Annotated in this window: 61 protein-coding genes; 30 read left to right on the forward strand and 31 right to left on the reverse strand. The window is 48.0% G+C overall.

The window, feature by feature from the left end; translation table 11 throughout:
- Window positions 1–242 precede the first annotated feature (242 nt).
- Window positions 243–2,438, reverse strand: a complete 2,196-nt coding sequence (locus DXZ20_RS36205; protein ID WP_163703263.1) for a VapE domain-containing protein — start codon at window positions 2,436–2,438, stop codon at window positions 243–245.
- 664 nt (window positions 2,439–3,102) lie between these two features.
- Window positions 3,103–3,285 carry a hypothetical protein gene (locus tag DXZ20_RS36210; protein ID WP_163703264.1) on the reverse strand — a complete coding sequence of 61 codons (183 nt, stop codon included), beginning with the start codon at window positions 3,283–3,285 and terminating at the stop codon, window positions 3,103–3,105.
- A gap of 127 nt (window positions 3,286–3,412) precedes the next feature.
- Here DXZ20_RS36210 and DXZ20_RS36215 point away from each other — a divergent pair, with 127 nt between their 5' ends.
- The 10 genes from DXZ20_RS36215 (at window position 3,413) to DXZ20_RS36260 (ending at window position 10,308) form a co-directional block, all read left to right on the forward strand.
- A complete protein-coding gene (locus DXZ20_RS36215) occupies window positions 3,413–4,588 on the forward strand; it encodes a ParM/StbA family protein (protein WP_250566049.1) in 1,176 nt (391 codons plus the stop codon).
- Window positions 4,589–4,595: 7 nt separating this feature from the next.
- Window positions 4,596–4,901 (forward strand): hypothetical protein, encoded by a 306-nt coding sequence (locus DXZ20_RS36220; RefSeq protein WP_163703266.1) that lies wholly within the window; start codon window positions 4,596–4,598, stop codon window positions 4,899–4,901.
- A 169-nt stretch (window positions 4,902–5,070) separates the two neighbouring features.
- A complete protein-coding gene (locus DXZ20_RS36225) occupies window positions 5,071–5,721 on the forward strand; it encodes a hypothetical protein (protein ID WP_163703267.1) in 651 nt (216 codons plus the stop codon).
- A complete protein-coding gene (locus tag DXZ20_RS36230) occupies window positions 5,708–6,271 on the forward strand; it encodes a hypothetical protein (protein WP_163703268.1) in 564 nt (187 codons plus the stop codon). Before DXZ20_RS36225 ends, DXZ20_RS36230 begins: the two co-directional genes overlap by 14 nt.
- Window positions 6,249–7,580: a type IV secretory system conjugative DNA transfer family protein gene (locus DXZ20_RS36235; RefSeq protein ID WP_163703269.1), complete on the forward strand. Its 1,332-nt coding sequence runs from the start codon at window positions 6,249–6,251 to the stop codon at window positions 7,578–7,580. Before DXZ20_RS36230 ends, DXZ20_RS36235 begins: the two co-directional genes overlap by 23 nt.
- A 38-nt stretch (window positions 7,581–7,618) precedes the next feature.
- Window positions 7,619–7,813: a hypothetical protein gene (locus tag DXZ20_RS36240; protein ID WP_163703270.1), complete on the forward strand. Its 195-nt coding sequence runs from the start codon at window positions 7,619–7,621 to the stop codon at window positions 7,811–7,813.
- Window positions 7,810–7,965 carry a hypothetical protein gene (locus DXZ20_RS36245; protein WP_163703271.1) on the forward strand — a complete coding sequence of 52 codons (156 nt, stop codon included), beginning with the start codon at window positions 7,810–7,812 and terminating at the stop codon, window positions 7,963–7,965. The genes DXZ20_RS36240 and DXZ20_RS36245 overlap by 4 nt, the downstream gene beginning before the upstream one ends.
- Window positions 7,940–9,301, forward strand: a complete 1,362-nt coding sequence (locus tag DXZ20_RS36250; RefSeq protein ID WP_163703272.1) for a glycoside hydrolase family protein — start codon at window positions 7,940–7,942, stop codon at window positions 9,299–9,301. The genes DXZ20_RS36245 and DXZ20_RS36250 overlap by 26 nt, the downstream gene beginning before the upstream one ends.
- A 228-nt stretch (window positions 9,302–9,529) precedes the next feature.
- On the forward strand, window positions 9,530–9,814 hold the full coding sequence (locus DXZ20_RS36255; protein ID WP_163703273.1) for a hypothetical protein: 285 nt from the start codon (window positions 9,530–9,532) through the stop codon (window positions 9,812–9,814).
- Between the two features lie 104 nt (window positions 9,815–9,918).
- Complete coding sequence (locus tag DXZ20_RS36260; protein ID WP_163703274.1) at window positions 9,919–10,308, forward strand: DUF6876 family protein; 390 nt, start codon at window positions 9,919–9,921, stop codon at window positions 10,306–10,308.
- A gap of 97 nt (window positions 10,309–10,405) precedes the next feature.
- Here DXZ20_RS36260 and DXZ20_RS36265 read toward each other — a convergent pair whose 3' ends face one another.
- From DXZ20_RS36265 to DXZ20_RS36280, 4 genes are all read right to left on the reverse strand, one after another.
- Window positions 10,406–11,401 (reverse strand): ParB/RepB/Spo0J family partition protein, encoded by a 996-nt coding sequence (locus DXZ20_RS36265; protein ID WP_163703275.1) that lies wholly within the window; start codon window positions 11,399–11,401, stop codon window positions 10,406–10,408.
- Window positions 11,398–11,994 (reverse strand): nucleotide-binding protein, encoded by a 597-nt coding sequence (locus tag DXZ20_RS36270; protein WP_163703276.1) that lies wholly within the window; start codon window positions 11,992–11,994, stop codon window positions 11,398–11,400. The genes DXZ20_RS36265 and DXZ20_RS36270 overlap by 4 nt, the downstream gene beginning before the upstream one ends.
- A gap of 597 nt (window positions 11,995–12,591) precedes the next feature.
- Window positions 12,592–13,635, reverse strand: a complete 1,044-nt coding sequence (locus DXZ20_RS36275) for a replication initiator protein A (RefSeq protein WP_163703277.1) — start codon at window positions 13,633–13,635, stop codon at window positions 12,592–12,594.
- Between the two features lie 107 nt (window positions 13,636–13,742).
- Window positions 13,743–14,042 (reverse strand): thermonuclease family protein, encoded by a 300-nt coding sequence (locus tag DXZ20_RS36280; RefSeq protein WP_163703278.1) that lies wholly within the window; start codon window positions 14,040–14,042, stop codon window positions 13,743–13,745.
- Between the two features lie 5 nt (window positions 14,043–14,047).
- Between DXZ20_RS36280 and DXZ20_RS36285 the strand changes: the two genes are divergently transcribed.
- Window positions 14,048–14,191 carry a hypothetical protein gene (locus DXZ20_RS36285; protein WP_163703279.1) on the forward strand — a complete coding sequence of 48 codons (144 nt, stop codon included), beginning with the start codon at window positions 14,048–14,050 and terminating at the stop codon, window positions 14,189–14,191.
- A 114-nt stretch (window positions 14,192–14,305) separates the two neighbouring features.
- Here DXZ20_RS36285 and DXZ20_RS36290 read toward each other — a convergent pair whose 3' ends face one another.
- Window positions 14,306–14,551, reverse strand: coding sequence for a helix-turn-helix domain-containing protein (locus DXZ20_RS36290; RefSeq protein WP_163703280.1), 246 nt, complete (start codon window positions 14,549–14,551; stop codon window positions 14,306–14,308).
- 69 nt (window positions 14,552–14,620) lie between these two features.
- Between DXZ20_RS36290 and DXZ20_RS36295 the strand changes: the two genes are divergently transcribed.
- The 4 genes from DXZ20_RS36295 (at window position 14,621) to DXZ20_RS36310 (ending at window position 16,656) form a co-directional block, all read left to right on the forward strand.
- Window positions 14,621–14,827, forward strand: a complete 207-nt coding sequence (locus tag DXZ20_RS36295) for a hypothetical protein (protein ID WP_163703281.1) — start codon at window positions 14,621–14,623, stop codon at window positions 14,825–14,827.
- A 35-nt stretch (window positions 14,828–14,862) separates the two neighbouring features.
- A complete protein-coding gene (locus tag DXZ20_RS36300; protein WP_163703282.1) occupies window positions 14,863–15,150 on the forward strand; it encodes a hypothetical protein in 288 nt (95 codons plus the stop codon).
- Between the two features lie 439 nt (window positions 15,151–15,589).
- Window positions 15,590–16,051, forward strand: a complete 462-nt coding sequence (locus tag DXZ20_RS36305) for a single-stranded DNA-binding protein (protein ID WP_163703283.1) — start codon at window positions 15,590–15,592, stop codon at window positions 16,049–16,051.
- Window positions 16,052–16,113: 62 nt separating this feature from the next.
- A complete protein-coding gene (locus tag DXZ20_RS36310; protein ID WP_163703284.1) occupies window positions 16,114–16,656 on the forward strand; it encodes a J domain-containing protein in 543 nt (180 codons plus the stop codon).
- A 23-nt stretch (window positions 16,657–16,679) separates the two neighbouring features.
- Here DXZ20_RS36310 and DXZ20_RS36315 read toward each other — a convergent pair whose 3' ends face one another.
- From DXZ20_RS36315 to DXZ20_RS36325, 3 genes are all read right to left on the reverse strand, one after another.
- The gene (locus DXZ20_RS36315; protein ID WP_163703285.1) at window positions 16,680–16,892 is read right to left on the reverse strand and encodes a hypothetical protein; all 213 of its coding nucleotides are present in this window, start codon (window positions 16,890–16,892) and stop codon (window positions 16,680–16,682) included.
- Between the two features lie 66 nt (window positions 16,893–16,958).
- A complete protein-coding gene (locus tag DXZ20_RS36320; RefSeq protein WP_163703286.1) occupies window positions 16,959–17,522 on the reverse strand; it encodes a restriction endonuclease in 564 nt (187 codons plus the stop codon).
- 129 nt (window positions 17,523–17,651) lie between these two features.
- Window positions 17,652–18,266 (reverse strand): hypothetical protein, encoded by a 615-nt coding sequence (locus DXZ20_RS36325; RefSeq protein WP_163703287.1) that lies wholly within the window; start codon window positions 18,264–18,266, stop codon window positions 17,652–17,654.
- Between the two features lie 268 nt (window positions 18,267–18,534).
- Between DXZ20_RS36325 and mobQ the strand changes: the two genes are divergently transcribed.
- On the forward strand, window positions 18,535–20,160 hold the full coding sequence (mobQ, locus tag DXZ20_RS36330) for a MobQ family relaxase (protein WP_163703288.1): 1,626 nt from the start codon (window positions 18,535–18,537) through the stop codon (window positions 20,158–20,160).
- Between the two features lie 84 nt (window positions 20,161–20,244).
- On the opposite strand, the gene DXZ20_RS36335 is transcribed toward mobQ, so the two are convergent.
- Complete coding sequence (locus DXZ20_RS36335; protein ID WP_250566050.1) at window positions 20,245–20,499, reverse strand: hypothetical protein; 255 nt, start codon at window positions 20,497–20,499, stop codon at window positions 20,245–20,247.
- Window positions 20,500–20,800: 301 nt separating this feature from the next.
- Between DXZ20_RS36335 and DXZ20_RS36340 the strand changes: the two genes are divergently transcribed.
- Together DXZ20_RS36340 and DXZ20_RS36345 are read left to right on the forward strand one after the other, a co-directional pair.
- On the forward strand, window positions 20,801–21,343 hold the full coding sequence (locus tag DXZ20_RS36340; protein ID WP_163703289.1) for a metal-dependent hydrolase: 543 nt from the start codon (window positions 20,801–20,803) through the stop codon (window positions 21,341–21,343).
- A gap of 78 nt (window positions 21,344–21,421) precedes the next feature.
- Window positions 21,422–21,700 (forward strand): HU family DNA-binding protein, encoded by a 279-nt coding sequence (locus DXZ20_RS36345; RefSeq protein ID WP_163703290.1) that lies wholly within the window; start codon window positions 21,422–21,424, stop codon window positions 21,698–21,700.
- Window positions 21,701–21,710: 10 nt separating this feature from the next.
- On the opposite strand, the gene DXZ20_RS36350 is transcribed toward DXZ20_RS36345, so the two are convergent.
- The 12 genes from DXZ20_RS36350 to DXZ20_RS36405 all read right to left on the reverse strand — a co-directional run bounded on the left by DXZ20_RS36350 (window position 21,711) and on the right by DXZ20_RS36405 (window position 31,572).
- On the reverse strand, window positions 21,711–22,031 hold the full coding sequence (locus tag DXZ20_RS36350; protein WP_163703291.1) for a helix-turn-helix domain-containing protein: 321 nt from the start codon (window positions 22,029–22,031) through the stop codon (window positions 21,711–21,713).
- 5 nt (window positions 22,032–22,036) lie between these two features.
- Window positions 22,037–22,360 (reverse strand): type II toxin-antitoxin system RelE/ParE family toxin, encoded by a 324-nt coding sequence (locus DXZ20_RS36355; RefSeq protein WP_163703292.1) that lies wholly within the window; start codon window positions 22,358–22,360, stop codon window positions 22,037–22,039.
- A gap of 281 nt (window positions 22,361–22,641) precedes the next feature.
- Entirely contained in the window at window positions 22,642–23,247 is a 606-nt protein-coding gene (locus DXZ20_RS36360) for a hypothetical protein (RefSeq protein ID WP_163703293.1), read from the reverse strand.
- Between the two features lie 45 nt (window positions 23,248–23,292).
- Entirely contained in the window at window positions 23,293–24,690 is a 1,398-nt protein-coding gene (locus DXZ20_RS36365) for a hypothetical protein (protein ID WP_163703294.1), read from the reverse strand.
- Window positions 24,691–24,801: 111 nt separating this feature from the next.
- The gene (locus tag DXZ20_RS36370) at window positions 24,802–25,491 is read right to left on the reverse strand and encodes a DUF6753 family protein (RefSeq protein ID WP_163703295.1); all 690 of its coding nucleotides are present in this window, start codon (window positions 25,489–25,491) and stop codon (window positions 24,802–24,804) included.
- Window positions 25,488–26,294: a P-loop NTPase family protein gene (locus tag DXZ20_RS36375; protein WP_163703296.1), complete on the reverse strand. Its 807-nt coding sequence runs from the start codon at window positions 26,292–26,294 to the stop codon at window positions 25,488–25,490. Before DXZ20_RS36375 ends, DXZ20_RS36370 begins: the two co-directional genes overlap by 4 nt.
- A gap of 95 nt (window positions 26,295–26,389) precedes the next feature.
- The gene (locus DXZ20_RS36380; RefSeq protein WP_163703297.1) at window positions 26,390–28,078 is read right to left on the reverse strand and encodes a type IV secretory system conjugative DNA transfer family protein; all 1,689 of its coding nucleotides are present in this window, start codon (window positions 28,076–28,078) and stop codon (window positions 26,390–26,392) included.
- Between the two features lie 17 nt (window positions 28,079–28,095).
- On the reverse strand, window positions 28,096–28,560 hold the full coding sequence (locus tag DXZ20_RS36385; protein ID WP_163703298.1) for a hypothetical protein: 465 nt from the start codon (window positions 28,558–28,560) through the stop codon (window positions 28,096–28,098).
- Between the two features lie 10 nt (window positions 28,561–28,570).
- The gene (locus tag DXZ20_RS36390; protein ID WP_163703299.1) at window positions 28,571–28,879 is read right to left on the reverse strand and encodes a hypothetical protein; all 309 of its coding nucleotides are present in this window, start codon (window positions 28,877–28,879) and stop codon (window positions 28,571–28,573) included.
- A gap of 82 nt (window positions 28,880–28,961) precedes the next feature.
- Window positions 28,962–29,840 (reverse strand): hypothetical protein, encoded by an 879-nt coding sequence (locus DXZ20_RS36395; protein WP_163703300.1) that lies wholly within the window; start codon window positions 29,838–29,840, stop codon window positions 28,962–28,964.
- A gap of 14 nt (window positions 29,841–29,854) precedes the next feature.
- Window positions 29,855–30,781, reverse strand: a complete 927-nt coding sequence (locus tag DXZ20_RS36400; RefSeq protein WP_163703301.1) for a hypothetical protein — start codon at window positions 30,779–30,781, stop codon at window positions 29,855–29,857.
- An 80-nt stretch (window positions 30,782–30,861) separates the two neighbouring features.
- The gene (locus DXZ20_RS36405; RefSeq protein ID WP_163703302.1) at window positions 30,862–31,572 is read right to left on the reverse strand and encodes a hypothetical protein; all 711 of its coding nucleotides are present in this window, start codon (window positions 31,570–31,572) and stop codon (window positions 30,862–30,864) included.
- Window positions 31,573–31,849: 277 nt separating this feature from the next.
- Between DXZ20_RS36405 and DXZ20_RS36410 the strand changes: the two genes are divergently transcribed.
- The 3 genes from DXZ20_RS36410 (at window position 31,850) to DXZ20_RS36420 (ending at window position 36,563) form a co-directional block, all read left to right on the forward strand.
- Window positions 31,850–32,575 (forward strand): hypothetical protein, encoded by a 726-nt coding sequence (locus DXZ20_RS36410; RefSeq protein WP_163703303.1) that lies wholly within the window; start codon window positions 31,850–31,852, stop codon window positions 32,573–32,575.
- Between the two features lie 102 nt (window positions 32,576–32,677).
- Complete coding sequence (locus DXZ20_RS38110; RefSeq protein ID WP_163703304.1) at window positions 32,678–34,165, forward strand: NB-ARC domain-containing protein; 1,488 nt, start codon at window positions 32,678–32,680, stop codon at window positions 34,163–34,165.
- Between the two features lie 43 nt (window positions 34,166–34,208).
- Complete coding sequence (locus DXZ20_RS36420) at window positions 34,209–36,563, forward strand: DUF2753 family protein (protein ID WP_163703305.1); 2,355 nt, start codon at window positions 34,209–34,211, stop codon at window positions 36,561–36,563.
- Between the two features lie 132 nt (window positions 36,564–36,695).
- Here DXZ20_RS36420 and DXZ20_RS36425 read toward each other — a convergent pair whose 3' ends face one another.
- A complete protein-coding gene (locus DXZ20_RS36425) occupies window positions 36,696–37,103 on the reverse strand; it encodes a hypothetical protein (RefSeq protein ID WP_163703306.1) in 408 nt (135 codons plus the stop codon).
- A gap of 547 nt (window positions 37,104–37,650) precedes the next feature.
- Between DXZ20_RS36425 and DXZ20_RS36430 the strand changes: the two genes are divergently transcribed.
- On the forward strand, window positions 37,651–38,595 hold the full coding sequence (locus tag DXZ20_RS36430) for a PPC domain-containing protein (protein WP_163703307.1): 945 nt from the start codon (window positions 37,651–37,653) through the stop codon (window positions 38,593–38,595).
- 70 nt (window positions 38,596–38,665) lie between these two features.
- Here the strand turns inward: DXZ20_RS36430 and DXZ20_RS36435 are convergent, their stop codons facing one another.
- The 4 genes from DXZ20_RS36435 to DXZ20_RS36450 form a co-directional block, all read right to left on the reverse strand.
- Window positions 38,666–39,199 (reverse strand): hypothetical protein, encoded by a 534-nt coding sequence (locus DXZ20_RS36435; protein WP_163703308.1) that lies wholly within the window; start codon window positions 39,197–39,199, stop codon window positions 38,666–38,668.
- On the reverse strand, window positions 39,199–41,130 hold the full coding sequence (locus tag DXZ20_RS38645; RefSeq protein ID WP_348918754.1) for a pre-toxin TG domain-containing protein: 1,932 nt from the start codon (window positions 41,128–41,130) through the stop codon (window positions 39,199–39,201). Before DXZ20_RS38645 ends, DXZ20_RS36435 begins: the two co-directional genes overlap by 1 nt.
- A 119-nt stretch (window positions 41,131–41,249) precedes the next feature.
- Window positions 41,250–41,657, reverse strand: coding sequence for a hypothetical protein (locus tag DXZ20_RS36445; protein WP_163703310.1), 408 nt, complete (start codon window positions 41,655–41,657; stop codon window positions 41,250–41,252).
- Window positions 41,658–41,909: 252 nt separating this feature from the next.
- Window positions 41,910–42,083, reverse strand: coding sequence for a site-specific integrase (locus DXZ20_RS36450; protein WP_163703311.1), 174 nt, complete (start codon window positions 42,081–42,083; stop codon window positions 41,910–41,912).
- An 18-nt stretch (window positions 42,084–42,101) separates the two neighbouring features.
- Here DXZ20_RS36450 and DXZ20_RS36455 point away from each other — a divergent pair, with 18 nt between their 5' ends.
- Window positions 42,102–42,308 (forward strand): hypothetical protein, encoded by a 207-nt coding sequence (locus tag DXZ20_RS36455; protein ID WP_163703312.1) that lies wholly within the window; start codon window positions 42,102–42,104, stop codon window positions 42,306–42,308.
- Window positions 42,309–42,500: 192 nt separating this feature from the next.
- Here the strand turns inward: DXZ20_RS36455 and DXZ20_RS36460 are convergent, their stop codons facing one another.
- Both DXZ20_RS36460 and DXZ20_RS36465 read right to left on the reverse strand, forming a co-directional pair.
- Window positions 42,501–43,523, reverse strand: coding sequence for an endonuclease/exonuclease/phosphatase family protein (locus DXZ20_RS36460; RefSeq protein WP_163703313.1), 1,023 nt, complete (start codon window positions 43,521–43,523; stop codon window positions 42,501–42,503).
- A gap of 222 nt (window positions 43,524–43,745) precedes the next feature.
- Complete coding sequence (locus tag DXZ20_RS36465) at window positions 43,746–44,747, reverse strand: tyrosine-type recombinase/integrase (protein WP_163703314.1); 1,002 nt, start codon at window positions 44,745–44,747, stop codon at window positions 43,746–43,748.
- Between the two features lie 463 nt (window positions 44,748–45,210).
- Here DXZ20_RS36465 and DXZ20_RS36470 point away from each other — a divergent pair, with 463 nt between their 5' ends.
- The 6 genes from DXZ20_RS36470 to DXZ20_RS36505 all read left to right on the forward strand — a co-directional run bounded on the left by DXZ20_RS36470 (window position 45,211) and on the right by DXZ20_RS36505 (window position 54,723).
- Window positions 45,211–46,497, forward strand: coding sequence for a hypothetical protein (locus DXZ20_RS36470; RefSeq protein ID WP_163703315.1), 1,287 nt, complete (start codon window positions 45,211–45,213; stop codon window positions 46,495–46,497).
- A gap of 294 nt (window positions 46,498–46,791) precedes the next feature.
- Complete coding sequence (locus DXZ20_RS36475; protein ID WP_163703316.1) at window positions 46,792–49,113, forward strand: ABC transporter substrate-binding protein; 2,322 nt, start codon at window positions 46,792–46,794, stop codon at window positions 49,111–49,113.
- Between the two features lie 524 nt (window positions 49,114–49,637).
- Entirely contained in the window at window positions 49,638–50,843 is a 1,206-nt protein-coding gene (locus DXZ20_RS36480; RefSeq protein WP_163703317.1) for an ABC-three component system protein, read from the forward strand.
- On the forward strand, window positions 50,840–51,346 hold the full coding sequence (locus tag DXZ20_RS36485) for a three component ABC system middle component (RefSeq protein WP_163703318.1): 507 nt from the start codon (window positions 50,840–50,842) through the stop codon (window positions 51,344–51,346). The genes DXZ20_RS36480 and DXZ20_RS36485 overlap by 4 nt, the downstream gene beginning before the upstream one ends.
- Window positions 51,343–53,292 (forward strand): DUF3732 domain-containing protein, encoded by a 1,950-nt coding sequence (locus DXZ20_RS36490; protein ID WP_250566051.1) that lies wholly within the window; start codon window positions 51,343–51,345, stop codon window positions 53,290–53,292. The genes DXZ20_RS36485 and DXZ20_RS36490 overlap by 4 nt, the downstream gene beginning before the upstream one ends.
- Before the next feature lie 177 nt (window positions 53,293–53,469).
- Window positions 53,470–54,723, forward strand: a complete 1,254-nt coding sequence (locus DXZ20_RS36505) for an N-6 DNA methylase (protein ID WP_250566052.1) — start codon at window positions 53,470–53,472, stop codon at window positions 54,721–54,723.
- A 613-nt stretch (window positions 54,724–55,336) separates the two neighbouring features.
- Here DXZ20_RS36505 and DXZ20_RS36510 read toward each other — a convergent pair.
- A complete protein-coding gene (locus DXZ20_RS36510) occupies window positions 55,337–56,032 on the reverse strand; it encodes a recombinase family protein (RefSeq protein ID WP_163703323.1) in 696 nt (231 codons plus the stop codon).
- Window positions 56,033–56,239: 207 nt separating this feature from the next.
- Between DXZ20_RS36510 and DXZ20_RS36515 the strand changes: the two genes are divergently transcribed.
- Entirely contained in the window at window positions 56,240–56,437 is a 198-nt protein-coding gene (locus DXZ20_RS36515; protein WP_163703324.1) for a hypothetical protein, read from the forward strand.
- Window positions 56,438–56,676 lie beyond the last annotated feature (239 nt).

Genomic DNA, 56,676 nt, shown 5'->3' on the forward strand with positions numbered 1-56,676 from the left:
CTCTTCAAGACTCACCCATTGATTTTCTATTTTTTCAGCATTGAGTTCAGTCAATTGCTGCAAAATGGCCTGATTCAGTTCCTGCTGCGCCATGATCGCGCTGTGCAGAATTTGTAAAACAGTTGCCTGGTTAACGTCCGCCATTGCCTGTGCCTACAATGTTGTGCCTGTGTGCTATCCGTCCACTGAATTCCTTAAAAAGCCGTTATTCCAGTTGCTCGGCGATAAACTTGCCATGGCCGTTATTCCAGTTGCTCGGCGATAAACTTGCCATGGCCGTTATGCGACACAAAAGATGGCGTTTGAGGTTGGGCAGGTTGGGCACTGTCCCCATAAACTGCTGCCCTATCTACATTTGGAGGTAGATCAAGCTTGTGCTCTGCCGGTTGGGCAGAGGTTGTATTAGGCGGAGAGGTTGGGCAAAGCGATTCTTCTGGTACCGCTAGCCCGTCAGGCTTAACCCAAACCCGCTGTCGTTTACCATGATGCTTTTTCTGGGCCGATTCCCAGCTAAGCCGCTTGAGGCACTCGGCCACTCGCATTTGATGGCTCTTAGTCTGCTGGCTGGGGTCAATTTCAAAGCAATTATTGAGAACTTCAGTGACATTAACCTTAGTTAGCCGTGCCTCAATCAAGTAGGTTTCAATTCGCGATTGCCATGGATCCGTCGTCAGATAATCTTTGGCTAACTCTTGTGCTTGCTGCTCTTCTGCTGCCGTTAACCACCATTGCTCACCAGCCTGGTAGAGCGCCACGGCAGCACCCCAGATGAGATCGCGCTCCTGGCGTAGCTGCGCCACATCAATCGGCTGCTTTACCGGAATAACCCAGAACCGACGATTCCCAGTGCTGTCACTTAAAAATTCATCCTGGTTGGTGGTGCCGACAATAATCGCTTGCCGCTTCATCCGCTGCGGTTGTTTGCCGTAAGGCGGTCGGATGACATCAACGCTGCTGCTGAGAAAAGCCTTGGTAAGGGAAATATCCTTGCGCTTGAATACGCTCTCCAACTCAGCCCACTCCGCAAACCATGTCTGATGAAGCTTCAGTTTTTCATCCTTATCAATGGCTCCAAGCGAATCATCGAAGTAGTCCTCGCCAGCGAGCAGCTTAAAGAACGTTGATTTTCGGTATCCCTGCTTCCCCTGCAAGATAAGCGCCGTGTCCACTTTGCAGCCAGGCTCAAAGATTCGGGCAACCGCCGCAATCAACGTGCGTTTTAAGAAAATATTATAGATAGGCTCAGGGCAGCCAAAATAGCGCTGGGCGAATTCTTGAAGAATTTGCGTATCGGTATGCTGTTCAACACACTGACTCAAATAGTCTTTAACCGGATGAAAAGGATTTTTTTCGGCAAGAGACTTGAGGATAAGGCCAAGATTGTCGAGCCGCACATCAAGATTGTTGTCAACAGCCAGCCTAACCCTAAAATCGCCAAGATCAAGCGGCTTCTTATCCAGTTCGATGTCCTTGGTGAATTCGTTAAAGCGTAAACGGCTGAGGTAGCGCTGCTCAATGTAGTGATACTGGCGTTTGAAGGCATTGGGTTTGGTTGTGGTTGATGAGTCATCAGCCTGTTTTGTGGCCTCCGGTGTCACAGCGGCAAAGGTCCGCCGTTCTTCCACTGCCGCCAGAATTATTTCCGCCGTTGCCCCTTCCTCGATCCAATCGGCTATATCCCAGCCACCGCTGGCTGAAAGACGTTGCCACAGTCTGGAATCTGGTTTCGCATAGCACCACTTAGCCCCCTCGTAATCAGCAGCGATTGCGCCTGCATACTTAAGGCCTTGCAGGTCACGATCAGGGCAAATCACCAGGGACTCTACAGGAAATAGCCCGCGATATTGCTCTGAGTTGTAAGAATTGGAGCCCTGAATGGTCGTGGTGGCAGTGATGCCAATGCTGTGCAAGGCATCGACACAGGGTTCACCCTCGACCCAAAATATAGGTTCTCCACGCTCAATGGCTTCCAGGCATTCCTGATAGCGATAGGGCCGGGCCAATTTTCTGAGGTCCGTGCAGGCTCCCTTTTGTATAGGGTCCTGCCAGATCTTACGTTTGCCATTGCCATAATCCTGCCGGTTAACCCTTATCAACGGACGTCCTTCAGCATCCTGATAGATCCACGACCGCTGCTGCCTTGGACGGACCGGCTTTTGGTCACGTCGAAGTTCCCTAAGCAGTGCCCGCAGCTTGCGTTTACTGGCTTCACTCTGCGTACACTTGCAGTTAAAACCGCTGTATTTATTGGTCTTTAGATCGACCTTGAAATTTTTACTCTGACAAACCGGACAGAAAAATGACCGTTCGGTCCTGGTTTCACTGCCACCATCAGGCTGCAGGCAGTCCAGATAGTCACTAATTTTGAAGTGGGAGCGGTCGTTCTTCTGGGGCTGGGCGGTGGCCCCCTGGCCTGACCGCGACTCTGCATCAACCATCACGCATTCTCTTGTCTATGGCTCTTGATCTGCATGGCTCACAGCGAGCACAGATGAGATTTAGCGAAAAAAATGCGTGCCAATTTGAGCGCAAATGCCCCTGTGGCCCTCCCTTGTCGTTTGGCAGGAGACTGTGTTTAAATAGAGGCAACTCAATTTGAAAGCAGACTTTTGCGGAGTCGGCTTTTACTGCATCACGCACGATCTCAATTGTGCTGTCCGAATCCTCAGCTGTTCCAGCAGCTGGGGATTCTTGCTATGGGTGTCCAGTCCTTCCAGCCAAGAGTGATTCTGGATGCAGATCTATCGGCACCATGATCGAAACCATGGCGTGAAGAATGACATCCAGAATCATCTGGCCAGAATCATCTAGATGGACTGGTTATGGCAAAAAAACCGGAAGCGCATCACCACTAGCCAAGTAAGGCGCATCATCAAGGACCTGAAACCCGTTCCAGTGGATCCGAGATGAAGTGGCGTGCAATGACACAGAGCTTGGCTCTAACTATACAGACAATTGGCAAAGATTAACAACTGCTCCCCGATCGCGCCTGGCACTCTGATCTCTCCAAGGCGCTCGCTCGCAAGGGAGAACAAGCGATCTACCCTTATTGCCCTAAACAAAGATTTGTAAACACTACAGATTCTAAGCAGACGTTTGACTTCAATCGGCCTCTGACTGCTCAGCCTCAAGTTGATTGAGCCGTTCTTCCAGGAGCACCTGGATTTTTTTATTCAGACTAAGACGATTCCATGACGGATCTGAGCGTGCCACTTCTATGCGCTCACGCATGCCAGAGATGTCAAGGGTTATTCGGTCGCGTTTTTTTGCAGCCTTGTCCGCCATAGGAGCCTCTATCACCAGGTGTAACTTGTCATCACTTTGATGTCACCTTGATCCATTTGGCACTGATGTGTTACAACAGTGCATGTGATGACAAATGATGGCAAAGCATGCCAGAGCGCATAACGCTTTGACACAGATCGTCAGTTTACGTCATTCGGCATCGGATAGCGCCTTTGCCCGCTCCAGCGCTTCCATCTTAGTAACAGCAATCCTTTCCGCTCATTTTTATCAGGAGACCGCCATGGTATCCCTTCGTCAACCGCTGACACGGTCTGACCGCGCTGGTCAGGCGTTGTCAATTACCGCCCCCTTCCCCGCTGCGTTCGATGGTGGTTTTGGTTTTTCCAAGCTGGAACTGCCAAAGCACGCGATCACAACCCCTGCCTTAATTACGCCCATCCATCAGCAACTACATGACCTGCCTCGCAGTCAAAACGGTGGCTGTGTCAGCTACATCAGTGGTCCACGCGCCGATCTCTGTCGCAGTCGCTGGCTGACTGGGTTTCCGGCCTACCAATACCGCCCCAAAGAGCATTTTCGGGTGACAGATCATCCCGACGGCAAAATCAAATACGGCCTGCAATTGCTGCTCGGCTGTCTTGCAACCCTGCCCTATCAACCCTCCTGGGATCTGCAGCTGGTGACCTCGATTCAGGATGCCCAGACCATGGGTGGCCGTCTGGCCGAGGCTCTTGCCGGTCAACATACCGTCGCGTTTGCCGATTCCCCGCCCAGTACTGTCACGATTCGTGTCAGCCGAGTGTTTGAAGAGAGCTATGGCGTCATCGCTGCCAATGGTGGACGCCTTGCCGCCACCCGGCAAATGGTGGTGCTCGATCTCGGCTTTGGCACCACCATTGTCTCCCTGTTTGGTGAAGGAGGGCGCTTGATGCAGCGTCAGGTAAGGGATAGCGGCGTTGAAAAACTGCTCTCCGCCATTGCTGAACATCCAGAAACCCGTCGTACATTGAAGCGTGTTGGTGATATTGTGCTAATTCGCGAGGCCATTGAACAGCAGACCTTTATCTACGGCACCACCGGCTGGAGCTTTCATAACCTCTATATTCAGGAGCTGTCCCCCTGGGTCGAGAGTGTTTTGGCCCCTGCCCTGTCCCTGGCAGCACCGTGGATTGCCAGTGCCAATGCCGTTATCGCTATTGGCGGCGGCAGCCAGCTGCCAGTGATCGAAACCGTGCTGCAACAAAAAGGGATTCATACTCTCAAAAACGGCGCACGCGCCCATGTCCAGGGTTTGTTACTACTGGCAAAAGCGACGTTAGACCAGGTGAGTGGAGGCCAATGACCACCCTATGCCGTACCACGTTCCCGATAATCGACGTGCCAGCATCAGTACTGAGCTGATTCCCTATATCCGGCAAAAGATGCAGGACTGGGATGTGGACTTCAGTACAGCGATTAACACCCTGCTTCTCGACCACAAGCGTGCTGGCCTCACCATTACTGGTGGCAGAGTCTCAACTGACGAGATTACCGCTGCGCCAACAACAGTCACCGAAACAGATACCACAGAACAAGATTTCGATTCAGATACCACCATTTCGAGCCTGGTCAATCTGCTTGATCATGGGGTCTCGCCACTGCGCTCAGCCTCATAAATATCAGAGCTTCTAGTGCTTTTTAGGATTAGTGAAAGCTTCGCTCTTTTCTCTCTTTATTGTCTAGTGGGTGGCCGTTCTAACAGCTATTTTGACTCAACAAGTACAGGTCACAAAAATACGGTTTTGATTTTGTTATTTCTTGCTTTTGACGACTTGAGGTTATGCCATGTCAGAAGATATTCTCTCAACTCCTTCCCCTCCTTCCCCTAAACCCGCTGCGCTTACCACGCGCTCAGGGTTTGAGGGCCAGCAAGCGCATACAAACCCTGCTGAAGCGCAGGGGAAAAGCCCGCTAGCACCAGCCGTGCGCTTGCCGTCCAGCCTGTTCTCATTTGGCCTTTTGCCCTCTCTTTTAGTGGGTATTTCAACACCCCAAAATAGCGATGCGAGTCCTCTTGGTATATGGGTGAATACCGCTGTAATTGCTGGTGGAATTTGGTTGTTTTTTGCCCGCTTTAAGAGGCTTGGACTCCGCTTTTGGCTACCAGCAATTTCGGCTTTTATTGGATTTAATATCTACTCCCTGCTGATGACTGGCGTATTGCACTGGGGCGCTGGAGCTTACCATTTACTGATGTTCTTTGGCTCCGTTACCGCCTTTATCGCCTACATGGCGGTGACCTTGTTGGTGCCAGGCCCAACACTCCCCAGAATCCCAACCAGAACAGAATTGGCGATCCAACTTGCCAAGGAAGAGCTGGCCCGGCTGTTGACTCAGGATAAAGCTGACGAACCAGAGTTCCTAGCCTGGCAAGCCGTGCTGGAACGTTATCAACAGATTGCCAGCCTGGAGGAAGAAGAGCATGAAACCCGCTAAGCCCATCGGCATCTTCATCTGTGCCCTGTTCGCTATTGGCGGCATGGGGATGTTGCTCAATACGCTGTTGCCAGCAGGCAGTGCCAAGGAAACGACTGCTGTTCTTCAGGCTGCAACCGCCCAGAACAATGCGTCAGCAGCTGAGAAGACAGCACCGCCCACTGATATCCCCGTCGGCAGTCCAACAGTCCTCACCGCTGAGGCGGAGCCAGCCCCAGAGTCTGTTTGTATGGCGGCTCTGCAGCAATATCTCACCTACATAGATGCCCGTGCCCACTATCTCCTGCGGGCTGGGCAGACCCAGGGCGATGTCGCCCGTTTTCTAGCAGGCCGCGACCAGGCCGTTATTGGTGAGCTGGCGACTCTTGCCGCCAAGACCGGTACTTTTCAGGGCAATCCAGACCACTTTGCTCAGCTCACCACCTTGGCAGCCGAGCGGCAAGCGGTCGCTTTGGCAAGCCATTTACAGCAACAACCAGCCGCTGATTCACCGTCCAAGACCAGCCTATCTGGAGGCGTTAAGACCTATGACTTCAACCTACAATGCTGACCAGCAAAGCCGGGCGCTGACAGCAGGCAGTCTCATGCTGCTGGGGGTCTTAGGCGGAATACTTTTGCGGAGTATCCCTGCCTATGTCGCCGGAGCCACGCTCACCACCTTTGGGGTGATGACGGCTGCTCGTAAAGGTGTCCGCCCTGATGCGGCGGTCGGAGCTTATAGCAATGAGGTGATGGAGGCTCTGACCGAACTGTTTAACCCCGATACCGTTGATCACAATGCCCGCCGCGTCGTCTCAGCGGTCGCCGCTCAGGTGCCCCTGCTGAAACAACTCCAGGACAGCTACACCCGGCTCAGCGAAGATCCGCAATTCTTTAATGCGCTGGTGACGTTAGATCCGGCAGCCAAACGGTTTCAGCCACTGGTGATTGGCGGTCTGCCGGGCGAAGGTAAAACCCGTGTCATTCAAAAACTGGTGGAGCGGTTCACCCTGCTCAATCCCGAAGGTCAGGTGATGGTGTTTGATCCGGAATATCATTTCAACCAGGCTGACGCCAATGGTTCACCCTGGCCCGAGCACCTGGTGCTGGGTACCCATATTTTTGACAATCTTGCTGGCCTCAATACCATCCGCACCACGCTCAAAAACCGTCTCGCCACCACCAAACAGACAACGCCCCTGTTGATTGTGTTGGATGAGTTTAACAATCTCAAATCTTTCCCTGGGATGCCGGAAGACGATGCTTACTATGCTGAGTTCCTGAGAGAGTTGAAGGTCGCCTATAACCGGGCAGGCAAGCGAAACGTCATGTTGGTGACCGGGGTGCAGCGCATTGGCGCGCAAGAGACTGGGATGCCGCTGGAATATCTCTCAAGCTTCCCCTGGTTGATCTTCCCCAAGCTGGCCAAATCCAAGCGGCTACAGACCGTTCTCGGCCTTGAAGAGACTCAAAAGCGGACTTTCCTTGAGGTGGTCGCTCAGGTGGATGAGATTACCGCCATCAACAACCCCACTCTGCATCCAGCGGTGTATGTCACCCCAGAGCGGATTGACTGGAAACTGATTCCGCACTTTACCGGCCATGAGATTACCGAGGTAATCGAACCAGGACTCGATTGGCTGCTCAAGGTGTGGCAGGCCTGCCCGCACATCATTCAGGCGATTGAAGCCGGTGAGATTAAAACCCGCACCGAACTCGCTGACCCGGCTCTGCCCTATCAGGAGGAGCTGGCCGAACTGCTTGATGAATCCAAGCTACAGCGCAAGACCTCTGACCCGCGCTGGCAGGCGCTGGCGAAACACTGGGACAGCCTGGTGAATGGTGACTTTACTGCCTCGATTGCTGCTGCTGAGACCTGACACCCGTTACGGCTATTTATTGTTTGGAGATTACCCCCATGTGGAACCTGCTGAAATCAGGCGGTGCCGTATTGCTCGCCTTTGGTCTGATGACGCTCTTCTTCCAGTCCATTGAGGAAGGCAATCTGAAAGTCGGCCCCATTGTTGACGACAGTATGACCCTAGCGGCGCGTGTCTATCGCGCCTTCACCACCCCGCTGCCTGCCGATCGCGATGAGGATAGCGCGCCATGAAAACTCTGGTCGATGGGCTGACCTGCCTCATGATGCTGATGATTATCATGCTGTGCAGTAAGATTCTGTTCCCGCAGAAAACCCAGGCTCTGCTGGAGGATGCAAATCAACGCTGGGAGAACGCCCATGAGCGACTCGACACCGCCCCTTAACTGGAAATGGCGCATTGCCCAAAATCTCGCGAAACGAGCCAAACGGAAAACACGACAGCACCCTGTTACGGGTTATGTGGCGGAGCATCATCTCCCTAGTCTCAAAACCCGCGAAGGGATTGCCGCCACCCTGGCCTTATCGGCCCTGACCGATGCCTTGAGAGAACAAAATGACCTCCAGCGCCGCCGTGTTGCTCGACTGGAGCAACGGGCCGAACAACAGCGCAGTCTCATCGAAGCCCTGGTGCAGTTTTTGGTGGTGTTTCTGCTGCTTCTCAGTGTTGGTGGTTATGCCGCCTTCAATTGGGCTGTGACAGAATTAGGAGCGCAGATAAACGCGATTTCCAGCCTGCCAGGCATGGGTTGGCTGCTGGAGGGTACTGAACTCCCAGAAAAGCACCAACACCCTCGTGACGGTGTTTATATGCCGAGCGTGGCCTCTTTTGACCCGCTTGCGATCGCAACGCCTTATTTATACGACAACAGTCCACCAGGAGCATGGGACTTTACGCTCATTGATCCAAAAACTGATAGTACTCGCGTGGCCATTCCCAGTCCCTGCCCTGGCATCATTGAGGAGATTGGTCAGACCAAGCGGGCCGGTAACTATCTGTGGCTGAAATGCAGTGATGGCAATCGATGGTTTATGGCCCATCTGCATCGTTATCAGGTGGCCCAGGATAGTACCGTGCAATTGGGCCAAGCGCTGGGCCTGCAAGGCAGTACCGGCAACAGTACCGGTGATCATGTTCATGCGGTGATTGACCCAGTGACTGGCGATCGCACCGACCGCACAGCCACTAAACCGATTCTAGATAAAGCCTTTAGGTTTTGGAAGCAGGGGAATCAGCTGGCAAATAGTCACCTCAGTCCTTTGTCAGACACAGCGATCGAGCTGGTCAAGCAGCTGGAAGGTCTGCAGCTGGAGGCTTACCCCGATGGCACTGATGCCAATGGCCTCAAACGCTGGTCTATTGGCTACGGCACCCCTTCACGGCCTGGTGAACAGATCACCCCAACTGAAGCTGACAAACGATTACAGGCACATCTGGCTGTTGCCAGTCAGCGTGTAAGTGACCTCGTCACCGTCCCCCTAGCAGAAACACAACGAACGGCGCTCATTAGCTTTGAGTACAACACTGGCGGCCTGGCAACTTCTGAGTTGCTTCGTCACCTGAATAATGGCAATTTGCAGGCGGCTGCCGCTGCATTTGAAGACTGGGTTTACTGGGTACCCCATGGTCAGGTCGACCCGGAGATTGCACCAGGATTGGTCCAACGCCGGAAGCGGGAGCAGCAGCTTTTTTTAGAAAGCATCCAGATAAGCGCCTCTTAACACAGGAGCAACAGCGATGATGACGACGAACGGACTTACGCACGGGAAGAAGTGTCGAGTTGCTGAAACAAAATCAACAACGCTACGAACGCTTACAGGAAAGATTGACTGAATGACCAGAGGGGAGCTGCGATCATCGGGTCAGACAAATCCTGATGACGGTGCAGGCAAAAACAGCGCTCATCCTGCAGTTCCACCTACAGACATATGCCTTGGAACAGGAGCCCCATGAGTAATCTACCTAGGGTTTTTGATAATAATCCACTGCAGCTACTGGCCGAAAAAGCCAGCCCCGAGATGATTCATGACTGGATCGATGCACTGTATGAAACGGATTTTATTGTGGACGACCCCCGCTTACCCTTTCTGCTGTTCACAGTTACTGCGCTTTGTGAATACACCGAGACCCATCCACTCAATCCTGACTATCAAAAGAAATTCAACAGTATTTGTGAACTGGCATTCACAGTTTGCGGTGAGGCTCTGGAACAAATGAAAGCACAGACGCTCTAGCGTAAGATTCTAGCCTGGCCAGCCTAAAGTGTGCGCCAGCTTATAGCTCTCTACCTTCCAGGTTGCTATGAGTCCTGCGTTTTGTCGTAGGAGACTGTTGTGTCTTGCTTAATCCACAAGAATTGCAAGCGAACCTTGCATATTTTACGGGAACAACAACCTGGTATCGTTACCGTCTCGGAGTTGCCGTTTTGGGCTACTACACAGATGGTGTGCAATACCTGGCAGAGAATGCTGAATGCTATTGGCTATTGGGTGATATCTTCATCGCGCAGCAACTGGAATCGATTCGGCAAGAACCATTTCAGGTTTGGGAGCTGAAAGTTGCTGATAGCGCAGGTACGCTCACAGCTAATGATGGTAATACAACGACCATCTTTAACAAGGAAATTTCTGTGACTGACTTTCCTTTGCAATCCATGACACTGTATGTGGAATGGAGCAATATGGAAGGGAGAGACATGCCTGTGCTCTTGCTCCCCAGTGAGCATTAATCGTTGTTTTACTCAGGATTTATTGGGAGGCTTCGGCCTCCTTTTTTATTTGGTAACACGTATCTTGGTGGTGCAAATCTTGCTAAAGCTCAATAAATCAAGAAATTTTAGTTTGGAAAATATCCTCAATTTCTTGAATCAACCGCTCAAGTCTTTCTGTGCTTTCGGGGTTGGCCCACTCTTCAGACTTACTAATTTTGGTTAGTCCTCTGTAGAAACGAAGTTTTAATGAATTATCATTACTATCCGTCTCCGCTTCGGGGGCAGTAGCTTGCAACAACTCTCTTCGCTCTTTACGAATCTCTGCCACAGATGGATTATCTTCAATTGCCCACCGTAGTAGTTTTCCTCGAATCTCTGCATCCTTAACAGGCGCTATTTCTACTGCCTTGCTCCAGCTTAACTGTTCACGAACAGCTGTTTTAATATCTTCTGGTAAGCGTTGCAGCTTTCTAAATTTGCCACGGAATCCGGTAAGACTCCCTTTTTTATAGTATTCAAGAACAGCCTCTAATTTTTCAGCCTGAAGAGCGATATCGCTCTTCATTTCTTTTTTACGTTGTGCATTATTTACAACTTCATCAAGCAGTGAGATAACCTTCCTAGTCGAGATCCCAAGTTCATCTGCTGCGATTTCCAAAACCCCTTCCACTTCCTCCAGCGGGTTTAGGTCATTACGTACGAGATTTTCATCAAGACGAATCCGCCGAGCCTGATAATCGGTTAGCTCTTTAACTTCAGCGGGTATGGTGTCATACCCTAAGTCTTTGACGGCACGGTAACGCGACTCACCATAAATAAGCTCAAAGTCACAGTTGGGATCAGCTTCGGCTCTGAGGCTCTCTGGTAAAGGTCTTAGTAGAATAGAGCCTTGAAAACCATTTTGCTCGATAGAATTTCTTAGCTTTGCCTGCTCATCAGGGTCAAAGTATTTCCGGAATTGAGTTTGATTTACATAAATCCGTGAGAGTTTAATTGGTTGGACTTGGATGAATGCTGCTGCATCCTCGGAGGATACATTTGTTTGAACGGCCTGGGCTGGCTCGTCATTAACCGCTTCAAAGACCGCACTTAGCTTTGATTTTCGGCTCATGCTAGAATTTCCTGTCCTACCCGTGTGTATTGATACCAGATTTTTTGGGCGTTACCATCTTTTGCTTCACTTGCCAAAGTACCTTCAAGCGGTAATTGCTCAACAAATGCATATTTTTGAATAGCAGTGCTAAACATTGGGATATTTGAATTAGCTAATAATTCTTTCAGCTCTGCTACAATCTTGGTCGCATTCGGTGGCACCATCGTTAACAACACTCTGAAAGGGGTTTCCATTTTCTTGATAGCCTGCACAGTTTGGACCAACACCTCTAAGTCCATGGGGCGTGTTGTTGACGGCAGAATCAGGAGGTCACAGTTTTGTGAAATTTCCTCTAAGTCCTCTGGTGACGGCCTAGCCTTTGTATCAATCACAATATGTTCTGGTCGCCTCGCCATAATCAGCTTTGGTGCAAAGTTATCAGTTGTCACCTCGAAAGATAATTTGTTGTGCTTTGCCCAGCTCAGAGCTGAGCGGTTTTCATCAGCATCAATGAAAAGGGTAGAAGCCTTGGATTGGAAAAATGCTGCCAAATGGACTGCCGTTGTCGTTTTTCCAATCCCACCCTTGTAGCCTGCAACTGTAATAATCACCTAAACCAGCTTCTGTTAATCAAGTATTTTATTGCAAGGAGTTATTCACGTTTCCCTGTGATAGCAGGTTTTGTAGGAAATCACACTATCAGCAGTGACTTTCTTTCAAAACACAATGATTGTTGTCTGTGGATATGTTGGCAAAGCGATAGCATTCGCGTCAGCGATTGTCCACATATCCACAGGAAATCCCGTTAAAGAGTGTTAATTAAACAGTTATAAAACAATAGTTAGAACGTTAATAAACTGTTAATACGTTACAGTTTGCTGAAAGGCCCAGAATATAAGGCATTAAAGTGCATTTTTGTCCGCGAAGTACCGACGTTTTGTCCGCGAAGTACCGTTGAAAAGTCCGTGAAGTACCGACATTTTGTCCGCGAAGTACCGTTGAAAATGTCCGCGAAGTACCGTTGAAAAGTCCGTGAAGTACCGACGTTTTATCCGCGAAGTACCGTTGAAAATAGGAAATAGGGGCGAGTTATCCACAAAAATGTGGATAACTTTGGCTCTCATGATGCTTGCTGAGACTGATTTGGATAGAAAGATATGAGTTTTGTTTGGTGGAACGCCAATAATGTCCGCGAAGTACCGTTTCCATCAGATAGGGTGATTAGCAACGTATCTGGTACAAAAAGCAAGAAAGGCTTTATCCGGATTTAGAGGTGCGTCTTTGTGTTTTTTCTGAGCCCAAGCCCGCCATTCTTGCTCAATATGCTGAATATCGTAATTTGGATAGCTCTCCTTTGCGTCAATCAGGGTATGAACTGAGAGTTCAAAGCTACCCTTTAGTTTTGGCCGCTGTGAGGCAGATGTCTTGTTTATCAGTTTTTTGGGGCGGAAAGTAATGCGGCTCCTTGCTGGATCTCTCGCTACATTAATTTCCATCGTGTATTCAGGAAGGCAATTTTCCCGAATTAGGCTGACAACATCCGCCTTAAATCGTCTGATCTCGCGGTTGGAGCCACATTTATCCTTGAGCCGTGGCAAGCTAATAGACCAACTTTTCTGCCTACCACAGTGCTTTCGAGCCAGTTCATAGAAACGACGAGCGAGCCCCTTACTCATCGTAAAGTATTCATCATGAATGGTTAAAACCCTTCGGTCGCGTGTAATTGCACGGAAGACCCAGTCACTAAGAGTGACCTCAACAGCAACCATGACGGTTTTACCATTCGGAAGAGTACGGTCGATAGTGCGCCATGATTCAATCCATCCAAAACCTCGCCGCTCTTTTTCGTCTCCTGAGGCAATAGTTGTTCTAATGCTGGTATTACGCAACCGGTCCAGGGCATTAAGGAGCAATTCATAACCTCGCTTGCCGGTGCTGCGTTTGGTCCTTTTTAAGAAGTCTGCAGCCACAAATCGAATTTTGTGTGATGGTATTTCACCACGTTCAATCCGCTCATTCAAAATACTGGCTATGTAGATTAAAACTTCTTTATCCCAGATGGTTGCAACTCCGCGAGGTCCAGGCTCCACTATAATTTCTACGTCATCATGTTGGTAAAAAATGGGTTTCATCTGCGGTTTTTTCTCAAGCGAGAAAAAAGGATGCTCCATTAAAACTCGATCGTCTTTAAGTGGAAGATTAGCCCTGTCTTCAGCAAATAAGCTAAGTTGGCGTGTCGCTGACTCGGGCATGTTGACGTATTTGTTTTGTCCGTGATGTACCGACGAGAAGATTAAGTCGCTTCTATCGGACAGTCAAATCGTTAACCTCCAAAAACTGACTGATAGCTGGTTTTGAACTATTGCCGCCGCCATTTCCAAGGCTCAGTAAACTTCGACTGCCATATACCGCGCTGCTCAGCTTTAGCTGTCTTTTCGTCCTTGATGTATTGCCTCGTGTAGCGCCGATAGGCCAGTGCCCAGCCATAACAAACCATCCAGGCATTGAGGTTGATTTCCCCAGCAAAGCATTCAGCTAAGGTTCGGTCATAGCGGTCTGTATCCTTGTGATCGCAACTTAGCTGAGTACCCTTGGTTTCATCCTCAAGGGCCTGTCTGGCATCTTGGCCACAGCGCCAGAGTATATTCCTTTCAGGCACGTTTGATGCAGCTCTACAGCATCAATGCCCCACAATCTGATTTCAGTCTGACTGATGGTGAGAGAGTCGCCGTCGATAACTGTGGCGGTGCCGACAGTTTGATCAACCGAATGCTCGGCACTACTTTCGCACCCGATAAGCCAAAATAAAGCCGCCAAAAGGGCCATTGAATATTTTGTGCCACCTTGGGTCATTCAAAACCTTAACAGTGCGTTAAAACTCATCTGAGGGCGATTAAGGGCTATTCAGGTTTGCTTGTAAAGCTACTCTTCCGTCTGGTTTGGGTGCTGGCTGACCAGAAAATCCATTGGCACCTCGAACAATTGCGCAAAGGCATGGAGTTCATAATCTTTGACGCCGCGTTGATTGTGCTCAATCTTCGACAAGTCGGCTTCACTGAGTTTGATGCCGTAGTCTATTTCCAGTGCCGCTGACAGCTCAACAAGTTTCAGATTAGAGTTCCTGCGCATCTCCCTGATGCGTCTGCCGCTGATGTTTGCCCTGCTCATGACCAGTAGCACTATCAAGACGATCAGTCATATTTTTTCGATAATCGAAAGTTTTTTCGTCGCACAACCTTGACGGTCACTGGTGAGTTTCCTACACTCCACCCTCGGTCAACCGCCGTTGACCTGGGGAAAATGGTCATTCCCCTGTTCAAGAGTGCGTTACTGCCAAATCCCCTCTATGGTGGTGACGTATCCATCCCTGCTTATGGCCGGGGTGCCGAGGGGCGTACGTTTTTGGACGTGCGTCTCCTTGGTGCTGCTCTCTTGACAGCGTGACCATCACCCCGGCCACCCATACGCAGGATATTTCTATGCCCGATTCTCGACCAGCCGTACCAAGGCTGCCGGATAAAGCTCGATTTACTGAAAACCTCTGCCAACAAATCGAGGGTTTTCAGCGGATTTTGCAAGTCCCAAGCGAAACTTTAGCAGCTGCCCTGACTCTGTCGCCGCAGGAGTTTCAGCGGCGCATTATCCGGGTCGAGGACTTCACGGCGTATGAGATTGCCGTCTGTGCTGCCATCTTCCGCACAACAGTTTCGTCTCTGGTGGGCGAGGAATATCCTCTGAATACTTCGCCTAGCTCCAGCGTTCTTTAACCGACAAGACGTTGCTGGAGCCGCTATCAGTGGATAGCCGAGCCTCCTAAAGCGATAACACTTAACACCCACTTACTCTCTGGCTGTGCGATGCGATCAAGCCTCATCCCTTGTCCCTTGATACGCCTATTTGCTGCTATAAGCGTCATACAGCGTCTTTAATCCATATTCGTATCTTGGGTACAAAAGTCTCCTTATCCTCACTCAAAACTGATCTGAGCACCTTATAGCACCATGCTACCAGGAAGGGCAGGGGACATAGTTATTGTCGTTCTTAATATTGTTGTCATCGGCCCTGACCTGTCGCTGCCAGCGCTACAGGCGGTTTGTCATGGGTTTACCAGGGTTCTCCGCCTTGGTTGGCATAGCTGAAAATCACTCCGGCTTTTAGGCCGGGAATCAGAACCAGGCCGCCAAGCAAAACGACGGTTTCCACGCTGTGGACCCTCCGCAGTTTTGCTGGTCGCCCGAACCTGCCCCGGCGCTGGGCAAAGCCATGATTTTCAACCGCCAACAAGGAGAAACCATCATGGCAAACAACAACACTGTCATCCTCACCGGCAACCTGGGTCAAGCCCCGGATGTATTCAAAGACAAGAACGGCAAACCCTTTGTCCGCCTCTCTCTTGCTACCACCGACAGCTACAAGCCCGAGGGCAGTGATGAGTGGCAGGACCAGGATACTGTCTGGCACACCTGTTTCGCTTATAGGGAAGCCGCTCGGTACGCCAAAAGCTTCAAAAAAGGCGAGCGGGTCAAGATTCTCGGCAAGATTGCCTACCAGCAGACCGAGACGCTGCTTGAAGGTGAAAAACGCTTCTTCAACAACGCGACCATCACCGTGCGGACCATCAAGGACGCCCGCTTGAGAAAGAAGCTGGACACGGCGGAGGCGGAGTAACGCCCCTCCTTTCTCTCAACCAAATCACGACAACTGAATACTGACAGAAAGGAACCGACATCATGAACATCTATGATGCCGCGAAGATTCTAGGATTAACCGGAACAATTACCCCAGACGACATAAAAACTGCTTATCATGCCGCAACCAAGAAATACCATCCTGACGTGAACCCCGCTGGGGAAGAGATAATGAAACTGGTCAATGCCGCCTATGCCGTCTTGAAAGACTTTGACGGCGAAATCAAAGACCAGCAAAGCGATTATGGTGACGCCCTCAGCATTGCCCGCCCAGCTAAGGACATCGCCGCCGATATTCAACGCCGTCTGATTCCGCATTATCTCACGGCCTATGACAAGGCCTTCAAACGCCACAACGAGCAAATTAAACAGGCTGAAATGGAGGAATATATTGCCCAAGCTATTCTAAAGGTTGCGCCAGGTGGTCGTCTTTGCCCTGACGTTCGCTACAGCAAAACCATCTACTTCGATAACGGTAAAGCCCAGCTTTGGAAAAGCGACGAAGTCAGACTTGAGCTTAGGTATTTGTCTGTTGACCAGGCGATTAGGATCATCGCCATGTTAAAGCCGGAACACGGAGCGTGAGTCTTGTTACAATTAGCCCTGTTTTACGCTTCTACTAGATCAAAGCGTTTTTCAATGTGCTCGAAGCGATCGGTGAGGTTGTCGATGCGATGCTCTATGCGGACCAAATCTGTCCGCATTGTCTCTAGCGATGCAACCCGGTCACGCAATTCCTTTAGCATATGACCGTGATTTGCCATATCGGCATGAATGCGTTTCAGCAATTCGTACATCAGTTCATTGGTGACTTCAGCCATAGTTGGCAGTATGCCTGAATTTCCTTAACGAGACAATAACTGTTATATGTTTGTCATTGTGTGCTATTACTGGATGACCAGTTCCCTGAGGCCGCAGTCACTGAGAATTTCGGTATGGGGCAGCTCCTGGTTGTAATAGGCTGACGTCTCACAGGTAATGCCAGTGTGAATAAATAACCCGCCAGTCGCTTCATCATCACGCAGCACTACCCCGGCAAAATCAAGGATATGGTCCGGATCAATCTCCTGTGAATAGCGCTTGGCTTGCAACAGAAACTTGTCACCATCCTGGTCCCAAAAGCTGCCGTCAATACCGCCGTCATGGGTGTAACAACTGCGCTGAACGGTGAAGCCAGCGTCATCGAGCGAGTGCAGTAATAATTCCTCAAACACAAACGGGCAAATCACCCGCAGCGCGCTGAGCACAAAGTCGGTTTGCGAAGGAGGATCTAACTCTCTGCTCTCCCGCCGCAGCCGATTCAGAATAATCCGGGCATCTCGCATTGCCGCTTTCTTCCTCGGCACCTGAAACACTCGGCCATCTTTCGGTCGTTTGAGCCGTTTTGGCCGGTATTGTTTGGCCCACTCCGGTGCGCCCTGGGTGGTGGTGCCACTGTTCGTACTCTGCATGATTTGCCCCTCCTGTGATCGGGATGAAGTCAAGGAATAGGGTTATGGATTAATTAAATAAAATTCAAGTAAAAACTATTTTTATTGCTGGGGAAGAACAAGCTGTGGTGCCGCACTGCAACAGTCGCCTCAGGCGTCGAACTCTGCCAGTAATTCATCGGCCTGGGTTTCCGGCAAGGGTGGTTTTGATTCTGGTAACTGGCCCTCTGTCGGCACGATAGTGTTGGCCGCTTCAGATAGTCCTGGGTGGTGTTTCCTGTTCACCGGAGAGGAGGGAACTGTACCCTCAGAGACAGCAATACTGGCGTCTGTAACGGGGGCAATGGTCTCGGCCACCAGCGAGGCGGGCAGGGAAGTCCGTTTTTGCGATGAGGGTTCACTTGCTTTTGGTTTTTGTCTCCCTGATTGAGCGGTAATAGGTTTAGCCGATGTAGCAGAGGCCTTCTTGCGTTGTTTCTTCTCTTCTGGGGACAGTACTGGCAATTCAAATACCACGCGATCACGATCTGTGGTCAGCGTGATATTGAGAATTTCCAGTAGCTGTTCGTAAGTTTGACATGGTGTTTCATTTTCGAGCAATGCCCGCAGCAAATAGCCACCAGCAATGTACTTGCGGCGATTCTCTTTGCGACGCTTTTCCTTGGCCAGCAGCAGGTCGATTTGCCGGGCTTTCTTCTTCGCTTGCTCGGCTTGCTCTAAATGTTTGTCGCGTTGTTTTTGTAGCTGCTCTTCTTTGGTCACCATGCGCCCACAACCCCTCTAGTAAGCATGTACCATAGTGTAGGCAAAAATTCTGGAATTGCCCACCAAGAAGGTGGGCGAACGCGCCTGCTCTGTGTTGTTGACTTGCGGCAACACTCTCCCGTGGGTTCCGTGGGCGCGTCACCGGAAACGCTGGCATCTAGCCCCGAATTCAGGAACCAATGGCGCAACTATACATTGCAAGCAATGTGTTGCGCCGGGGGCTTGCCCCCTGGTCCCCCCAAAACCGTCCGCTCTCTTTTGCGAACTTATGGCGCTCTATTATCTCGATTTTAAGGTGCACTCCCGTGCAAAATCTGCGAGCACCATCACAGCAAAAGCGGCGTACCGCGCGGGCGAAAAAATCTACGACCCGACCATCGGTGAGACGTATGACTACACGCGCAAACGCGGCGTTTATGGCAGCGAGATTTTCGCCCCCGACAATGCACCGGAGTGGGTGAACAATCGCGCTGATTTATGGATTGCTATTGAGCAAAAAGAGGACGCCAGCACCCGCCGAAACAGCGCGCAATTAGCGCGGGAAATGGTGCTAGCGTTACCGGTGGAACTCGCACACGACGAGAAACAAAATCTAGTTCGTGAGTATGTCCAAACTCACTTTGTTAACCGGGGTATGATCGCCGATGTTGCTTACCACGATTTTGATTCACACAATCCCCATGCCCATGTGTTGCTGACCATGCGCGAGATTAACGCTGACGGCTTCGGAAAGAAGAACCGCAGCTGGAATGATCGCAAGCTGGTGAGTCAGTGGCGGGAGCAATGGGCGAGCCATATTAACCGCGAACTGGAACGGGGTGGCCACCAGGCCCGCGTTGACCATCGCAGCCTGGAAGAGCAGGGCATCGATCGCGAACCACAGATTCATCTTGGGCCGCATGTCATTCAAATGGAAGCGCGAGGTATTCGCACCGAGCAGGGCGACACTTACCGCGCCATCAATGCCGCCAATCGTCAGCGCGCCTTGGCCAAGGTCGATGAGCGCGCGGTTGAGCAGGATAATACCCAGCCCGATCGCGAGGGCAAGCAGCAACGCCTGGATGATGAGCGAACGCTCATTCATCAATGGCAGGAGTACAAGGACCGGGAACGAGGTAGCGCTCCGGCGGCTTCTCAGCAGAAGCGATCGCCGGAGCGCTTGGATGACAAAAAATCAAAACCGGTTCAGTCCAAACCAGACCACTATGGTCAGTTCTTTACCCAGGCGGTGCGCTATGAACTGGGTAAGGACTACAAGCCCCCCTACAGTCAAAAAATCGATCCGGCGAGTCAGCATATTCAGATCGATACCGAGGCACAGAAAGTCGATCCACTGGAGCATAAAATTGGTGATCTCGATGCCGATATGACAACTGCGTTAGAGCAGATTGCGCAGCATTCAAAAAATGCCAGCAAACAGATCCGTCGGGCGAACTGGTTTCGCGCTCATCCCGAACACGAGCACAGTGAGTATTGGCAAGTGCGGAGTGGCTACTACGGTGAAGCGAAGCGGGAATATCTCAAAGAGTTGTCGCGTCAGGCTGAAGCACATGGTAAAGATGCGGTGCTCACACCCAGGATCGATCAGGATATTGCGATCCGCCTCAGGGGGGCGGGCTTTAGCTGGAATCAAATCCATAAAGCGGTAACCGAGGAAAGTCCGGTTGCGACCTCATTGCCGTCTGCTGAACATCAGTCGGTATATCTGGAGCAGGTGATCCGTCCGACGTTGCAGGCCACGGCTGTCAAGGAGCTTCGTGAGGCGATGGATCGCGATAAGAAGGAGCGAGGGCTTGTTCATGAGCAACGGCTCGACAAGCTGGGGCTGGCAACAGAGCAGCGGGGCCAGGAGGTTAAGCGTGAGCGTGAACAAGGGGAAGGGTTAGAAAGATGATCTTGAGAAAAACGAAACCCACTAGCCTTATCGACCAGTGGGTCAGCGTCATCATAAATCAAACATCACGTCATCGTTACCGGGTTAGAAATCAGGTTCTTCCGGGATAGATGCGGTTGGAACCTCATCTGATTGATCATCAAGTGGCGCTCGCAAGACGAAATCATAGATTTTGCCGGGCATTCTAATTGGCAAAAAGTCGATGGAGAGGCTAAAGCCCTTGCCATCACTGTTTTGCCAGGCCGCTCCCATGGGAATCCAGGTTCCCCTGGGTTGATCAGCGGAGTTTTTAACAACGAGATACAGCCGTAAATCCGGCTTTCTTGGTGTGCTGGACATTTGAACCTCCTTTGAGGTCAGAACAACAATAAGCTACGAGACACAAGAGCGCCAGGCAGCGAGCTAACAAGAAGCGCAAACGCTTCAGCCAAGCCACATCCGATAAGTGTCAAAGCCCCTTGTTGGATGATTGGTTACTGGGCAAAATGAAAAATGGAGTAGTGAAAAGCAGTAGAGAGCATCACTATTTGTGGTTGTAATGTGCTCTCGGAGCGAAAAAAGATATGACAACAATCTCTGAGCCCTTCTGTCATCGCCCCAGTAGTAGTCTGAGTCTGGTCGAGCAGGACGACAACAAAGCATGATGGCCCGTAACCACATTCCTTTTGCCATGAGCTGTTGGTGGTTGGTTGCGATCGGAGCCGAGCTTCCCATCGAAGCGCAGGGCACCATGACCGCTGCTGTCGGCGGAATGCTGCCGGACCTGGATCATCCGGGAAGTGCTCTCGGCAGGCGACTTAAGCTGATTAGCCTGCCGCTCTCCGCCGTGGTCGGTCATCGCGGGGTGACCCATAGCCTGCTGGCCGTAGTGGCGCTGATTGGTGTCCTGGTGACTGTCGCCACGGTCCCGGTCTATAGTCATTTGGGCTGGCTGATCACGCCGTTGACTATCGGTTATCTCTCCCACATTCTCGGCGATAGTCTGACACCATCCGGGGTGCCATTGTTCTGGCCCAGGAAAACAACCTACAGCATGAATCTGTTCAAAACCCGCAGCTGGCAGGAGACGCTATTTGTCGGTCTCTTTACCTTCAGCACAGTTATCTTTGGCGGAGTGGTGACGGCGGCGGTCAACGACTTTTGGCAGCGGGTCGCGACGGTCTCGCAACTGTTTATGCGATGACATCTGAAGTCATTCCTTGACGGCGGCGGCGGACTTTGCAAGTGGTTGTGGGATATCCAATCAACAAAAAGGCAGCCCATGAACCGCAGTGACCTGATCTCCCGCATTGCAGAACAGGCCGATCTCACCAAAAAACAGGCCAGTGAAGCACTGGATGCCACCATCAGCACCATCATGGATGCGGTAAAAACCGACGGTGATGTTCAGTTGATCGGCTTCGGCACCTTCACCGCTGTGCATAGCGAAGCACGGGAAGGACGCAACCCCAGAACCGGCGAGACGTTGCAAATTCCGGAGCGAAAAACGCCAAAGTTCAAGGCAGGCAAGGCATTCAAAGACTTGCTGAATGCGGCATGATGAATGTTTTTTAGCTAGCTGAGTGACTTACAGGTAAAGTGTCAGCCAGTGCTCGCAGCACAGCTTGTGGTTCTTTAGCAATAATTCGAAGTAGGGTTTTCGCTGGTCCGTGTGGTTCTCGCTTACCTTGTTCCCAGTTCTTCAAAGTTGCAATACCGATGCCGAAGTTAGCAGCAAACTGTGTTTGCGACATGCCGAGATCATGGCGAAGGGTTTTAACGTCAGTGTCTAGCTTGGGAAAACTGGTGACTCGCACTGTTCCGGCTTGTTTCTTGCGATGCATCTGCACCTCTTGCAAGGCTTTAATAAGGTCTTGACCGAGTTCAGACATGATATTTAATCCTTCCTTATCCCATCAACAAGTTGTTGCAGCACTTTTTTCTCATCAGCTGTAATATCTTCGCGCACTTTTTTGGCATAGGCTGATAACAGATATACCGGTGTCGCGTCATTGTAGTAAAAGTAGATGACTCTTGCCCCACCTCGCTTACCGCGATTTGATGCTTGCCAGCGTAGTTTTCGGATGCCCCGTGTGCCCTTGATGACCACACCAGCATCAGGATTGTAGGCGAGATAGACTCGCAGATTATCCAGCTCTTCATCCGTGAAAATCTTGTCTGCCTGACGAATGAACGTCTGAATTTCTACAACCTCTAGCATCTAGAGACTGTACGCCAATGGCTCCTAAAGTCAAGCAAAAAGAGATATTGCTCTGAATCCACCAAAAGAATAGGGGCTAAGTCCCACCTCTTCGCAGCTCCTCCGTCCGCTGCGGTTCTAGCTCCAACAGCAACCAGGGTCAATGCCCGCTGCCGCTTTCCGCTGCGCTCCAGCCTTGACCCTGACCACTGCCTCCGCTGTGAAAGAACCGCGACGGATGGCTCCGGAAGAATGGGACTGGGGAGGCACCTATTTTGACTGAAGGGCTGAGAAAGGAAAATCTAGTCGATGTCGAGGTGAGGAAATCTGGCTTTGAGAGCCTGTAAAGTGGCTTTTCGTGACCGCCGCCGCTGCCTGCGATCAATGATTCTTGAGCTTACTTTTTGAAGCTTTCGCATCAATGCTTTGATATACAAGAGTATCCAGCCATGTTCTGTTGAAGAGTCAAGGGCTGGGAATGCTTTAACCGGTGTGGCCTGTGATAGTTGGTCCCATGAGTGTCCAATAGTTGGATATGGTTCAAGTATGAGCCGACCTTGGTCGCAGTAAGTTTTAAGGGTTCTCACCTCATCGGTGTAAGGGAACTCTTTAATCCCTGCTTTAAATTCTAGCCACTCTTCCGGCAGAATATTTTGATAAGGCTGCTTTTGTGAAGAAAGGTCTGGATGTCGAAACAAGTTGAACAGAGCAGCGTTCAACTCACCATAGCTCATCCTAAGCAGTTGTCGTGGCCGTTCAACATAAAGCTCAAAACGGTGTCTTCGTTCAGCACATTCTTCCTCATACTGCTGCTTGGTTGGAGGAAGAATAGATTGCGTTTTTTCGAGATTCTTGAGTATGACTGAAATCGGTAACGGGTGTTCGGTTGGTTTTTCCTTTAAATTCATAGGGTTGTAGGATAGCAACCCTATGAAAATTGTCAACAAATTTAGTTAATAATCATCGTATAACCCTTCATCTAGAATAGGTTCGGTACTTTGAGAAGAGTGATCGTCATGTTCCGGAGCAGCAAGCCGCTGACGCTGGGTATCGACGTAAGCATCCAGGCGATCCATTCGCCGGATCGAACTCGGAATGTTATATTGCGCTCTGTAGGAGTCAACCATCTGTCGCCAAGTTTGCGTTCTTTCCGAGGTGAGGTCTTCGGCGAGGCTGTCAGCCCACTGTTGTTTGTTACCCTCGTTCCATGCGGCAATGGGCGGAAACTTGTCAGTAGCAGCATCGGTAACTTCTCGTTCATTGAATCCAGCTGCATACATTGTTCGACCAATACTTCTAGATAAGGTATATTCATCTCGGATAGTAAAGTCCTCACGCAAGATATCGAGGTTATTGTTGTCAATTTCCTTGATAAGAAGCCGTTGAAACTCCCGCTGCGAATTTAGTTCTGCTTCAGGGAGCTTCTCAGCAAGGGATGCTGTTTGACGGGCTTCTGCTAACAAATATTCTTGCGGGGTGCGACGGTCATTAAGTGGCACATAGTGATCAATGCGCCATTGCTCCAATTTTGCGCGGTCCTCATTCAGGCTTTGCCTGATGTGAAAATTATCAAAGTCCTGGGTGATTTCATCCACATAGAATTGTTGATCGTTGCGGCTAAACCAGCTCCCCTCAGACAATATTCTTGCCTGAGGGCTAAGGTCTTTCATCGATTCGCGAATTTCTGATGGTTCAAACCCAAGCACATACATCGAGCGTATGGTATCTTGCTCAATGCGGAGCATTTCTTCTGGATGATAAAGTGGGTCCATGGATCGTAAATCTTTGCCAGCCGTGCGACGACCCATTTCATACAGATAACGATCACCTGCCACTTCTACGACAAACTTATCGTTCTCTACCTGCTTAGCTACAACTTGTGCCAGCTGAATATTTTTAACCCATAGCGCATGGTTTTCTGATTCATCGGCAGCCTTGGAGATCAGGGCTGCTGTCTCTTCTCGAATAATAGATTCCCTGCGAGCATTGACTCTGGCCTCAATTTTTCTGTCAGAGGGCCGTTCTCTTCCATCGTAGTCAGCATTTCGAATCCGCGATTCTGCTGCTTCTTGTTTTTGTTGATAGTAGGGAGTACGAGTTTCTTGCTCTTGAGCTGTGAGTTGTGTCGCATTCTCACGATCTTCATCGGTTAAATAGTCATGGAGTAAAACGCCTGCCTCTACCAGAAATGTGGTGCTGCTGAGCTTCTGTAGCGATCGACCTCCACGACTAGGTACCCTTGATGGCTGGCGTGCAGGAAGGTCGAAATCAGGCTGTTTGGCAGGCGGACGGGCCGACTGGTCGTAGGTTGTCTTTGAATCACGAGTTTGAAGGGAGTTGTTATCTTCCATGATGGTTATCGCCCATAGCGGGCAGATGAAACGATAAAAATGTGCTGAATAGTTGGGAAGACACTGGGAAGCGCAAAGTCCCCAGTGCTGTTACTAAAATCAACCGGTGTATCAGACTGACTGATGACTGAATGGCATTGGCAGGACAACTGGCGCTATGGCCGAAGGCGACTTTGTGTCCCGCCACAGCAGAAAACTGCCCCCAAGGCCGAGAACCAGTCCTAGCATGAGAGCAAGGCTAACGCTCCAGCTCAAAGCGTTGTTCTGTTGATTGCTCTCGAACCAGGTTTGCAGCTGGACGTTCAAGGCTACGTTGCTGCACTCGATCTTCTCTAATCTGGAGGTCAAGCTGGTTTTCAAAGTGTCTAACTTGTCCGATAAGCTGTTCATGTCCTGCTGCGAGCGTTTGTAAGTTTCGCTCAGTTGCAGCAGTATGGTTAGCAATTCCTTGAAGATCGAGTTCGAGTTGTTGAGTGTAATCGTCAGCTGTTCGATGGACTTGGCCTGGTGATTGATTTCGTGAATGGTCCGTAAAAAATTCTGACTCCATAGTTCCAGTTCTCCGGCGAATGATTTGAACAAGTTTTGCCACTCAGTAGGGGCATCCTCTGTTATCGCCAACAGTTGTCCCATAGCTATGAACAGAAGAATAAATTCATTCTCTACGTCGATCTGATAGCGAATCAGAACATTAAGCACTCTGGCTTTAACCTCGGCTGATTCTCCGTCAAGGGCATGGTCCAACAGACGCATTCTAGGATCACTACTCACAGAAGAGGTGGATTGGAAAGAGTAGCTCATATTGCATCCTCCCCGCCTCTAGAAGGTCGTACAAACGGCACCACGCAGTCCTCTATCTGCGGGGTCGGTTGCAGAAAGTCCAGCCGGTCAAATTCCGCATAAGCTTTGCTGAGAAAGGTTTTAACACGTTGCCTTGAAATCGCCCCGAACTGGTCATACTCTCGTGCTTCGCCAAAGGTCAGGCTGAGTTTGTCAATCAGATTGCGATCCTTGTTACCAATAAACTTCGGCAGGCTAATTACCGGAATCTGATACTGACTAATCAGTGCCTGGAGTTCATCATCCTCATGGAAAGGAGCCCAGTCATCGGTTAGACCCAAATTTTTGACAAACACATGATTGAGCTGATTACCAAATTCTTTGACATATTTTGAAAACAGCGCGAGAGAATCGTAGCCTGAATCAGAGATATGGAAATGATATATCTTGACCTTAGATTCTGCTGCTAACTCAAAAATTGAGTTGTAAACTAGCCACTGCCTCAAAGCGTTAAACACCTGTGCCGGTAGATTAGCAACCACCCGATGTTCAGTGGCAAGGTTAAACAAGTTATTAGCGGAGTCTTCGTATTTCTGGCCCTCAGAAAACACTGCAACATGTTTATGGCCATCCGGATTGAGGTGTCCGTAAGTGCGAAGAAGATCGGGGTTTGAGCGATCACATTCCACCAAAACATAAGGTTCTGAGCGGTCAATCAGGTTGGCACAAAGTGTTTTTGCAAACATGCTTTTGCCGACCCCCCCTTTTTCGCCACCAACAAAAATAAGCTGTCTTAGGGATAGGGTTGCTGCAAGTTTTGACATGATTCATGCTGTCGCTTGGCGACAGGGTAAACAATAAGGAGTAAAGTCCCCCTGAGAAGATCTAAGAAGCCCTCTCAGGAGGACCCTAAACAGGGCTAGATATCGCCGCTATGACCTTGATCAAGTTCGGTGTTCTCTTCAATCAGGTCGTCTTGTATTGCCTTTGGCCGATAATCAACATCCAGCTTTTTGAGAATGGCGCTGATACTCTCCCCACCCATGGATGCATCACCCAAGAGTTTTGCTTGATGGTCTTGTTCTTCACGGCAAACTGCAAATTCATCCGGAGACAGAACCCGGTCAAGTTTAAGCCGTCGAATATCGTCGTAATCCCAAGGTTGCAGGTGCTGATAGCTGCTATCAATCCTCTGATAGTCAGGAGTTAGCTTGTCTTTGGGTATCAGATGCTTGCTGATGTACGACGACGGCATTGTGTACCAGTAATTGTAGTAATCAGCCCGATAAAAGCCAGTTAGCCCCTGACCAGTTGCCTTGTTTGGCAGCTCCATACTAGAGAGGTCGCTCGCCGAGACAATGGGTACTGTCTCTAAACCTTCAGTCTCTATCAGATTGCCGCTATGATAGACCTGACTAAAACGGTCACCAGACCCAATCAGGTTGGCAAAATACTCAGCTGTGTAGGTGTCATTGAGACTAAGAATGCCGCGATGACGAAACTGACTGATAATGGCATTAGTCGCCTCATAGCCATAGATGCGAATGAGTGAGGAAATTGACTGGAACGCGATCACCAGGCTAATTCCTTTAGATCGTCCAGTTGTCGCCACCTCTTCAAATTCTGGAAGTGCTGACAGTGTGTGAAATTCGTCCAGAATCCAAAAGACATCTGAGAGCCTGCTGTACGAAGGATCCTCCGGTCGCATCAGCTGAATTTGCCCGAGTCGGGTCAAAATCAACTGATTGAGTGATGCCATCACCGCCATGTTCTCCACATCGCGACCCAAGATTAAAATGCCTTCATGCCCTGGTTGGTCAAACTCACGGAGACTAATATGACGCTCCGATTGTTCCCACAATGCCGCAATAACAGCAAACTGATTTAGGTACACCAAAATTGTCGTCAAAATACTCTGGGTCATGCGCCCCCCGGAAAGCGGCTCCAGGAATTGCTTAGTTTCCGGGTCACTATCCAGAATCGCATAGAGCTGTTTCAGTGATCTTGGAGCCAGAATAATATCACGCAGGGTCCAGGTGGGGTTGCCTGCATCATCCTTGGCATTATTGATAAAGTACATCACCACCCCAAGCACAATGAAAATAAAGGCTTTACGCCAAAAGTCGTTTTGATTAACCATGGCATTGGCATCGGGGGCGAATGAATAAGCCAAGGACTCGGCATGAGCACGCTCATAGATATCTCTGGCAATGGCCCAGGCATAATGCCGTTTATCAAATGGATTTAGGATATACAGCGGACAGGTAGGATTGATGCCACGGATAATCGGGATAATCTCTCTCTTGGGATCAGATATGACCGCTTTGAGTCCATATCCCTGACCAATGTGAGGCAGGATCGACTGCATGAAAAGCCTCAGATTTATTGTTTTCCCCGAGCCTACGGAGCCGACTAAAAGATAGTTAAACTGGCCCAGAGACAATGGCATTGTAATCCCGCCCCAGTAGATACCTTTGCCACGTAGTCGTAGTTCTGAAGCAAGAGCCCTCCGTACTTTCCGATTTACAGGAGGCCGATAGAGAGAGAACAGCTTATCAGAGACATGCTGTAAATTATCTATGTCATCAATAAATGGTTGTTGTTGCATTGTGTAAACTCCTTATATCACTTGGATTTACGCATGAGCTGACGGTAGTACCGCCTTACAAAGCCATAGGGCTTGACGTTACGATAGGCATTGCCTTTGAACAGGCGGAAACGGCGACGGATAATGCGGCAGGCATAGGGGGGAATGACACACCCTGGCAGGGCTGGAATCAGTGCCAGGGCAATGTGGATACGGGCGAGACCGTACATCAAAGCAAGATAAGCGATATAGATCCCGACGTAGTAAATAGGGCGATACCAACCACGCTCCTCAATGATTTCGATGTAGAGAGTGATGCTGTGCTGAATGAAGTAGTAGGACAGCACTACAAACACCGCCATATCAACCCCTCGCCAGGGATCGGCAAAGTCCAGGGTAAAGCCCTGGAGGGCACCCCACAGTAGGGTTGCAATAACGAGCAATGCCTTCCACAGTAGGTCCTGCCACCAGAAGGGACCAAATTTAATGCGATTAATTGGCATGAGAGGGTCCTCATAACGTAACAACAAAGGGGACAATAATGAGAAGAGAGACGAGGCCGCAGCTAACAGTGAGTGGATCTGGGGCGAGCAGCCACGCCTGCCAATTGGTGAGGGTGGCAACCAGGCCAAAGCGCTCCTCCCACGGCACCAGCTGGTCATGACACCACTCAAGCGTGTCGATGAAGCTGAACAGCCAAAATAGAAAGCGCCAGCCGGTAAGGAACCAGCCGACAATGAGCCGAAAGGCGGTGTAGCCAAGGAGACCCGAGATAGTTACGGGGAGTAGATCCAGGGAGAGCCCGGATTGGTGGAGAGACATAATTCAAGAGATAAAAGACAACAAAAGCCCCACAGCCCCGACGGAGTCGTCTAACCAGGGCCATAGGGCGTCAATTTAGGGGTTAGGGGTTTTCGGTGAACGAAATGCCCTGCCAGCGTTCCAGGACCCAGCGGGTAATGGCGCTAAACTGGGGCATGGTCAGCGGTTCCTCAGGGAATTTGTGCCGGAACTCGGTACACTTTTGTTGGTAGGTCTGGTGGTTTTGCACCGCCTCGAACGCCGAGGTTTCAACAATGCGCGTTGCTTCCTTGTACTGTCGTTTGAGATGTAACGACCGCAGGCCGAATAACAGGAAGCGCTGGGCTTCAAAGCCCTGTTTGCCATTGTCAACAATCTGCATATCGGTGTAGGTCGCCAGCACCAGCCGGGCGATCAGTAACAGCACTTGATGCAGCATTGGCAGCCCGCCCCAGGTCTCGCCGATAAAGGTGCCGAGGATCAGCAGTGGGGAGACCAGGACAATTAGCTTCGCGCCCCAGCGTTTGGTCATCAGGCTCCGACCGCCCTTATCCTCGGCGAGGTAGAGATCGATGCCGGTGTAAATCTGGAGGCCAATGAGCGCAATGGGGATCAGGAGAATACCGATACCCTGTAAGACGCTGTTGCTGCCAACCAGCAGACTGACCAGGTAAGAGGCTGCCTGAAACAGGACAAAAATATTAAGCAGGTAGGCAACGATCAGGAGTTGCAGATAGTTCAGCGCTATCACGTCCTGCTCGGATGACTTACCGGTTTGCTCCGGGTTGTCCTGTTCAAAGTCACCGTATTCTTTTTTAATCCGCAGGCCGAGCTGATAGTATTTGTGGGCTTTGGACCCAACCTCTTCAATGGTGAAAAACAGTATTTTCAGCTCTTCTAAGAGCGAGGCTATCTTTTGTTGTTCACGGCCTTTGCGACGATCGTCATAGAGATCATCCGGCTCAAACGGGATGTTTGCCATGGGTTATGGTCTCCTTAGTGGTGTTGATTTTGACTGTGGATCAGGTAGGTCAGGGCCGCCGAGAAGTTCTCAAACGGCTTGTGAGGTAGGTTTTTGAGCACGCCCTGGCTCCCGCTGCCATTAACGAGAGCAATCTCGGGGTTGCTATTGAGGGGGGCAGGGGCCTTGCCGGTCGTGTCGAGACCATCGGTCACCGCGATCAGCACCCGACGGGGCGAGGTAGGCCAGCTGCTGCTGTCCTCACTCAGGAACAGATCAAGACGGGCCAGATTGCCGTTGAGATTGGTGGTCTGGCAATTGGCAGGCTGGCTCAGTACGGGGCCAACTTTTTCGCGGAAGGCTTTGACGGTGTTCGTCGCTGCCTGCCGATGCGCCGCAAGAGCAGTGTTATGGGCCTTAAGGCGCTGCAAATCTTCAGCTTGAAGCTCTTCATGTCGGGCTGAGGCCTCTGCATAGTCACGCAGTGCCTGTGGCCGCTGAATGGGATTGATATTTTCATCAAGGGGAATGGGTTCCGGGGGATTAACAAATTGGTCAGCCGTGATGCGGGGTTGCGTTTCTACCCGCATCCGCAGTAGGGACGCGCTGGTGTCTTCGCAGACCAGCGCGATCGCAAGTTCACCACCCCTTTCCGTCAGCAGCTGAAACAGGGGGTCGAGGTTATTAATCTCGACCAATGGAAGGTGATTGTCATGAATACTGCCTGAGTAATCGAGGGCGAGGCCGATGAGCACCGGGGTGGTAGTGGGCTGAGTGGCCAAAGCCTTAGCGACGGCTGTAATAGGCTGACCTGGTCGAGAGAGAACAGCAGGGGGAGAAATAGCCGCCTCCGGGCTGGTGCTACAGCCAAGCAGGGTGAGCAAGCTGAGACCGGTTAAATACAACTGGCCACGGCTCAGCCACCCCCTCCTGCGATCAGGAGAGATGTAAAAACGTGTCATGAGAATAGAAAAATTAACAACGACAAAGGTGACCCAGGGCGATATTGCCCTGGGCCGGGTAAAACGCAGATGTGAACCGATTAACCTGGCGTTACATCGAGCAGTTGACTAAGGAGCCTATGCGCCATTTGCAGGCGCTGCCGAGGCACTAGTGATTCGATGTGAGTGATCTCGGTAGCGTAGTTGGTGAAGTCAACATCGATGAAGACTTCATCCAGTGAGAACGCAAAATCCAGGGCGATCATGGCCACAATGGCTTTGTACTTCGCGGTACTGGATTTATCTTCTGGACTGATCGCAGCCTGGGGAATGCGCTTTCTGGCAAGGCTGATGACTTCTTGGCTATTAGATATTGACTGCGGTGGACACATATCACCGTAGTCAATATCTCCCAGGCAGTGGAGCCAGTGCGTAAAAGTTGTCACCGCAGCACAAGAACCTTGCAGCACCAGTTTGACAGTGCCCTCAGAGAGAGCCTTAATCCTGACTCTAGCAATATGGTCAGGCATGGGCATTCTCGCTGGAAAACCACCCAATAATTGCCAGAGGTAGAGCTTGACTCGCTGTTTCAGCGTTAGGGTGTGGTCTTCAATTAGCCATCTGCATAGCTGTGCCTTGCTTTCATCATTCCAATCTCGCCATTCATTAGCCGGGTCAGCTTGCCACTGTAGTTCGTCATGCAGTGCACGGAAATATCGATCTAGTACGGTAAAAACTGGGTCAGAGGAAGGGAGTGGTGGCGATTGTTGCCGAGCTATTGGCTCAGAATTATTGGTTAAAGGGGATGTCATAGTTATCTATCTCCAAAAAATGCGAACCAGCCCTTTAAGAGGTTTTTGCCAGAGCCAAGGGCCAGTCCGCTGTAGTAAGCTCCGCGTTCATCAAATTGATGAATCCGGCTCATAAAAATGCTAAACCCTTTGCCAGCAGGCATTTTACGTCTCATTTCATGAGCATTTCATGAAATAACAAGCGGGGGCCACAACCCTTATCACGACATTTTTACTGGGTTTTTATAAATTTTTATGAATAATAGAGCCTTGAGAGAATAACAACGATGAGGCTCGCGTGAGCGATGACGCCAAACCCACGCCGGATGTCAGGGCGATTCCTGAGGAGATGCTGCGTTTTTTTGACTATCAGCCCGATGAGGGTTTCCAGTCCGAAACAGGAGAAAAACTTGCAGAGCACTACCGCCGGGGCGATGGCCCGGCCAGAGCTGTCAGGAAATCATTTTCCGATAGGAAGTTAGCATCAGAGCTAAGGGGATCACTCGCATTAATGAATGGTCTTTTGTGCCGGACCTTGGAGGACTGTGATGATCCTGACGCCAAATTGTTGCATCATAGGCTCCCTGTTAGAGATATGAAATGGCCATCCAAACTGCAAACAACGCTAAATCGTAAGGGCATTGTGTTGCAGCCGCAAGATCATCGTTTCAGGGATTGTCCGCAGCTATCCAAGGAGCAGTTTCACCGGCAAGCTGTCGGTCTGGTGTATGCCATTGCCGAATACGGCACCGAGCAACTGATGAAGAAAAAAGTCAGGGACTTGGCGCAAGCCGTGGCCGGGTATCAACCAGAGCTGCTGGCTGACATTCCAGGTGTTACCATTGGGGTGCAACGGCAGCAGCATTGCAAGGGATATTTACGTTGTGACCTGCCTCCCGGTTATTTTGATTTGCGGGAAGAGCAAATGGCGTGGCTTGAAAGCCAGAGTGAGCACCTGAAATGTGACTTGCCACCAGCCTATATCGGCTGGCTGGAGAAAAGAGCCGATTGGTTTAAAGGCTAGGCTTGAGACGCCGCGCACAATGCTTGGAACCGGCAATAAATCCGTTTAGCGCCAAATCTACAGGCTGTTCTACACTGGACGAAGCGTCTATGCAGAGTAGCCGTGTCCCAGCAGCCTCACCAGCCCGGTACCAGAACACCTGTCAAACTTCGCGTCGCCTTTTTGGAACCGGAAGGGGCAGACCCTGAAAAGCCTGAGAATCCTCAATCAGCTGAGTACTGGCGTCAGATTCACCAGAGTAAAGTGAGCTACGAAGATCTGGCTGAGAAAATTGTAAAGAAATACGAGAAAGCTGAAAAAAAATTCACCATGAGTGACAGTACAGTATATCGGCTGTTTACTGGTTCAGAACCGATTTCGTATCAAAAGGCCCGTTATATTTGTGAATATGTCTGGGCAGATTGGTCTGAGGAGTGCTGGTATGAGTGGTTGGAGGTGACTGAAAAGGCACAGCAAGACTCCCCACAATCAGATGCTGCTCAAGAAAGCGCTACTGCAGAAAAACCATATGAGAACATTCCCCGCAGTGGAATTGTCAAATTTGTAGGTCGAGGCAATGACCTGCAGTGCCTGGAGCAATGCCTCGATCAGGGTGACTGCCCTACAGTTACAGCGATTTCTGGCATGGGTGGAGTTGGTAAAACGGAACTAGCCCTGCAATATGCCCGAAAACATTACCGGAAGGGGAGCTATCCAGGTGGTGTTTACTGGCTGCAACTGCGAGATAAGGATCTAGCGACACAACTCCTGGTTTTTGCTCCAGAGCTTGGGTTGACGGTACCAGACAGTTTAAATCAGGAGCAAAAGGTGCGCTGGTGCTGGCGCAACTGGCAACCACCGGAAGGAAGAGTGCTTGTCGTTCTAGATGATGTTGCAAGCTATGAAAGCGTAGCCCCCCATTTACCATCTGTGTTTGAATCAAGGTTTCAGTTTTTGATAACCACTCGATTGCAACACTTGGGTGCATCAATCCAACAAGTTCCGCTGGATCTCCTTTCTCCTAAAGCAGCTCTGGATTTGCTGCGATCGCTAATTGGTCCAGAGCGGATTGAACCCGAGTCAGAGGTTGCTGCTGAATTGTGCAAATGGCTGGAATATTTGCCTCTGGGGTTAGAACTCGTTGGATACTACCTGCGTGAAGAGGGCTGTTCGATTGCTACTCTTTTGGCAGAGTTGGAGAAACGTCGCAAGCGGGTTTTACAACACCCAGCCCTCAACAATCCAGACCCAACAATGACAGCTAAATATGGTGTTGAAGCTGCATTTGACTTGACATGGGAGCGTCTGGATATCGATGCACGCTTTCTTGGAGCCTATCTCAGTTTGTTTGCTGAAGCGCCGATCCGCTGGGAATTAATTGTGAGACCCGATGAGGGCAATGATAAAACCTACGAGGCGCTAATAACCGCGCGGCGTAAACTCATACGGTTCAGCTTGCTTAAAAAAGTTGGGCAGCTCTTTGAGTTTCATCCCTTGATCCGGGAGTTTTTCGCAGAAAAGCGAGATTCTGACGAATTCGTTATTCCGCCAGAGCAACAGATAACAGGTTCAACATCCCAGATTTTACGACTGCTGGGCATCCCTGGGTAGTTCGTCGTCCGCATATCGTTACACCGTTGAAACAATCGCCACTATGGAATTTCAAGAACAGGTTGTCCGATCATCAGAAAATCAAGATATACAAAAATCACCTCAGCGTCCATCTGACTACCTAAAGCAAGCATTTGCCAAGCGGATGCTGTCACTTGCTGAAAGTATCCCAGAAAGCCCAACACTTGCATTAGTTGAGGCAGCACGTCCAGACATCCCCCACCTTGAAGCAGCAACTGAATGGATACAATGGTTACCCGATAAAGATATTACGTTACCTTACAAGGGGTTGAGGCATTTTTATGAAGGCCAGGGTTTGTATGAGCAAGCCTTACCATGGCAACAACAGTGTCTGGACAATGCGCGTGCCCGTTTAGGGGAGAAACATCTTGATGTCGCTGACGGTCTGAATGATCTGGCGGTCCTTCACCGCAAGCTGGGAAACTATAGTGAAGCAGAACCCTTGACTCTAGAGGCTTTAGAATTGCGTAAAGAGTCGTTGGGTAATGAGCATCTCGATATTGCCAAGAGTCTCAATAATCTAGCAGGGCTTTACGAAGATCAAGGCCACTACAGTAAAGCAGAGCCTCTCTATCAAGAGAGTTTAGTGATGTTTCAACTGCTGAGGGATGGACACCCTGGGATAGCTACCACCCTTCAAAATCTGGCTCTGCTCTACTCAAAGCAAGGGCGTTATGGTGAAGCAGAGCCCCTTTATCGAGAAGCGATAGAGATTTATCAAGGGGTACTGGATGACGACCATCCAAATATAGCCAAGATTTTCAATAATTTGGCAACACTTTACGACGAGCAAGGTCGTTATGATAAGGCTGAATCTCTCTACCAAAAGGCGCTTACGATAGAGAAACAGTGGTTAGGTGAAGAGCATCCTGATATTGCCAATAGTCTTAATGATCTTGCAGCACTCTATTCAAAGCAAGGCCGTTATGATGAGGCTGAACCTCTCTATCAAGAGGCACTGACAACAGCTCAACAGCGGTTAGGAGGCGCACATCCTTCTGTGGCCATAGGTCTCAACAACTTGGCGTCACTTTACCATAGCCAAGGTCAATATAGCGAGGCCGAATTGCATTATCAAAAGGCGTTGGTAATGAGTCGACAGCTACTGGGCGAGAAGCATCCTGATGTAGCTATAAGTTTTAATAATCTGGCAACGCTTTACGAAGATCAAGGTCGTTACGACAAGGCCAAAACTTATTATCAAGAGGCACTAGCCATAAGCCAATACTTGTTTGGCAATGAACATCCCGATGTAGCCACAAGCCTCAACAACTTAGCAGGGCTCTATTCTAGTCAAGGACATTACAGCGAAGCAAAGCATCTCTATCAAGAGGCTTTAAAAATGCGTAAGCAGTTGTTAGACGAGAAGCATCCCGATGTAGCCAGCAGTCTCAACAATCTGGCTTTGCTTTATTCGAAGGAAGGGCGTTACAGCGAAGCAGAGTCCCTCTACCAAGAAGTGCTAGCAATAGATAAGCAGCGATTTGGCAGCGAACATCCTGCTGTAGCCATAAGCCTCGACAACTTAGCAGAGGTTTACCAAAATCAAGAGCGCTATAATGAGGCAGAGTCCCTTTATCAACAGGCCCTAGCGATGCGTCAACAGCTATTGGGTAATGAGCATCCTGACATAGCTAGCAGCCTTAACAATCTGGCAGGGCTTTACCAAAGTCAAGAGCGCTACAGTGAAGCGGAATCTCTTCTGCGAGAAGCCCTGGCCATGCACCAACAACTATTGAGCGATACACATCCCGATATAGCCAGTAGTCTCAACAATTTGGCCTTTGTGTATAAAATTCAGGGTCGTTATAGTGAAGCAGAACCTCTCTATCAAGAGGCCCTGACGATGTTCAAGCAGGTGTTAGGTGAGAAGCATCCTGATATAGCCACTAGCCTCAATAATCTGGCTTTTCTCCACCACGACCAAGAGCACTACAGCCAGGCCGAGTCTTTCTATCGAGAAGCGCTATTGATGCGTCAACAGCTATTAGGTGAACCACATTTGGATGTAGCAGATAGTCTCAACAATTTGGCCTCGTTGTACCATGATCAAGGTCGCTACAGCGAGTCAGAGCCTCTTTATCAAGAGGCTCTGACAATGCGTAAACAGTTATTCGGTAATTCCCATCCCGATATAGTCACCAGTCTTAACAATTTGGCGATGCTGTATCATGATCAAGGCCGGTATAGTGAGGCAGAACCTCTTTTACGAGAAACGCTAACACTTACTAAGAGGCTTTTAGGACCAAAGCATCCGTCTACTAAAACCGTTCGAGAAAATCTACAAATTTTACAGGGGCAGCCTTCAACCCCAAAAGAATCATCTAAGCTAAGTCAACTTGTCAAGAGATTCTGGCATGCTTTAGAGGGGTTTTAGGTTTGCACAATCTTGTCACTCAAAAGAAGACTGGGTAGGTTACAAAAATTATGATTCTATAAATAATACAATCAAACTGTACAAGTAAATTAGTACAAGCATTGGGTTGATTCCAGCTTATCAAAATTCACCTTATGCCCCTAATAAGATAGATATAGCAGTGCCCAAAACAATAAGCAATACTCCAATAAGACTTAGTGGCAATGCAATAAGGTATGTAAGGAAACCCGCAACTATTTTTGCCAGAAAAATGCCAATCATTGGCTCCATAAAAGAACGAATGAAACTCCATATCCATATGAGATAGGACATAGTTTCTTCTCTATTAAAAAGTACGCAAATAGCCAAGGTGATATTTTGAATAACTAGCCCACCAGGTGCCCAGAGAAATCGACAGCAGTCATCGTATGCGAAATCTTCCAGCTCTTTCTTTGTATATGTACCTGAAAACTCAAAAAGATCATCTGGAAACCATTTGATTATTTGGTAATGCCACATACGCCATTTTGCTTTATGGTGCATATACATAGTAAAAGACATGCTACAAAAAGCTGTTGAGATTCCAGGATCTTTTTGGCTTTAGCTCTTTATTCAGGTAAATATCTAATATAAGCTGTGGAATTTAATCCAAGCGCCCCACAAAGTGCGATTGCTAGCACTCTTCGCAGAAAATTTCCGCTAAAGACGAAGAAAAAACTACTAAGCCCAATAATTAGTAGATACAGGCGACGACGCATAGTGGAGCACAAGAAGCCGGTTATTCTGTTGTTAGAGGTTTCTTCCGTCCTTCGAAGTTCAGTAGAATACTTTTATTGAACTGATATTCCGCACTCCCAACTGGCACATTCGATATTTAAACGAAGCAATCAGGCTTTTAGAGTCAATAATCAGGAATAGATCTCAAAAATGGGATCTTATTGAGAATTGGCTTTCAGTGGTTCAAACGAACTATATGACTTGAAGCTACTGTTATTCAAAGGCTTCAGCGTTAATACCTGAGTGTGACAGTTCAGAGGGCAGAGAGTGGGATTGAAAATTTTTGTTAATCAATACTACACTTTTGCTTAAGTGATACGGCCCTCATGCTTTGTTGGATGTTGAATGGCCTACAACCCTGAACCAAATAGCTCAACTAGCCACCTCGGGTAAGAGCCGCAGAATCTTTATTCCCTCATATTTTTATCTGTTTATCCCCCAACAGAATCATGCGTTTTTTTATGCATTTCTCACAGTTGGCTTCTTAGCGTTGAGCTCAATTTTCAGCACTTCTGAAAAAGGTCTGGCTCAAGGTACTACCATTTTGCGTGAACAGGGAAGATTGAAATCCAGTGATAATCGTCTCACTGACAACAGCCCATATGATATTTATCGGTTTAATGGGAATGCAGGACAGCAAGTCACAATTACGTTAGAGAGCTCTGATTTTGACACTCATTTATTGTTAATTGATACTGTAGGGAACACAATCAGCGAAAATGATGATGTTCGTAATGGCATAACTAACTCCGGGCTCACTGTGACTCTCCCGGAAAATGGCGAATACGTTATTGTGGCGAATACCCATCAACCATCCGGACAAGGCAGATATGTATTAACCATGACTTCTGACTCAGCAGTTGCTAGTGGACAACCTACCAGCCAAAGCTCTTCATCAGCAGGTGAGGGAGTTATTGAAGGTAGGCTAACCTACCCATCTGATTATGTGCCAGCCTTAAGGGTATGTGCTCAATCGACAAGTAACTACTATCTCTTAAACTGCATAAGTACAGAGCTTGATCAAACGAGTTTTCAGTTGTCTGTTAGCCCTGGTGAATATTATGTATTTAGTTACGAAAAGGACACTTTCCGCGATGCTGACACTAATGTAATGTATGATGCTTTTTTCTATCATGCAAACTGGGAGCCCAACAGCAATCCTATTCCTGTTCGTGTCGTAGCAGGAGAAACCGTCAGTGGCATCTCTCTTGAAAATTATTCAATTTGTAGAGATAGAGCTACAACTCCAAGCTATTGTGTTGTTCCACCAAACTAAGTGCTACCCTCAAACCAATGGGTAAAAGTGTTTGCTTGAGCGGAAGTAACCTGATGACAATAATAATAGTTTAAAGTTTATTCCTTAATGCACTCAAGTAGAGAGAGACAGCCTTCACACTAGTAGCAAACGCATGTTCATTACAATGGTACATGCTATCATGAGCAACCATTTCGTATAGACCATTTGCTTCTAATGGCTTGCTGTAAGTCATATAGTAACTTAATTGAGTGGTATTGTATTTTCCGCATTTCACTATTTCCTCATTACGTACTAATACCCAAAAATCAACATCTTCCCATGTATCCTTACCTGTGTAAGGACATAGACTAGTTAAAAGGGCTGTATTTTCTTTGCCCTCAAAAATCAATCGGTTTAGACTCTCCTCCCAATGTTGATAGTAGTCGCCTCGTTGCCATAAGCGAGTACTACACCAAAAATCTCGAATGTAGTCGCCAATGACTATGCGAGCACCGATAGTCGGATCTATTGGATGATCGGGCTGAGGTAAAAGGACTTTGTTATCATATCCTTCGATGACAGCAAAATCATATTGAAACTCATCATTTGCAATGAAGTCCAACCAAAATTTGCTTTCTTGCATTAGTTCCTGCGCCTCTCTTGCAAGTCATTGGTGTACGTGCCTATGCGCTCACCACGCTGATTAAAAACTTTCCATAAGGGCTCGGGGTCACGAGCCCTACCATGACCTGCAATATCAGGTGAAATATACACTCTTTGATTCGTCTCTGGCAAGCGTCCCTGAAAAACAGGCGCACCTTGTGTACCATTTTGCAATAATCTTGGAAGACTACCAGGCTCGACCTGTTCAAAACCCAGTTCTTGAGCACGTTTTCTTGCTGCTGCATTTGTCCAACCACCACGACCAATTGTGATTGATCCCGACTCATCACGAGCAAATTCATCTAATCGCCGACCAACACCAGAGGCAACATCATCAATTTTATTGATAGCAGCCTGTGTTAATTGACCGACGCGACGACCATAAGGAACAAGAGATAATACACTTTCCCACCATTCCAGCTCTTCCCCTGTAATCTGATCAACACCAGTAATGGCATTAACCCAATCAGTAGCTGTACCAACACCAGGAATAAACCCAACCAACAAGCTAGCCGCTTGACGAGAAACCTGCTCCACATGAGATTGTTCAGGCTCTGCTTGAGCTATGGGTAATTCATTATTTATCTTGTTTGAGGCTGCTGCAAAACTATTGTGATTAACTTGAAGTTGATCTTCCTTAACAGCTTCCTGATAAGCAATGGTTAACGCTAGGGCACCTTGATCAAGGTTCTCTGCTTCAAAAGCTAAGCACGCTTGTCTAACCCAATATTGGCTGGAATAAATGTCATTATTATCTGCTCCAAACTGTTCACAATCTAATGTTGGAGAGCCATACGTTAAACTCAGAATATTAGCGATAGCCTCTTCCGGAGGAACGGTACAGCGAACTGTCCATGATTCGTAGTACCTGTTATGCCATCCCGCTTGGTTCCACTCTAATCTTACTGTAGCCGTATCTGGGCAAGTACCATCTGAGCTGAAAAAGTTTGCATAGTGTTTGACTACATCTGGTTGTACAGAAGGACGATCGGTGATAGGTCCACCATTATAGTTATAGTCAGCAACTATGACCCGTGGATAAAGAACATCACTTAGCACACTAGAGTAGATTGTACCAAAGTGAATCTTTTGCTTAATAACTTCACCGCGATTTTCGTCAAATATCTCAAATAGAAACACTTCTTGTGCTCCCATTTGCACTCTTTGAAAATCATCACGCCCCTCAGCTTGCCCAATGATTGACTCATTTTGATCTGGCTCAGGTTGTTGTTCCACAGAGCCCGACATAGCCGCACCATCTATTAAGCCGGTATTCTGAGAAGTATCTGTACCCAGTAAACGATTTGCAGTAATGAATCCTCTTGAGTTAGGGAATGACGCAATGAAATCTGAAATATCAACATCTTCTGGTGAATTTGCGAGGCAAATTTCATTAATGGATGCTAGAGCTTGGGCTTCTGATACCTCAAGAGCTGAGAAATCAACACCAATTGGACTCAAGCTTTCTGAAAATACAGGATATATCGATCTAAGTTCTTCTATGGATTCAACATCGGCTATCAACTGCATATTGCTCCCAGCATTTTCGAGGTTCATGCTAGTGGCTTGAAGAATCTTGGAATAGTAACTCTGCAGATTGTTCAGTTGCGGATTACTGATTTCTATTCTTTGAATGGTTTGAATAAAATCGTCTAAATTATTAGACGCTATACTTGTAGCATTAGTATAACGACCTGCATTAGTTTTTATATCCTCTAGAGTTTGAGCAGAAGAGACTTCTTCTATGAGAGCATCGATCTCATAGAAGAAGCTATCTACTATTGCTTGTCCTTGATTTATCCTATGCTTTAGCTGATTACATTGAGCGACTATGGAATTGTTTAAACTCTGAGCAATAGTTGTTGCTGGGTATTGCTCAATTCCTTGTACTCCTTTGCGTGTAGAAGGCACTCGTGTCTGAACAGCTAATACAGGAAATGTAGCGTGATAGATAAAGCATAATATTAAGGAGGTTGACGCAAAAACTTTAGGATTGCTAAGAGCCATCTGACAAAATTAAAAGTGCTTGATCACAAACAAAACTCTTGTCCCCATTGCAGATTAATACCAACCCCAGGTTCTACACATTCAAAGCGCGTCACACTGCCACTGACCAACCCATATTTTGATGACCAGTCTGTGTAATTCACTTGAAAATCCACTAGACTGACAGGCTGACACTCTGTGATGAGCTGTGTGCTGATGGTGGTCATAAACTGATGCGAGTTCATTACATCTGCTGCAGCCTGACCGTTCATCCTAAAGACAACACCGATCGGAGCATCTGCTGGATAATTGGCATATCCTTTGCTGATATCAGTAATCACAACGTCGGCAACCTGAACATCTCGCCCTTCTTCGAGGGAGTTGACTGCTTCAGATACTAACTGTGAGCACTGTTGTTGCATTTCTTCTGACATTGCTTGGGCAAAGGCCATGTCAGCATTTAGTAGTGCTGATAAAGGTAGTGTTACTGGTATCAGTCCAAGCAGCAGGCGTAGGTCTCTACAAAATGTAGTATTGAGCACTTTGTTTATCCCGAAACTGGAAGCTTTTGCCTCAAGGATAGCCTTAGCTTGTCAAGCTAAGTGCTCTGCACAGAAAATTTTAATATGGAACCGATTGCCCAGCTGATCATCAACGATTAACGCATTCACAACCGAATCCACTCAATTTCATCAAGGCTCACTTTACTGGCCTGCCGATCGTAAAGCGCGGTCGCCCTGACATCTTCGTGACCAACTACCTGGAGCAATATCCCGACTGCCACCCCGCTCCAGGTAGTTGGTGATGCCGGTGCCTCTAAAGATATGGTTACAGATCTCGGTAGAAATCCCCGCATCCTGGGCGCGACGTTTAACCATAGCCAAGGCCTCACGGCGATGAAGACGGCGATTGCTCAGCACGCCAACCCGGCCCCACTGCCGGCTACGAAAAACCGCCGTTCCTTTACCTCAGGTCAGATCGGACTGCTGCTCGGCAGCGGTAATATAGGCATGAAGATAATCATCTGCCGTATGATGCAGCGGCACTTCCAGATACTTGCCACCCTTTTCCTAGAGCCGGATCCAGCGCCGGGATCCCTTTAAGAAGCAATCCTCAACGTTCATGGCCAGCACCGCGCAGATGCGGGCAAAGGTAAAAGCCATGAGGGCGATTAAGGCGAGATCGCATGGAGTATGAGCAAATGAATAAAAATGTTATAACCCGTGCAATACAAGGGTCTCAAGTAGAATTTTAGATGATAGGCTAAATACCCCGGATGGTCTTTTACAGGCTATTTAATTCTCTCGTACCACTACTGATACTGGAAAGTGATCACTAAAGCCATTGGCATTGATATTCTCTTCAGCATCTCCTCTGGGAAGTCCAAACCGAATCGGCCCTTGACCTACGCGATGATCAATCATTTCTGAAAATAATTCAACTTTAGCCGTTTCTTCCTGCACTCGAAGCGGACCATTATTCAGAAGAAGACCTTTAGAAACAAGGATTTGATCAAATACGTTACCGTTGCCTCTAAAATACAGTGTTCCGTCTAGCAACCTTAATTTGCCGTTTCGGTCTTCCGCCTGTTGCTGTAAATAACGCCAGGCCAGATTATAAAAACGAGCTGTCCGCGCCCGTTCAACATCACCACGTTCTCGTGTTGCTCTCGCATGAACTTGCAGCGATTCATCGAATGGATCGTCGTTGAAATCGCCCAAGGCAATGATGGGAATGTTGCTCCCTTTCTCTTCGAGAATTCGTTCATGCCAGTAGGCAAGAGTTTCACCGGCAGTCATGCGGAATCCCCGACTTTCGAAAGCACCGCCACTTCGAGACGGCCAGTGATTGCAAAGAGCAATCAGCTCATTCCCCGGCTCAGTCGTAAACGTAACCTGTGTAATATCGCGAGTTCCGGTACGCCGCATCACAAAATGAGAAAAGATTGTATCCGGGTTAATTGTGTAGCGAGCACTATCGTATATAAAAGCTGTATCAATGCCTCGACGATCGCGGGTGGCATCAACATGAACAACAGAATAAGTACGGTTATTGAGTTGTTCGCTCAAACGCTCGATTAATTTCTCCAATACAAAAGCATTTTCTACTTCACAAACGCCCAGGATATCAGGACCTTGAACGTCATTCATCTGCCGGATAATGGACACTAATTGGTCAATTTTCTTGTTGAATAAATCAACAGTCCAGCCAGTCAGATCCTTTTCCACCCGCCTTGCCAGCCAGGGCTCGCGTCCAGGATGGTTTTCTGGAGCAAATAGGTTTTCCAGGTTCCAAAAAGCGATGAAATGCGCCGACATCGGAAGTACTCCTATGCTTCAGTGCGTATACACGCCTTTTTATGGCAAATAAGCCAGTAGTATGCGCGTATCTTGGAGAGGTTAATAAAAAGACATATGGCATAGCCATATTAGGGAATTTGAGTTTATGAAACAACCGATCTCAAATTATAGAAACAGTAGCATGGTGAATATCTGGTAACCCATTGACCTAGTCATAAGTGAATATTGACTACAAAGTCTCTAAAATCGAATCCTCTCAATTTCATCAAGGCTGACTTTACTCGCCCGTCGATCGTAGAGCGCGGTTGTCCGAACATCTTCGTGACCGGCCAGTTCCTGGGCAATATCGCGACTGCCGCCCCGCTCCAGGTAATTGGTGATACCGGTGCCTCGGAACGTATGGTTGCAGATCTCGGTGGCAATCCCCGCATCCTGCGCCCGCCGTTTCACCATGGCGAGGGCCTCACGACGGTGAAGACGGCGATCGCTCAGCACGCCAACTCGGCCCCGCTGCTGGCTGCGGAAAACCGCCGTTCCCTTACCCCAGGTCAGATCGGACTGTTGATCCGCCGCTGCAATGTAAGCATGAAGGTAGTCATCCGCTGTGTGATGGAGCGGCATTTCCAAATACTTACCGCCCTTTTCCTGTAGCCGAATCCAGCGCCGGGCTCCTTTTAAGAAGCAGTCCTCGACGTTCATGGCCAGCACTGCCCCGATGCGGGCAAAAGTAAAGGTCATGAGGGCAATCAGGGCGCGATCGCGCAGCCCTGTCAGATGTGAACAATCAAAGCTGACCAGCAACTGCCGCATGTCATCGGCATCAAGGACCGGCGTTTTGCCAACCTTGGCCCGGTATTTCGGGCCTTTGACATGCTCCGCTGGATTCTGATCCAGCACCCGCTGCTGCACCAGCCAGGCAAACAGCTGCCGGATAGCAGCCAGGTGTTGCAGGACCGTTTGCGGCGATGAGGGATGCTGCTCGACATAGGCCGAGACATATAAATAAGTAACGTCTTCCAGCCGCTGCACACCCTGCTGTTCACACCAGGATAGAAATTGTTGTACCGCTCGGCCATAGGCCTCACGGGTATTGGGATTGCGAATTTGACCAATAAAATACTCGACAAATTTATGACAAGCTTGCTCACCAGAATTGGCAATAAGATTCGGGATGGTCACACCAGAGATAAGTGAACGTTTGCTTTCTGTTGCGACTGGCACTGTTATTACCTGAGTAACCATTCACTTACTTTCTGTTCTGCTGCGGTGGTAATATCCCATAATTCCTCTTTATGAGATATTCAATCCTCATTCACCCAATGACTCAAATATGAGCACTGTGACTCTTTATCAAAATAGTTCATATGCACTATAATTTCGTAGGCCTATTCTGCCTGTAGAAGCTAGTGAATAACTAAAAAGTAAGGGATTTATGACAATAAGGATACTTATGCCTTGCTCAGAGTTTTAACCCACGAATAGAGCTAAAGCAGCCTATCAATGCAGCGGACTGATGTATGGAAATCAGAAAAGGTACCCAAGCGGGTAATATACAACGCCAACATCTCTCTACATGATGCTCTGTAAACGCTTGTCTAAAAGTTACTGGGTTAAAGGTGCGGTGCAAAAAATGGAGAATAGTAATTTAAAGATAAGAGCAACAAATCCGAGGCCAAAAGTCTATTTTGGAGCATGTGATCGGCAGATGGAGGCATTCCTTGACCGTGATGCTTTTCGCCGCAGTCTTGTATACAGTGTACTCTTCCATGGTGACCTGGTAGTTCCTGACATCTATCTATATATAAGTACCTTATTTGCCGATTTGATCGATTCCGATCCTTGCGGATGCAGCTTTATTAAAACTTGTGTTCGTAACGGGGCCTTTATTCCGGCTTTTCGACAAGATACACAAGGTAGCTTCTGCGTGAATCTGAAAGATATTCAACGTAATAGCATCCAGGGTATCCACAATCGGGCTGAGAAAATTGCTGCCGAATTGGAAGAGGCTATCTATGGAAAGAGTTTGCAGTACTTAGTGTGGCCTACCCAACCTTTCAGTGTGGGATACAAAGCTACTGTAGAACGTGTGTTGCTGGCAAGCGATATTCCATCTGGAGCATTACGACTGGAGAAGTTCTGGGAAACAACTGAAGAATTCCGAACTGTCGTAGTCGGTGAGACTAATCAAGATTCGCTTGGTGGGTTTAGGAGAAATGATCTGCATAATTCAGTCGCTCGATATCTGGGGACTGATTCCGGCCCTGTTCAAGATGTCAGAACAGTTTGGCAAAACCTAAAAGATAATCGATTGACCGAGACCGCTCGCCGTATGGTTAAGTGGGTCAATTACTGCTACCACTATAACCATAGCCGAATGTTCTCCCTTCATCCAACTCTTGCCTCATTGGATCCGCTGGATGTTGAATTCGCGCGGCTCCTAGCTGAGCTTGAAGGTAAACAATCATCAACTGCTATATTTCAGGAAGGCTTTCAACTTCCGAGTGTCAGTGCTCTTCTTACAGTCGATCCAAACCGGATCTTTGAAATTCGTGATTCTGCAGTTGGGACCGACTATTTCGCTGCTCTTGCGGCTTGGCAGCGTAGTCCTAGTGAGGATACGGCCCAAATTTTGCTCGATAAGCTCTCTCTTTATACCTCTGGGCTGCGTAGAATCTACTTAGAGCACGGTCGCAGCCTAGTGAATTGGGAATGGTTTCTTCGGGCGATTATTCCAGGTGGTGAGTCTCGTTGGGGAAGTGTTGCTAAAGAAACAATGATAGAAGTCGCTGGTAATGTGATTCCTGGAATTGGTCTAACGTCTTTGGTTGGGAAGTGGGCTGCTGCCACTTACGAATCCTTTCCTTCTTCTTTTCCTAGCTTAGGCCATCTTCTAGGTGTAGGAAAGCGAATTCGAATCGAAATAGAGAATAAAACAACTCGCATCGGTGAGGAGGGTGATGCTGAGATACCCTACGATGCTTCATTTGAATAGCTCAGGGTACGCATAAACATTTTGCAATAAGAAATTTGTTTGATTTGGCCTAAGAGGCACGTCGGTACAATATGGGACCAAATAAAGATCCTCTAGCATTTGTAACTAAAGCAAGGTTGTTACAATTTAATACCCCTATTAAAGGGTGGAATAAGGAGTTCTGATTACCTGAAAACCTGGAAATTACTAACAATATTTTGCATAAAAGGGTTAATTTAAACGTATACATGCATAGCCTGAAAACTTGTCTCTCTATTACTAGCTGAAGTTTCTGTAGTTCTTTATACATCTAGCATGAGCGATAAGATTGAGCTGTTTATCTCTTATTCACACAGGGACCAGTCCCTATGTAATGAGCTGGAAACTCATCTGGCTATATTACAGAAGCAGGGCATTATAAACACTTGGCATGACCAAAACATAGGTGCAGGTGACGAATGGTCTGAAAGCATACATGAAAACCTAAAAAAAGCAGACATTATCTTACTATTGGTTAGCGCTTCTTTCCTTGCATCTGACTACTGCTATGGAGTTGAACTTACTCAAGCGATGGAGAGGCATAAAAGAAAGGAGGTAAAAGTCATTCCTATCATCCTGAGGCCAGTCAATTGGACGAGGGCTCCATTTGCTAAACTACAGGCCTTCCCAAAGGATGCACTACCAGTAACTAAATGGGAAAACCGACAGGAGGCGTATAAAAATATTGTCGAGGGTATTGAAAAAGTAATTAATGCTCTACATGAGCAGCGTCGAGAGCTAGCTCAGCAAAAAGAGGCTAACAAAGCTCGGTATAAATTAGAAGTCGAGGAACTTCTATTGCAAGTAAAAAAGTTAGGTCCTGCTGAAATGGACACCTTAAATGAACTCCAAGCAGAATTAGGCTTAACTGATGAGGAAGCTCAGACAATAAGAAACCATGTTTTTGAGCCTATTGAGGAATTAAAGAAAAAGATCAGTAAATATGAAAAGACCCTACGTAATTTTATTCAGGAAGAATATCCATTTAGTAAGGAGACAAGAAAAAGTCTAAAAGTTCGACAACAAAAGTTAGGGATCAAGGCCGAAGATGCAAGAGATGTAGAACTTAGATTACTCCAAGAGTTTGAGATAGAGTCTATTGAAAATCAATCTGACAAAGATGATCCTATTCGACCTGAGGATGATGTAGAAGAAAACCCTACTTTTCCCATAGCAGAGAAAATTAAAAATTTTTGGTCAAATCTATCTAATAACAGGAAAAAAATTGCATATATTACGCTTGCTATTAGCGGGGTTGGACTACTGGCAAAAATTGTGAATCCAACACCTGATGATGGAATTAAACCACTTACAATTGCGAAAATTGAGAGCACATTCCCAGAAGATTTATGGAGCAAAATAGCTTACAAACCCGGAGAATATATTTTCCTAGGCAACAACGAATCTAACAGAAAGACTGAAAAAGTTATTCGTGATGCAAATCTAGAAATCAACAATGGACAATGTGGAGGCCAAAACTACCAGGTGGCCGTTCCAGTACCTATTAGCGGAGATGATCCTGGCAAAGCTGCAGCTATGCTGCGCGGATTCGCACAAGTTCAGCGTGAAGTTAATGATACTTGCAATATTCATGGTAAAGGACTGAAGTTGATTATTGTCGATGATGCTGATAGTGAAGGCATTGCACGAGCAATGAGCCAAGGCTTGCGTCAACTCGATCAAGTGTTAGCTGTCGTAGGCCATTGGACCAGTAATGTTAGTTTGGCAGCATCTCAAATATATGATGATCAGTTGGTGCTGATTACACCCATCAGTATCACAAAGAAATTGGCGGATTACCCCTACACTTTTCGGATGAATCCTACTAGCCAAAGTGGAGCAGCAGCTCTGTCAGAGTATTTAATAGATGAGGGATACACAGAATCATTTATTATCTACGATCCAATAAATGACTATAGCCAAGAGCTTCAAGGAGCGTTTGTTACTGAATTTGAAAGCGAAGGAGTTGGTTCAGTTCAGAGTTCTGTTTCTTTCGAGTCATTGTTCCGAGATAATAAACTCACACCTAATGGAAAAGATATTTTACAAAAAATTAGTAATGAGGATAAAGCTCTAGTCTTATTTCCATCAATTCAAACTATCAAGCATGCAATTGATCTAATCAAATATATCGATCAAGATAGCTCTCTTGACATACCTATTATCGGAGACATGGCGAATTTATATACTCCAGAAGTTTTAGGTATAGAAGCCTCGCTGGATATGGTTTTAGCCATTTCTTGGCATTTTGATGATGTGGGATCTGACTTTGCCTGTAACGCACGTTCCTTTTGGAAAGGTGATGTCAATTATGCAACGGCTATGTCCTATAACGCATTGAAGGCAATTGTCAAAGCAATGCAAGCAACTAACCCTCCTAGTCGCTCTTCGATTCAGTCTAAACTCAGTGAAGGGATATCTGTAGAAGGTGTTTCAGGAAGCTTTAGCTTCAATGATGCTGGGGTAGCAAGTACCCCGGTACAACTTGTGCAAGTGCAAGATGTCTCGAATGATCAAAATAGGGAGCCGAGGACAGATAAGAATCTTGATTTTGTGCCGATCAATCCATCTTTCCCTTACAAAACCTGTGATATTTAACTTACAAAATTAAGCCACTACACTGTATAAGCTGTGTTCGGTTTTTGAAAGCATTAATACAAACAACTTTCACAACAAGACATTCCTTGATTTTCTGTCACCTATTGAGGTGCTGCGAAACTCCTAAGTTTTGCAAAAGTCAATCTCTCACTCCAACCGTTTCTGTAATTAAAATAAATGGCACTTGAGAACACATCGTGACATGCAATTATAGTGATGACGAATTCTGCCAGATTGGGTATTGAGATTGCTATGAGAGGTCTTACTAAGCAGGTGACACCTATCTGTAGCAGGTGACACCTATCTGTAGTGTGAAAAGCCACTCTAAAGACCCTTAGTCCACTGTATATAGTACTTCTGAGTCTTAGATTCTTAGCCTAAGATTGAGAACGCTTATCCCTGTAACTCAATGTCGAATGGCTTTAAAATAAGCTATGTTGCACACGTAATAAATAAAATACCTACTGAGCCATACTAATACCTTAGTGTGCATGTAGGTACTTTAGTCAAGCAGGGAGGCGTTCATGACAGGAAACTCGTCAAATCAGACAGACTTCTCTGCTGCTGACTCAGCACTTGGGTATCTGTATCAGGTTCGTTTAGCACTACTATCCTCCCTTCAGCGTCTCATCCGTGACGATCCATTTTCGATTTATCTTGAAACGCTTGATGATGTTGTCTTTGAGCGTGATGGCTTCGCACCTGACTTATTACAAACAAAGCATCATTGTGAACGTTCAGCCAATCTAACTAATGCAAGCGTCGACCTGTGGAAGAGTTTTCGTGTTTGGATGGAAGGGCGGGCGAATGGCAGTATCTCCGAAGATGCTCAATTGTATTTGATTACGACAAGCAATGTTGGAATGAGGTCTTCAGCAAGCTATCTTACGCTTGAGCAACGAGATGAAACTGAAGCTCTTTACCGTCTACGTGAAACGGTAAGAACATCAAATAGCAGAGAAAATCAGCTTGCTTACCAACTCTTTCGAAATCTCTCACCAAACGATCAGGAGTCGCTAATAAGCTCTATTATTATATGCCCAAATGCCCCCAATATTATCGATGTTGACGATGCTCTTCGTGACGAAGCTCGTATGGCAGTTCGTCGGGAATATCTTGACTCGTTTTTGTCAAGATTGGACGGTTGGTGGTATCGGCGGGCAATTAAACAATTAATGGATCCTGATACACTTCCAATTCTTAGTGACGAGATTGAGAGCGAAATTGATGATCTTCGCGAGCAATTTAAGCCTGATTCTTTGCCTGTAGATACAGACATTCTTGAGGCGGAAATTGAGGCTGCTGATTATGAGAGGGCAATTTTTGTTCAACAGGTAAAACTCGTAGGCGTTGGAAACAGACGCATCCTGGCAGCTATTCGAGACTATTACCGTGCCTTTACGCAACGTTCTCGTTGGGTCAGAGAAGATCTACTTCTTATTGGTGAGCTTGATCGTTATGAGAGGCTTTTGAAAGAGGAATGGGAACTTCAGTTTGATCGTGTTTCTGATGAACTAGGCACAACTGCCGCTGAGGACGCAAAACGAGCAGCAGCTCAGAAAGTATATGCCTGGGTTGAAGATAGCTGCTTTCCAATTCGTCCCCAAGTTCAGCATCCAAGCATGACACGAGGCTCATTTCATATTTTAGCTGATAGTCTTCAGGTTGGATGGCATCCCGAGTTTATGCAACGACTACAGCAGATTCTTGAGCCACAGGAAGTTTCATGAGCATATCTACATCTTCATGGTCAGAAAGGCCAATTGAGCAAGCTCGACTGCTTAATCCGGCGTTTTTGGCTACGCTTCTGTGGTCTTGTGCTAGTGGATACAGTAGTGTCGATGATCAAGGCATCCCCTATGCGTTATCGTTTGTTGCGCTGCCCGTGATTTTACATAAACCCACAAGGGAAAGCTTACCAAATACATCAAGAACTTCTTTAGCTGCATGGCTTACACAGAACCCACAAGTACAGATTCGCTTCGCAGAGCGAGCTGCATCTCTAGTGCCACTTGTCAAACAGAGTATACTATTTGGCGCAGATGGCCGGTTACTTGAAGTAACCCCTCTACGCATCCTAAATGCAGCAAAACCTAGTGCAATGAATCGTTTTTTAAGGGAATCGTCAGAAGAGGTCAAGGTTTGCATGAAGAAAGCAAAATTCGTAGGGAAGTGGTTTGCCTCTTCTGGTAATTACACGACTGTCATGGCACTTTGGGGAGTCGAACCTTGAGTATCCAAATCTTAGATATTGTCCTTTACTCAAGGCAAGGAGAGCGACGCCTATTATCACTTCGGCCTGGAGTAGTAAATATCATTACCGGTGACTCGAAAACTGGTAAATCAGCGTTGATCAATGTGGTTGATTACTGTCTCGGTAGCTCATCGTGTGCCGTGCCTGAAGGAGTTATCCGGAATAATGTTAGCTGGTATGGATTGCGTCTCACAGATGGTTTAGCGGAACATTTTATTGCACGGCGTGCACCTGATCTTGGTAGGACAACCACCTCAGATGCTTATTATGCTGTGGGTTCAACAGTAGCTATTCCGACAGCAGATGTGCTGTCAGTGACAACTAATATTGGCACGATTATCGAGCGTCTTAGAAGTGTGGTCGGTATTGAGCTTAATGTCCATGAGCCTGCCGAAGGGCAAACTCGCCCCCCACTTACTACGACACTACGTCATGCTCTCGCGTTTGTGTTCCAACCTCAGAATGAAATTAGCCAGCCTGGTTTTTTGTTTCATGGACAAAGCGACAATTTTACGGCTCAAGCTATTAAGGATACTTTGCCATATTTCCTAGGCGTAGTAGATGATGACTATGTTACAGGCAAGGCAACACTCAAGGAATTGCGTCGCCTCTTACGAGAAAAGGAAAGGATATTGGCTCGACGTGAGGCTGTAGCCATCGGAGGGCTCAGTGATGCAGCAGCTCTGCTTTCAGAGGCAAGGGATACTGGGCTTATCACACTGGATATTGTTCCTGACTCCTGGGAGGATGCTATTGAGGTACTACATACAGCAGTAAATGCTTCGCCAGAAGAGCAGCTTACTCGTTATGAAGAGAGTACTGATCAGGCAGAATTATTAAGGTTGAATGAGGAACGTGCTGAGCTAAAGCAACAACTTGCTCTACAGCAAGGTGATTTAGATGCTATGCGAGCACTACTCACTGACGAAAGTCTTTTTGCACACGAGTCAACTGAACAGGTTTCTCGAATGAGGAGTCTACAGCTTTTCTCTTCCTCAGAAGAACCATGCTGCCCATTATGTGATCAGCCTACAAATAATATCATTCCTTCTTCTGAAATCCTAGAGGCAGAAATACAGCGAGCTTCAGAACAGTTGGAGCGTGTTACCAGGCATACACCAGGATTAGAAGCACTAATAATTGAACAAGAGCAAAGGGTAAACACAACTAAGAACCTTTTACAAGATAACCGAACTGCTCTTGAGGCTCTGCAACGTGCAGATGAAAGACTAATGGAATTACGAGATGCATCTTCTCGTAGGGCCTATGTTATCGGTCGTATCAGCCTGTTTCTTGAAACTCTTCCAGAAATTGCCAATGATTCCGAGTTGCGAGCCGAGATATCTACACTTCAGCAAGAAGTTGAACAATTGGAGTCAGATCTTAGTGCTGAAAATTTTCAGGAAAGATTAGACTCCATTTTATCCGTTCTCTCAAGGGACTTAACCCAATGGGCTGAGCATCTTGACCTTGAGCATCAGGGCAATCCATTTCGTCTAGACCTTCGACATTTACAAATAGTAGCAGATGCAAATACAGGTCCAATAAGGATGGACCGCATGGGAAGTGGGGCTAATTGGTTAGGCTGTCATCTGATAGCACACCTTGCTCTCCACAAGTGGTTTGTACGCATGTCTAAACCAGTTCCACGTTTTCTATTTTTGGATCAACCTTCACAAGTTTATTTCCCACCGGAACAAGATAGTGATGGTTCTTTGACAAATCTTGATAATGCAGACCGTTTGGCTGTTATTCAGCTATTTGAGCTAATACGAAATATTGTGGAAGAACTCTCTCCTAACTTACAAGTCATTATCACTGAACACGCTGACATAACAGAGGATTGGTATCAGACGTCTGTAATAGAGCGATGGCGAAATGGAAATGCACTGATTCCAACTGATTGGATATCCTCTCAAAACTAGCTACTGAAGAGTTGTCATGAGGCAATGGCCTGCGCTGTTAGAGGCGATGAAAAGTTGAGATCACTCCCTGCCAGATTCATTTTAGCTTTCTCAGGGGGCATTGCCCCCTCGCGCACCCAAGAAAAATAGCCCCGGCCCGTGTTGCTGCGCTGCCCGCGCCAGCCGGGCAATTTTTCTATGGCCTTGCTTCCCCCACTCTCGCCGAGGGGCAAGGGTTCAGGACGGGACCTGAACCTGCCCATCTATTCGGGGTTTTCTTCCCTATGGGCTGGTGTCGGAATCTGTGGCTGTGGTAAGTGCTGTGCGGCATCGCGCACCATGGCCGCAGAACCTGTCTGCGTGTCATCAATTATGGTCGCAGCTGCCAGCACCGTATTGATCACCGGTTTAATTGGCCGGTCGGCTGGTTGCGGCTCAGAAGAAAGGATTTTATCCATGTCGTCGATTTCGTCGCTCGGTAAGGAGTTTGTTAAGACCTTAAACAGCATCAGCCAGAGTCACAGCAAGGGAAATGTGTTTAGTGATTGGTTAGAAATTGCTGCCATTACCCTGCATCAGCTTCCTTATCATAGCGGCGATTTCCCAAAGGACGAGACATTTGAAGCGCTAGAGGCCACCTACCTCGACCGGATCAAAAGATATAGCCGTGACGAGGTCGCAGCCCTCACCAAGATGTTTAGTTTGACGCTCATGGCTCACAGCCAAGAGGCCGGGGATTTTCTGGGTGCGATCGCATCCGAACAAGAACTATTGAATACCAGCTCAGGCGGCCAGTTCTTCACGCCTTATGACCTCTGCCGAGCTATAGCCAAGATGACGCTACATGATGCCCAGACTATCTATGAGGAAAAAGGTCTGATTACTGTCAGTGAACCGGCATGTGGTGGTGGAGCTATGGTTATTGCTTGTGCCGAAGAACTGAAGGAGCAAGGGTTAGATCCACGTTCCTGCGTTCAGTTCGATTGCATTGATGTCAGTCGGGATGCATTCAATATGACCTATATCCAGCTGTCAGCACTGGACCTGCAAGCCGTTGTTCGTCATGGCAATACCCTCAGCAACGAAATGTGGGAATCTCGCCCAACCCCACAGCTGCGGTATTTTGACCAGTGGCTGAAAGAGCAACAATCCTGGCATCGATTGGAGCAATTAAGGGAATTGTTTATCAATCCCGAGGCTTTCTTTGCTGAGGAGACAACATTTACAGATCAAGAGAATGCCGACAAATCAGCCCCGGCAATGTTTAAAGAGCCCCAGACTAGAACTGATAAGCAAGCAGAGCAACCGTCCTTATTCGATATGGATACTTTTGCCGATGTTACATCAGCGGAGAGCAAACAGCCACGACCTCGCCGTCAGGCCGATATAACTCTGCCACAGCCAGGTCAGCAAATGGACCTGTTTTCTAACGACATCAATGTTCAGGAGTAAATTGAGATCGCACCTTACATTCAGGCTTACTTACAACAACTCAACTCTCACCGCGATCAACTGATTTATGGTCTTGGCTAAAATAATCCGATTATCTGAGGCATCCCAAATATGTTCTGCAAACCACCGACATAAATAATGCTTTGCACTTCATCTCAATTTGCTTAGCCTCTCGCCAAAACTTGAGAGGCAAAATGCTTTCGGATTTAGATATTAGCCAGCTCTCTGCATTACTGATGGTGGCGCTGACACTGATCATCACTGTGGCCAACATCCTACTGTGGCTCTCAACCCGCCGAACCATTGCGCTACAAATCAAAAGCAACTACAGCCTCAATCATCAAGCCATCGTGATGGGGCATCGAGACCTATTTCTGGGCCTTCTGCAACAGCATGACATCCTAAAAAAATTCGCTGACGCCAATGACCTGGACATTGATACGTGGGAAATCCAGATCATCTCCTCCTTCTTTATCAATCAAGCCTTTGTGCACTACTTAAACTTCACCAATGGAACCATTGACGCGTCTTATTTAGAGGGCTTTAAGCAAAATGCTGGCGAGATCCTGGCCTTGCCAACTGTGCAGACCCACTGGCAACTTGCAAAAACCGGCTACTCCGTATCATTCCGCCGGTTTGTTGAAGAGGAGCTGATGTCAGCAGCGGCGGCTTCGTCATCAGAATCAGTAGAACCCTCTTCTGCTGCTAACAGTTGCAGCGCAGACGACTTGGGAGAACCATCCCCATTGAGATAGGTATATAGCGAACTGCGCGTCACACCAAGCGTCTCAGCAATTTTGGTGACACTCATATCTGAATTCGCCATGTAAGCCATAGCTTGGCGGATAATACCGGCGGTCATTTTACGTTTCGGGCCAAACGCCTGTCCCCGCGCCCGCGCCGCCGCAATACCCTGCTCTCTAGCGGCACGGACAGTGCGATCCTCAAACTCAACTAACGCTTCAATGACAGCAGTAACAAGGGAGAGGCGCAGCTGCGCCGTGTCAATAATGGCGGCTTTACCGGTCAGAACTCTAAGACCAACCTGCCGCGCGGCAAGGTCTTGCAAAACCGCTAACAGGTTACTGCGACCATGGGCCAGGCTATCAAGATACGGAGTAACAAGGATGTCAGCGGCCTTCAAAGCCTGCAAACAACGCTCCAGCTGTGGACGTGGCCCGCGATAGACACAGCCTACATCCTGATAAATGTGCTCAGCGACAACACCAGCGCCTAACAGCGCTTGGTACTGATGCTCATATTCGCCCTGATCATCAGCCGCTGACGTCCAGATATATCCAACAAGCACCAGTATCCCCCCAGTGCTCAAAATCGCTTTGTGGCAAAGCTTTAGCGTTGTTACTGTAGCGGCTCAGGGGGGGGGAAATGCGTGAAGTGCTCAAATCCGTCAACAATTACCCTACTTATTGACGGATTAGTAATAAGCCCCCTATAGTAATGACGTCCCCCCTTCAGTCGTTTTATCTACGCCTTGCCCCAAGGTGAAGGAGTCCCCATGCCTGAAAAACTAGAAATTATCGCCAAACCCTGTGGCAGCGCTACCTGCCCCACGCTGTATAAGGACGGACAAGGTCGTCTGTTCCTGCAAGGAAACCAGCTCAACGTCACTGACAAGCAAGATGTTGCCTTGGGTGATGGTGAAGCAGTGGTTGAAATTGATGCAAGCTTGCTTGACGCCCTTCGCGCACTGTAGCGCCAGACAATAAAGCACAGGAGGATCTGACCTCCTGTGCATATGTAATTGAGTAAAGTATCCATTTCTTGGTTTCAAGAAGTGGACAGGTTTTGTATGGATGCCCCGCTAGTAGCGGGGCTATTAGTTTGTGCTATGACTTGCTGCACAAATAGAACTTTGGGCTGTGATGATTACTTTGGTACTGGTGTTCTATCTTGCTAGAATTCACCAATCTGTGAGCATCAAAAATCTGCCTC

Origin of the sequence: Adonisia turfae CCMR0081 (assembly GCF_011009555.1) — a bacterium.
In the GTDB taxonomy this organism is placed as follows: domain Bacteria; phylum Cyanobacteriota; class Cyanobacteriia; order Phormidesmidales; family Phormidesmidaceae; genus Leptothoe; species Leptothoe turfae.

Coding starts and splice junctions, on each gene's coding strand:
- DXZ20_RS36205 (WP_163703263.1), bottom strand. CDS start 2,438: ATGGTTGATGCAGAGTCGCGGTCAGGCCAGGGGGCCACCGCCCAGCCC.
- DXZ20_RS36210 (WP_163703264.1), bottom strand. CDS start 3,285: ATGGCGGACAAGGCTGCAAAAAAACGCGACCGAATAACCCTTGACATC.
- DXZ20_RS36220 (WP_163703266.1), top strand. CDS start 4,596: ATGCCGTACCACGTTCCCGATAATCGACGTGCCAGCATCAGTACTGAG.
- DXZ20_RS36225 (WP_163703267.1), top strand. CDS start 5,071: ATGTCAGAAGATATTCTCTCAACTCCTTCCCCTCCTTCCCCTAAACCC.
- DXZ20_RS36230 (WP_163703268.1), top strand. CDS start 5,708: ATGAAACCCGCTAAGCCCATCGGCATCTTCATCTGTGCCCTGTTCGCT.
- DXZ20_RS36235 (WP_163703269.1), top strand. CDS start 6,249: ATGACTTCAACCTACAATGCTGACCAGCAAAGCCGGGCGCTGACAGCA.
- DXZ20_RS36240 (WP_163703270.1), top strand. CDS start 7,619: ATGTGGAACCTGCTGAAATCAGGCGGTGCCGTATTGCTCGCCTTTGGT.
- DXZ20_RS36245 (WP_163703271.1), top strand. CDS start 7,810: ATGAAAACTCTGGTCGATGGGCTGACCTGCCTCATGATGCTGATGATT.
- DXZ20_RS36250 (WP_163703272.1), top strand. CDS start 7,940: ATGAGCGACTCGACACCGCCCCTTAACTGGAAATGGCGCATTGCCCAA.
- DXZ20_RS36255 (WP_163703273.1), top strand. CDS start 9,530: ATGAGTAATCTACCTAGGGTTTTTGATAATAATCCACTGCAGCTACTG.
- DXZ20_RS36265 (WP_163703275.1), bottom strand. CDS start 11,401: ATGAGCCGAAAATCAAAGCTAAGTGCGGTCTTTGAAGCGGTTAATGAC.
- DXZ20_RS36275 (WP_163703277.1), bottom strand. CDS start 13,635: ATGCCCGAGTCAGCGACACGCCAACTTAGCTTATTTGCTGAAGACAGG.
- DXZ20_RS36285 (WP_163703279.1), top strand. CDS start 14,048: ATGCAGCTCTACAGCATCAATGCCCCACAATCTGATTTCAGTCTGACT.
- DXZ20_RS36290 (WP_163703280.1), bottom strand. CDS start 14,551: ATGAGCAGGGCAAACATCAGCGGCAGACGCATCAGGGAGATGCGCAGG.
- DXZ20_RS36300 (WP_163703282.1), top strand. CDS start 14,863: ATGCCCGATTCTCGACCAGCCGTACCAAGGCTGCCGGATAAAGCTCGA.
- DXZ20_RS36310 (WP_163703284.1), top strand. CDS start 16,114: ATGAACATCTATGATGCCGCGAAGATTCTAGGATTAACCGGAACAATT.
- DXZ20_RS36315 (WP_163703285.1), bottom strand. CDS start 16,892: ATGGCTGAAGTCACCAATGAACTGATGTACGAATTGCTGAAACGCATT.
- DXZ20_RS36320 (WP_163703286.1), bottom strand. CDS start 17,522: ATGCAGAGTACGAACAGTGGCACCACCACCCAGGGCGCACCGGAGTGG.
- DXZ20_RS36325 (WP_163703287.1), bottom strand. CDS start 18,266: ATGGTGACCAAAGAAGAGCAGCTACAAAAACAACGCGACAAACATTTA.
- mobQ (WP_163703288.1), top strand. CDS start 18,535: ATGGCGCTCTATTATCTCGATTTTAAGGTGCACTCCCGTGCAAAATCT.
- DXZ20_RS36335 (WP_250566050.1), bottom strand. CDS start 20,499: ATGTCCAGCACACCAAGAAAGCCGGATTTACGGCTGTATCTCGTTGTT.
- DXZ20_RS36340 (WP_163703289.1), top strand. CDS start 20,801: ATGATGGCCCGTAACCACATTCCTTTTGCCATGAGCTGTTGGTGGTTG.
- DXZ20_RS36345 (WP_163703290.1), top strand. CDS start 21,422: ATGAACCGCAGTGACCTGATCTCCCGCATTGCAGAACAGGCCGATCTC.
- DXZ20_RS36350 (WP_163703291.1), bottom strand. CDS start 22,031: ATGTCTGAACTCGGTCAAGACCTTATTAAAGCCTTGCAAGAGGTGCAG.
- DXZ20_RS36355 (WP_163703292.1), bottom strand. CDS start 22,360: ATGCTAGAGGTTGTAGAAATTCAGACGTTCATTCGTCAGGCAGACAAG.
- DXZ20_RS36360 (WP_163703293.1), bottom strand. CDS start 23,247: ATGAATTTAAAGGAAAAACCAACCGAACACCCGTTACCGATTTCAGTC.
- DXZ20_RS36365 (WP_163703294.1), bottom strand. CDS start 24,690: ATGGAAGATAACAACTCCCTTCAAACTCGTGATTCAAAGACAACCTAC.
- DXZ20_RS36370 (WP_163703295.1), bottom strand. CDS start 25,491: ATGAGCTACTCTTTCCAATCCACCTCTTCTGTGAGTAGTGATCCTAGA.
- DXZ20_RS36375 (WP_163703296.1), bottom strand. CDS start 26,294: ATGTCAAAACTTGCAGCAACCCTATCCCTAAGACAGCTTATTTTTGTT.
- DXZ20_RS36380 (WP_163703297.1), bottom strand. CDS start 28,078: ATGCAACAACAACCATTTATTGATGACATAGATAATTTACAGCATGTC.
- DXZ20_RS36385 (WP_163703298.1), bottom strand. CDS start 28,560: ATGCCAATTAATCGCATTAAATTTGGTCCCTTCTGGTGGCAGGACCTA.
- DXZ20_RS36390 (WP_163703299.1), bottom strand. CDS start 28,879: ATGTCTCTCCACCAATCCGGGCTCTCCCTGGATCTACTCCCCGTAACT.
- DXZ20_RS36395 (WP_163703300.1), bottom strand. CDS start 29,840: ATGGCAAACATCCCGTTTGAGCCGGATGATCTCTATGACGATCGTCGC.
- DXZ20_RS36400 (WP_163703301.1), bottom strand. CDS start 30,781: ATGACACGTTTTTACATCTCTCCTGATCGCAGGAGGGGGTGGCTGAGC.
- DXZ20_RS36405 (WP_163703302.1), bottom strand. CDS start 31,572: ATGACATCCCCTTTAACCAATAATTCTGAGCCAATAGCTCGGCAACAA.
- DXZ20_RS36420 (WP_163703305.1), top strand. CDS start 34,209: ATGGAATTTCAAGAACAGGTTGTCCGATCATCAGAAAATCAAGATATA.
- DXZ20_RS36425 (WP_163703306.1), bottom strand. CDS start 37,103: ATGTCTTTTACTATGTATATGCACCATAAAGCAAAATGGCGTATGTGG.
- DXZ20_RS36435 (WP_163703308.1), bottom strand. CDS start 39,199: ATGCAAGAAAGCAAATTTTGGTTGGACTTCATTGCAAATGATGAGTTT.
- DXZ20_RS36445 (WP_163703310.1), bottom strand. CDS start 41,657: ATGGCCTTTGCCCAAGCAATGTCAGAAGAAATGCAACAACAGTGCTCA.
- DXZ20_RS36450 (WP_163703311.1), bottom strand. CDS start 42,083: ATGGTTAAACGTCGCGCCCAGGATGCGGGGATTTCTACCGAGATCTGT.
- DXZ20_RS36455 (WP_163703312.1), top strand. CDS start 42,102: ATGAAGACGGCGATTGCTCAGCACGCCAACCCGGCCCCACTGCCGGCT.
- DXZ20_RS36460 (WP_163703313.1), bottom strand. CDS start 43,523: ATGTCGGCGCATTTCATCGCTTTTTGGAACCTGGAAAACCTATTTGCT.
- DXZ20_RS36465 (WP_163703314.1), bottom strand. CDS start 44,747: ATGGTTACTCAGGTAATAACAGTGCCAGTCGCAACAGAAAGCAAACGT.
- DXZ20_RS36470 (WP_163703315.1), top strand. CDS start 45,211: ATGGAGGCATTCCTTGACCGTGATGCTTTTCGCCGCAGTCTTGTATAC.
- DXZ20_RS36475 (WP_163703316.1), top strand. CDS start 46,792: ATGAGCGATAAGATTGAGCTGTTTATCTCTTATTCACACAGGGACCAG.
- DXZ20_RS36480 (WP_163703317.1), top strand. CDS start 49,638: ATGACAGGAAACTCGTCAAATCAGACAGACTTCTCTGCTGCTGACTCA.
- DXZ20_RS36485 (WP_163703318.1), top strand. CDS start 50,840: ATGAGCATATCTACATCTTCATGGTCAGAAAGGCCAATTGAGCAAGCT.
- DXZ20_RS36505 (WP_250566052.1), top strand. CDS start 53,470: ATGGCCTTGCTTCCCCCACTCTCGCCGAGGGGCAAGGGTTCAGGACGG.
- DXZ20_RS36515 (WP_163703324.1), top strand. CDS start 56,240: ATGCCTGAAAAACTAGAAATTATCGCCAAACCCTGTGGCAGCGCTACC.